Annotated in this window: 49 protein-coding genes (1 of these 49 running past the window's edge); 21 read left to right on the top strand and 28 right to left on the bottom strand. The window is 68.0% G+C overall.

Annotation, left to right across the window (positions count from 1 at the left end):
• Positions 1-189 precede the first annotated feature (189 nt).
• The 4 genes from KVT39_RS23070 to KVT39_RS23085 all read right to left on the bottom strand — a co-directional run bounded on the left by KVT39_RS23070 (position 190) and on the right by KVT39_RS23085 (position 3,447).
• Positions 190-669, bottom strand: coding sequence for a GNAT family N-acetyltransferase (locus KVT39_RS23070; protein WP_105390546.1), 480 nt, complete (start codon positions 667-669; stop codon positions 190-192).
• A gap of 183 nt (positions 670-852) precedes the next feature.
• A complete protein-coding gene (locus KVT39_RS23075) occupies positions 853-1,008 on the bottom strand; it encodes a hypothetical protein (protein ID WP_165948122.1) in 156 nt (51 codons plus the stop codon).
• A gap of 175 nt (positions 1,009-1,183) precedes the next feature.
• The gene (locus tag KVT39_RS23080; RefSeq protein ID WP_217590286.1) at positions 1,184-2,656 is read right to left on the bottom strand and encodes a flagellar hook-length control protein FliK; all 1,473 of its coding nucleotides are present in this window, start codon (positions 2,654-2,656) and stop codon (positions 1,184-1,186) included.
• Between the two features lie 92 nt (positions 2,657-2,748).
• Positions 2,749-3,447 (bottom strand): MgtC/SapB family protein, encoded by a 699-nt coding sequence (locus KVT39_RS23085; RefSeq protein ID WP_034181641.1) that lies wholly within the window; start codon positions 3,445-3,447, stop codon positions 2,749-2,751.
• A gap of 112 nt (positions 3,448-3,559) precedes the next feature.
• Between KVT39_RS23085 and KVT39_RS23090 the strand changes: the two genes are divergently transcribed.
• On the top strand, positions 3,560-4,669 hold the full coding sequence (locus tag KVT39_RS23090; RefSeq protein WP_217590287.1) for an AGE family epimerase/isomerase: 1,110 nt from the start codon (positions 3,560-3,562) through the stop codon (positions 4,667-4,669).
• On the opposite strand, the gene KVT39_RS23095 is transcribed toward KVT39_RS23090, so the two are convergent.
• Entirely contained in the window at positions 4,642-6,270 is a 1,629-nt protein-coding gene (locus KVT39_RS23095; protein WP_105390549.1) for a methyl-accepting chemotaxis protein, read from the bottom strand. The two genes, KVT39_RS23090 and KVT39_RS23095, sit on opposite strands and share 28 nt — an antisense overlap.
• 305 nt (positions 6,271-6,575) lie before the next feature.
• On the opposite strand from KVT39_RS23095, the gene KVT39_RS23100 reads away from it, so the two are divergent.
• A complete protein-coding gene (locus KVT39_RS23100; RefSeq protein ID WP_034181638.1) occupies positions 6,576-7,019 on the top strand; it encodes a PaaI family thioesterase in 444 nt (147 codons plus the stop codon).
• A 67-nt stretch (positions 7,020-7,086) separates the two neighbouring features.
• Here KVT39_RS23100 and KVT39_RS23105 read toward each other — a convergent pair whose 3' ends face one another.
• Both KVT39_RS23105 and KVT39_RS23110 read right to left on the bottom strand, forming a co-directional pair.
• Entirely contained in the window at positions 7,087-8,139 is a 1,053-nt protein-coding gene (locus KVT39_RS23105) for a CaiB/BaiF CoA-transferase family protein (RefSeq protein WP_217590288.1), read from the bottom strand.
• 211 nt (positions 8,140-8,350) lie between these two features.
• Positions 8,351-9,115 (bottom strand): IclR family transcriptional regulator, encoded by a 765-nt coding sequence (locus tag KVT39_RS23110; protein WP_034181637.1) that lies wholly within the window; start codon positions 9,113-9,115, stop codon positions 8,351-8,353.
• Between the two features lie 135 nt (positions 9,116-9,250).
• Here KVT39_RS23110 and KVT39_RS23115 point away from each other — a divergent pair, with 135 nt between their 5' ends.
• The 7 genes from KVT39_RS23115 (at position 9,251) to KVT39_RS23145 (ending at position 16,996) form a co-directional block, all read left to right on the top strand.
• A complete protein-coding gene (locus KVT39_RS23115; RefSeq protein WP_034181636.1) occupies positions 9,251-10,033 on the top strand; it encodes a crotonase/enoyl-CoA hydratase family protein in 783 nt (260 codons plus the stop codon).
• Between the two features lie 82 nt (positions 10,034-10,115).
• Positions 10,116-11,336, top strand: a complete 1,221-nt coding sequence (locus KVT39_RS23120; protein ID WP_034181635.1) for a CaiB/BaiF CoA-transferase family protein — start codon at positions 10,116-10,118, stop codon at positions 11,334-11,336.
• Positions 11,333-12,133 carry an enoyl-CoA hydratase/isomerase family protein gene (locus tag KVT39_RS23125; protein WP_217590289.1) on the top strand — a complete coding sequence of 267 codons (801 nt, stop codon included), beginning with the start codon at positions 11,333-11,335 and terminating at the stop codon, positions 12,131-12,133. The genes KVT39_RS23120 and KVT39_RS23125 overlap by 4 nt, the downstream gene beginning before the upstream one ends.
• A 91-nt stretch (positions 12,134-12,224) precedes the next feature.
• Complete coding sequence (locus tag KVT39_RS23130) at positions 12,225-13,277, top strand: porin (protein WP_217590290.1); 1,053 nt, start codon at positions 12,225-12,227, stop codon at positions 13,275-13,277.
• Between the two features lie 10 nt (positions 13,278-13,287).
• Positions 13,288-14,610, top strand: a complete 1,323-nt coding sequence (locus tag KVT39_RS23135; protein ID WP_217590291.1) for an MFS transporter — start codon at positions 13,288-13,290, stop codon at positions 14,608-14,610.
• A 37-nt stretch (positions 14,611-14,647) separates the two neighbouring features.
• Entirely contained in the window at positions 14,648-15,802 is a 1,155-nt protein-coding gene (locus tag KVT39_RS23140) for an acyl-CoA dehydrogenase family protein (protein WP_131947970.1), read from the top strand.
• 255 nt (positions 15,803-16,057) lie between these two features.
• Entirely contained in the window at positions 16,058-16,996 is a 939-nt protein-coding gene (locus tag KVT39_RS23145) for an alpha/beta hydrolase (RefSeq protein ID WP_217590292.1), read from the top strand.
• 58 nt (positions 16,997-17,054) lie between these two features.
• Here the strand turns inward: KVT39_RS23145 and prpF are convergent, their stop codons facing one another.
• The 4 genes from prpF to prpB all read right to left on the bottom strand — a co-directional run bounded on the left by prpF (position 17,055) and on the right by prpB (position 23,276).
• Complete coding sequence (prpF, locus tag KVT39_RS23150; protein WP_105390635.1) at positions 17,055-18,248, bottom strand: 2-methylaconitate cis-trans isomerase PrpF; 1,194 nt, start codon at positions 18,246-18,248, stop codon at positions 17,055-17,057.
• A 194-nt stretch (positions 18,249-18,442) separates the two neighbouring features.
• A complete protein-coding gene (gene acnD, locus KVT39_RS23155; RefSeq protein WP_217590293.1) occupies positions 18,443-21,037 on the bottom strand; it encodes a Fe/S-dependent 2-methylisocitrate dehydratase AcnD in 2,595 nt (864 codons plus the stop codon).
• 65 nt (positions 21,038-21,102) lie between these two features.
• Complete coding sequence (gene prpC, locus KVT39_RS23160) at positions 21,103-22,275, bottom strand: 2-methylcitrate synthase (RefSeq protein ID WP_217590294.1); 1,173 nt, start codon at positions 22,273-22,275, stop codon at positions 21,103-21,105.
• 107 nt (positions 22,276-22,382) lie between these two features.
• Positions 22,383-23,276 carry a methylisocitrate lyase gene (gene prpB / locus KVT39_RS23165; RefSeq protein WP_105390560.1) on the bottom strand — a complete coding sequence of 298 codons (894 nt, stop codon included), beginning with the start codon at positions 23,274-23,276 and terminating at the stop codon, positions 22,383-22,385.
• Between the two features lie 170 nt (positions 23,277-23,446).
• Between prpB and prpR the strand changes: the two genes are divergently transcribed.
• Positions 23,447-25,429, top strand: coding sequence for a propionate catabolism operon regulatory protein PrpR (gene prpR, locus KVT39_RS23170; RefSeq protein WP_105390561.1), 1,983 nt, complete (start codon positions 23,447-23,449; stop codon positions 25,427-25,429).
• A 48-nt stretch (positions 25,430-25,477) separates the two neighbouring features.
• On the opposite strand, the gene KVT39_RS23175 is transcribed toward prpR, so the two are convergent.
• Complete coding sequence (locus KVT39_RS23175) at positions 25,478-26,122, bottom strand: ABATE domain-containing protein (RefSeq protein ID WP_217590295.1); 645 nt, start codon at positions 26,120-26,122, stop codon at positions 25,478-25,480.
• 245 nt (positions 26,123-26,367) lie between these two features.
• On the opposite strand from KVT39_RS23175, the gene KVT39_RS23185 reads away from it, so the two are divergent.
• Positions 26,368-26,751, top strand: coding sequence for a VOC family protein (locus KVT39_RS23185; protein WP_034181624.1), 384 nt, complete (start codon positions 26,368-26,370; stop codon positions 26,749-26,751).
• 146 nt (positions 26,752-26,897) lie between these two features.
• On the opposite strand, the gene KVT39_RS23190 is transcribed toward KVT39_RS23185, so the two are convergent.
• Positions 26,898-27,746: an ureidoglycolate lyase gene (locus KVT39_RS23190; RefSeq protein ID WP_217590296.1), complete on the bottom strand. Its 849-nt coding sequence runs from the start codon at positions 27,744-27,746 to the stop codon at positions 26,898-26,900.
• 664 nt (positions 27,747-28,410) lie between these two features.
• On the opposite strand from KVT39_RS23190, the gene KVT39_RS23195 reads away from it, so the two are divergent.
• Entirely contained in the window at positions 28,411-29,232 is an 822-nt protein-coding gene (locus KVT39_RS23195) for an IclR family transcriptional regulator (protein WP_105390563.1), read from the top strand.
• 171 nt (positions 29,233-29,403) lie between these two features.
• Positions 29,404-29,955 (top strand): hypothetical protein, encoded by a 552-nt coding sequence (locus tag KVT39_RS23200; RefSeq protein WP_034181621.1) that lies wholly within the window; start codon positions 29,404-29,406, stop codon positions 29,953-29,955.
• A gap of 652 nt (positions 29,956-30,607) precedes the next feature.
• Here KVT39_RS23200 and KVT39_RS23205 read toward each other — a convergent pair.
• The 5 genes from KVT39_RS23205 to KVT39_RS23225 form a co-directional block, all read right to left on the bottom strand.
• Positions 30,608-32,965, bottom strand: coding sequence for a GNAT family N-acetyltransferase (locus KVT39_RS23205; protein ID WP_217590297.1), 2,358 nt, complete (start codon positions 32,963-32,965; stop codon positions 30,608-30,610).
• 586 nt (positions 32,966-33,551) lie between these two features.
• Positions 33,552-33,854 (bottom strand): H-NS family nucleoid-associated regulatory protein, encoded by a 303-nt coding sequence (locus tag KVT39_RS23210; protein ID WP_131947988.1) that lies wholly within the window; start codon positions 33,852-33,854, stop codon positions 33,552-33,554.
• A gap of 103 nt (positions 33,855-33,957) precedes the next feature.
• Positions 33,958-34,230, bottom strand: a complete 273-nt coding sequence (locus KVT39_RS23215) for a hypothetical protein (RefSeq protein WP_081938468.1) — start codon at positions 34,228-34,230, stop codon at positions 33,958-33,960.
• Positions 34,231-34,291: 61 nt separating this feature from the next.
• A complete protein-coding gene (locus KVT39_RS23220) occupies positions 34,292-34,819 on the bottom strand; it encodes a BON domain-containing protein (protein WP_217590298.1) in 528 nt (175 codons plus the stop codon).
• A 54-nt stretch (positions 34,820-34,873) separates the two neighbouring features.
• Positions 34,874-36,352, bottom strand: a complete 1,479-nt coding sequence (locus tag KVT39_RS23225; RefSeq protein ID WP_034181617.1) for a sigma-54-dependent Fis family transcriptional regulator — start codon at positions 36,350-36,352, stop codon at positions 34,874-34,876.
• A gap of 317 nt (positions 36,353-36,669) precedes the next feature.
• On the opposite strand from KVT39_RS23225, the gene KVT39_RS23230 reads away from it, so the two are divergent.
• Together KVT39_RS23230 and KVT39_RS23235 are read left to right on the top strand one after the other, a co-directional pair.
• The gene (locus KVT39_RS23230) at positions 36,670-38,073 is read left to right on the top strand and encodes a GntP family permease (RefSeq protein WP_034181616.1); all 1,404 of its coding nucleotides are present in this window, start codon (positions 36,670-36,672) and stop codon (positions 38,071-38,073) included.
• A gap of 397 nt (positions 38,074-38,470) precedes the next feature.
• Positions 38,471-38,722 carry a DUF4148 domain-containing protein gene (locus KVT39_RS23235; protein WP_105390566.1) on the top strand — a complete coding sequence of 84 codons (252 nt, stop codon included), beginning with the start codon at positions 38,471-38,473 and terminating at the stop codon, positions 38,720-38,722.
• Positions 38,723-38,761: 39 nt separating this feature from the next.
• On the opposite strand, the gene KVT39_RS23240 is transcribed toward KVT39_RS23235, so the two are convergent.
• The gene (locus KVT39_RS23240) at positions 38,762-40,357 is read right to left on the bottom strand and encodes a thioredoxin family protein (RefSeq protein ID WP_175749620.1); all 1,596 of its coding nucleotides are present in this window, start codon (positions 40,355-40,357) and stop codon (positions 38,762-38,764) included.
• Between the two features lie 82 nt (positions 40,358-40,439).
• On the opposite strand from KVT39_RS23240, the gene KVT39_RS23245 reads away from it, so the two are divergent.
• Positions 40,440-40,670: a hypothetical protein gene (locus KVT39_RS23245; protein WP_034181613.1), complete on the top strand. Its 231-nt coding sequence runs from the start codon at positions 40,440-40,442 to the stop codon at positions 40,668-40,670.
• On the opposite strand, the gene KVT39_RS23250 is transcribed toward KVT39_RS23245, so the two are convergent.
• Positions 40,654-41,154 (bottom strand): GNAT family N-acetyltransferase, encoded by a 501-nt coding sequence (locus tag KVT39_RS23250; protein WP_217590299.1) that lies wholly within the window; start codon positions 41,152-41,154, stop codon positions 40,654-40,656. The genes KVT39_RS23245 and KVT39_RS23250 overlap by 17 nt on opposite strands.
• Before the next feature lie 589 nt (positions 41,155-41,743).
• Here KVT39_RS23250 and KVT39_RS23255 point away from each other — a divergent pair.
• The 3 genes from KVT39_RS23255 to KVT39_RS23265 all read left to right on the top strand — a co-directional run bounded on the left by KVT39_RS23255 (position 41,744) and on the right by KVT39_RS23265 (position 45,799).
• Positions 41,744-44,101 carry a phosphocholine-specific phospholipase C gene (locus tag KVT39_RS23255; RefSeq protein WP_217590300.1) on the top strand — a complete coding sequence of 786 codons (2,358 nt, stop codon included), beginning with the start codon at positions 41,744-41,746 and terminating at the stop codon, positions 44,099-44,101.
• A gap of 278 nt (positions 44,102-44,379) precedes the next feature.
• On the top strand, positions 44,380-44,649 hold the full coding sequence (locus tag KVT39_RS23260; RefSeq protein WP_034181610.1) for a hypothetical protein: 270 nt from the start codon (positions 44,380-44,382) through the stop codon (positions 44,647-44,649).
• A gap of 154 nt (positions 44,650-44,803) precedes the next feature.
• Positions 44,804-45,799, top strand: coding sequence for a DedA family protein/thiosulfate sulfurtransferase GlpE (locus tag KVT39_RS23265; protein ID WP_034181609.1), 996 nt, complete (start codon positions 44,804-44,806; stop codon positions 45,797-45,799).
• Between the two features lie 54 nt (positions 45,800-45,853).
• Here the strand turns inward: KVT39_RS23265 and KVT39_RS23270 are convergent, their stop codons facing one another.
• The 7 genes from KVT39_RS23270 to KVT39_RS23300 form a co-directional block, all read right to left on the bottom strand.
• Positions 45,854-47,335, bottom strand: a complete 1,482-nt coding sequence (locus KVT39_RS23270) for an OprD family porin (RefSeq protein ID WP_217590301.1) — start codon at positions 47,333-47,335, stop codon at positions 45,854-45,856.
• A 164-nt stretch (positions 47,336-47,499) separates the two neighbouring features.
• The gene (locus KVT39_RS23275; protein ID WP_217590302.1) at positions 47,500-48,519 is read right to left on the bottom strand and encodes an ABC transporter ATP-binding protein; all 1,020 of its coding nucleotides are present in this window, start codon (positions 48,517-48,519) and stop codon (positions 47,500-47,502) included.
• Positions 48,516-49,508 carry an ABC transporter ATP-binding protein gene (locus KVT39_RS23280; RefSeq protein WP_105390573.1) on the bottom strand — a complete coding sequence of 331 codons (993 nt, stop codon included), beginning with the start codon at positions 49,506-49,508 and terminating at the stop codon, positions 48,516-48,518. The genes KVT39_RS23275 and KVT39_RS23280 overlap by 4 nt, the downstream gene beginning before the upstream one ends.
• Position 49,509: 1 nt before the next feature.
• Positions 49,510-50,412: an ABC transporter permease gene (locus KVT39_RS23285; protein WP_217590303.1), complete on the bottom strand. Its 903-nt coding sequence runs from the start codon at positions 50,410-50,412 to the stop codon at positions 49,510-49,512.
• Positions 50,413-50,425: 13 nt separating this feature from the next.
• Positions 50,426-51,364 carry an ABC transporter permease subunit gene (locus tag KVT39_RS23290; RefSeq protein WP_034181604.1) on the bottom strand — a complete coding sequence of 313 codons (939 nt, stop codon included), beginning with the start codon at positions 51,362-51,364 and terminating at the stop codon, positions 50,426-50,428.
• Positions 51,365-51,375: 11 nt separating this feature from the next.
• The gene (locus tag KVT39_RS23295; RefSeq protein WP_034181603.1) at positions 51,376-52,989 is read right to left on the bottom strand and encodes a peptide ABC transporter substrate-binding protein; all 1,614 of its coding nucleotides are present in this window, start codon (positions 52,987-52,989) and stop codon (positions 51,376-51,378) included.
• A 179-nt stretch (positions 52,990-53,168) separates the two neighbouring features.
• A complete protein-coding gene (locus KVT39_RS23300) occupies positions 53,169-53,750 on the bottom strand; it encodes a cupin domain-containing protein (RefSeq protein ID WP_034181602.1) in 582 nt (193 codons plus the stop codon).
• A 789-nt stretch (positions 53,751-54,539) separates the two neighbouring features.
• On the opposite strand from KVT39_RS23300, the gene KVT39_RS23305 reads away from it, so the two are divergent.
• Positions 54,540-56,060: a peptide MFS transporter gene (locus KVT39_RS23305; RefSeq protein ID WP_072440034.1), complete on the top strand. Its 1,521-nt coding sequence runs from the start codon at positions 54,540-54,542 to the stop codon at positions 56,058-56,060.
• Between the two features lie 117 nt (positions 56,061-56,177).
• Positions 56,178-56,384 (top strand): hypothetical protein, encoded by a 207-nt coding sequence (locus KVT39_RS23310; RefSeq protein ID WP_105390636.1) that lies wholly within the window; start codon positions 56,178-56,180, stop codon positions 56,382-56,384.
• Between the two features lie 34 nt (positions 56,385-56,418).
• Here the strand turns inward: KVT39_RS23310 and KVT39_RS23315 are convergent, their stop codons facing one another.
• Positions 56,419-57,247, bottom strand: partial view of an OpgC domain-containing protein gene (locus KVT39_RS23315; protein ID WP_105390575.1) — the 3' portion only. The gene runs 296 nt beyond the window's last position; 829 of the gene's 1,125 nt are visible here — the last part of the coding sequence; the start codon falls outside the window, past its right edge; the stop codon is at positions 56,419-56,421.

Genomic DNA, 57,247 nt, shown 5'->3' on the forward strand with positions numbered 1-57,247 from the left:
TTTGGCGTTTGGCGTTTGGCGTTTGGCGTTTGGCGTTTGGCGTTTGGCGTTTGGCGTTTGGCGTTTGGCGTTTGGCGTTTGGCGCTTGGCGTTCGGCGAACAGAAAGGATCGGGAGGGTGGTTTGCGTCGGCCGTCAGCGGTGTGTGTGGAATCGGTCGCACGTGACGACGCAGCGCGGGCCAGCGGATTCAGCCCGGGATAACCGGCTTGATCAATGTCGTCGTGATCGGCGCGAAGCCGCACGCACGATACAACGCGCGGGCCGCCGTGTTGTGATTGAACACCGACAGCCCGATCTCGGTGATGCCGTACCGGCGCGCCTCGGCATCGAGCGCATCGAGCGCGCGCGTGGCCCAGCCTTGGCGGCGCCGGGACGGGACGATGTCGAGATCGTAGATGAACAGCGTTCGGTTCGGCCCTTCGGGCACGATCGCGTACCAGAGGTCGCCCACCGCGTCGCCGGTGGCGCCGTCGATAAGCATGACGAGTGTCTGGCCGGATGTCCGCAGGCCGTCCGGCAGCAGCGTGTCGAAACAGGCGCGCGCACGATCGGCCGCGTCTTCGACAGCGTTTTGTCCGGATGAAACGAGATCGCGCGCGTAGCCGTCGATGGCTCGCGTGCGGTACGCATGGAATTCGCCGGCCGTCATCGGCCGCATCTGCAGCATGGCCCGGTCGCCGTGAAGGGAATCAGACTTCCAGTGTAGCGGGACCGTCGCGCCGGCGCGCGATGCGGCGGCGGAAAACGGGCAGGCAGGTACGGCAGGCGCCGCGCTGAATCAGCGAATCAGCGAATCAGCGAATCAGCGAATCAGCGAATCAGCGAATCAGCGAATCAGCGAATCAGCGAATCAGCGACGATACAGGACGATCGGCACGAGATGCGCACGGCGCACGCGCTCGGCTTCGACATGACGTGCAGCGTACGAGTATTCGGCGTCGAGCGGCAGGTGCGGCGATACGAACAGGTCGTCGATCTTTTGCAGCAGGGCAAGGATGAAGCTCATGTGAGACTCCTGACAGTTGTGTCTAGGGTTTTCCCTTAGACGGACTCCATTCTAAGGGTTTTCCCTGAACTCTGCCAGTACACCGCATCAGTTTGCCGCACGCGCGCCGCCACCGATCGCAGGCGCGGAACGGCGATCCTTGCCCCGTCGGGCTTCCAGGATAGGGTCGGAACGATCAGCGCGTGCGGCGGGCACGCTTCGCGACGGCCGCGTCGCGGTTCGCATTGCGCTGAAGCCGGTCGACCTGCGACAGGAGCGCTTCGTGGTGCTCCTCGAGCGTCAACAACGTCGCCTGCTGCGTCGACAGATCGGCCGCCAGGTGATCGATCCGCTGCTGCTTGGCGGCCGCGTCCTGCTTCAGGTGCGCGATCTGCCGCGTTTGCAGCATCAGCGCGACGAGCCCCGCCAGCACGACGACGGCCAGCGCCAGCAACAGGCGGTTGACGCGGCGCATCTCGCGATCGGCCGCGCGCGTCAAACCGTCCATGTCGGCCTGCAGCGCGGCGAGCCGGTCGGTCAGCGGACGCAGGTGCGTGTCAGGATCGAAGGCCGGCGCGGCCGGCTGCGTGCGTTCCGACGACGGCTTCGTCACGAAGGACGCGGCCGAAGCGACAGGCTGCGTGACCGGCGACGGCGAGGCGTGGGTCGGGACAGCGTCACGGATGTTCGCGGGGGTCGCGGGGGTCGCGGGGGTCGCGGGGGTCGCGGGGGTCGCGGGGGTCGCGGGGGTCGACGGCTCGACCGGTTGTGCCGGCGTCTGCGGCTCGACCGTCGAAGCGGCGTCCGGCGCCGGGTTCGATCCGGTCGCGTTCGGCGCCTTGTCGACGCTCGTTGCAACCGGCGCGGATTGCACCGACGTCGCGTCGCTTGCGCCGGCAGCCGCCCGGCGTTTGCCGCCCGACGACGAGCGGCGCTCCTTCACTGCGTCACCGGAAGATCGCCCTTCGCGGGATTTGACGGCCGCGACGCTGGCCGCCGCTTCGACAGCAGCTTTCGCGCCTTCGCCATCAGCCGCTTGCCGATCGGCCGTCTTTGCCGCGGCGACATCTGCCGCTTGCAGTCCGGTTGCCGTCACTGTTGCGCCATCGGCCACAGACAAATCGGCCGCCTTCGTTGCAACGCCATCGGCCGCATGCACATCGGCTGCCTTCGCTGCAACGCCATCGGCCGCAGGCACATCGTCGACCTTCATCGCAACGCCATCAGCCGCAGTCACACCGTCCGCTTTCACAGTAGCGCCGCCTTCAGGCGCCGAAACACCGTCAACCGCCACCGCGACTTCCGGCTTCACCGCGCCGTCAGCTTCCGCATGTCCCGCCGTACTCGTGCCCTCCGGCGCGCTGAACCCGTCCAGCGAGGCCTGCCGCCCGGCGGCCGCATCGTCCGCGACACCGGCCGCCGCTTCGGCTTCCGCAGCCGCTTCGTCGCGCGCCGTGACCGGCACCCGCTCGCCCGGCTCGAGCACCGGATCGCCGAACAGGTCGAGCGTCAGTTCGTCACGCGACGCATCGCCGGCCGGCGCGCTGCCGGGCCGCGACGTCGCCCTCGCGGACGTGCTGCCCGCGGCAGCCGCCGAGCGCTGGCGGGAACGGGCCGACGAACGATTGGAACGGGAACGGGAGCGAGGCGTGGAAACGGATTCGGTCATGGAGATCGGATAGCGGGCCCCGCGAGCGCGGAACCGGAAGTCGAACGGAATCGGTGGCCGGCCATTGTCGCACGCCCCGCAACCGATTCAGCCTATTCGTCGCCCGACAACCCGTTCCCTTCCTCGAAACGCGTGACGCCCCGCAACGCGCGCAGCTTGTCGCAGATCGCCCGGTATTCGAGCTCCGACACCCGCGCGAGCGCGATGCGCACCTCGTCGTGCTCGCCCGTGTCGTCGGCGCGCTGCACGATGAACTGCTTCACGCGCGCGCTGTCGGGGCCGAGCGCCGCGTGCAGCGAATCGAACGTCAGCGCGCCGCTCACCACCGTCAGCGCAAGCTGGCGCCGCTGGCGCACCGTGAAATAGCGCCGCTCCAGCGGCTTGATGCCGGCCAGGATGATCAGGATGATGATCGTCGCCGAAATCGACGCGACATAGAGCCCGCCGCCCACCGCGAGGCCGATCGCGGCGACCGACCACAGGCTCGCGGCCGTCGTCAGCCCGCGCACGATCTCGCCGCGCAGCAGGATCGAGCCCGCGCCGAGGAAGCCGATGCCCGACACGACCTGCGCGGCGATTCGCGACGGATCGAGCACGATGTGCTCGCTGCTGCCGAGCACGTCGGCGAAACCGAACGCCGACACGATCATGATCAGCGTCGAGCCGACGCACACGAGCATGTGCGTGCGCAGGCCGGCCGCCCACGACAGGCGCTCGCGCTCGAAGCCGATGACGCTGCCGAGCGCCGCCGCGAGAACGAGCCGCATCACAAGTTCCAGGTTGCTGAGCATCCGATTTATCTCCTTTTTCTGGTGCCGGCCGCGCGGAATGTTTTATCCTTGGCCCCGGCCGCGCCGATCCGGGCCGCGCCGACACGTTTCGAACCAAGCGCTCAACCCCGTCATGTCCGTTTCCGACTCCGCTTCCGCCCAGGCCGCCCAGCTGCGCCACCATTTCGCGCACGTCGTCTTGCCGATCTGGCGGGGTTCCGGGTTCGACCACACGTTGCGGCTGCCGTTCGAGGCCGTCGATCCGGCCACCCACGCGCCGCTGCCCGTCACCCGTTATCGCGCAATGGCCTGCGCGCGGCAACTGTTCGTGTTCGCGCAGGCCGGCGACACGGCACACGCGGCCACGCTGTTCGACGCGCTGTGCAGCCGCTTCCGCGACGCGCGCCACGGCGGCTGGATCTACAGCGTCGACGCGCAGGGCGCGCCGCTCGATACCACCAAGGATCTCTATACGCATGCGTTCATCGTGTTCGCGTGCGCCGCATGGCATGCGGCGTCGGGCGACGCCGCCGCGCGCGCGGTGGCCGAAGAAACCGCCGCGCTGATCCAGGACCGCTTCGCGCCGCGCCGCGGCGACGCGCTGCTCGATGCCGCGCGCCAAGCCGATTTCTCGTCATCCGGCAGCGGCGCGCTGCAGAATCCGCTGATGCACCTGACCGAAGCGTGGCTCGCGGCCGCCGACGCCTTCGGCGACGCGGCGTTCGACGACGCGCTCGCACGCACCGCGCAGGCCGTCGAGCGCACGTTCGTCGACGTGACAACCGGCTGCGTGGCCGAGCTGCCGCTCGGGGCGGCCGACAACCGTTTCGAGCCCGGCCATCAATTCGAGTGGTTCTATCTGGTCGATGCGGCCGGCGCACGGCTCGCGCAGACCGGGCTCCCCGACGCGCTGTCGCGCGCGTTCACGTTCGCGGAGCAATACGGCGTCGATGCGCAGACGGGCGGCGTCTGCGCGGCGCTCGACGCGCAAGGCGCGTGCATCGACGGCACGCAGCGGATCTGGGCGCAGACCGAGTACCTGCGCGCGCTCGCGACGCACGGCGGCACGCCGGCCTCCGCGCCGCTCGCGCAGCAGATCGAGCGCTTCGCCGCGCGCTTCCTGCATCCGCGCGGCTGGTTCGAGTGCAAGACGGCGGACGGGCAGGTGTCGCGCGCCGACATGCCGTCGACGACGCCCTACCATCTCGCGACCGCCTACGCGGCGCTGCCGGCCGGTTCGTAACCCGCGTCGGCAAACGACGGCGCCGCGCGTTCGCCACGTGCGGCGCGTTCGCCGCGCACATCGCCGAGTTCGAACACCGACACCGCCTGCATCAGGTGCGCGGTCTGGTCGTTCAGCGACGCAGCCGCCGCCGCGACTTGCTCCACCAGCGCCGCGTTCTGCTGCGTCAGCTGATCCATCTGCGTGACGGCCTGGTTCACCTGCTCGATCCCGACGCTCTGCTCGACCGACGCGGCCGTGATCTCGGACATCGTCTGCACGACGCGCGTGATCGATGCCGACACCGTCCGCATCGCATCGCCGGCGCGCTCGACGAGTTCCGCGCCGCCGTTGATCTGCGCGACCGAATCCTCGATCAGCACCTTGATCTCCTTCGCCGATTGCGCGCTGCGCTGCGCGAGCGAGCGCACTTCGCCCGCGACGACCGCGAAGCCGCGCCCCTGTTCGCCGGCCCGCGCGGCCTCGACCGCGGCGTTCAGCGCGAGGATGTTGGTCTGGAATGCGATGCCGTCGATCACCGAGATGATCTCCGCGATCCGCCCCGAACTCTGCGCGATGCCGCGCATCCGGTCGATCACGCTGTCGACCACGCCGCCGCCGTGACTCGTCGCTTCGAGCGCCGCGTCGGCCAGCGCGCTGGCCGCGCGTGCGCTGTCGGTGTTCTGCCGGACGGTCGCGGTCAATTCCTCCATGCTCGCGGCCGTTTCCTCGAGCGATGCGGCCTGCGTGCCCGTGCGCGCCGACAGGTCGGCGTTGCCGCCCGCGATCTCGCCCGCGCCGAGGTGGATCGCATCGGACGCGTGGCGCACCGTGCGCACGGTGCCCGCGATGCTCGTCTGCATCGCGGCGAGGCCGCGCAGCATCCGGTCGATCTCGAATACGCCGCCCGCCCGCACGGCTTCGTCCAGCCGGCCCTGCGCGATCCGCTCGAAATGGCGGCCCGCTTCATCCAGCGGCGCGACGACCGCGCGCCGCGCGGCTGCGTAGATCGCCGCGCTCGCCGCGAGCATCGCCACCAGCAGCGCGATGCCGACCGACTTGAACCAGAGTATGCCGCCGTCGATCGTGTCGAGCGCCGTGCGGCTCGATGCGCTGCCGTATTCGGCGAAGCGATGCAGTTCGGCGATGTAGGCATCCTGGATGCCTTGCGTCGGCTGGTCGAGGAAGGCCTGGATGTTGTCGGCGTCGAGGAACTGCACGAGTTCGCCAAGCGCGCCGCGCAGCGCGCGATAGCGCTCGGCGAGCGCCGCGACGCGCGCGCGGTTCGTGTCGTCGACCGGCTGCGCGGCCGTCAGCGCGGCGAACGCCTTGTCCGCGTCGGCAAGCGACGCGCCGGCATGGCGGATGATGTCCTCCGGCTTCGGGCCGCCGCGCACCATCCGCGTGCCGGCGCGCGACAGGTTGATGCGCGCGTCGAGCAGGTGCTCGGTCGCCTGGTTGGCCGCGTTGACCTGCGCGATCGCGACGTTCGACAGATCGTCGACGCCGCTGCGCGTCGACGCGAGCGCCCGGAAGCCGAGCGCTTCGATCGCGAACAGGAAGAGGCAAAACACGGTCAACACGCCGAGCAGACCCGACGCGAGCTTGATTTTTCCGAACATGGGGAGATTCCTGGAGAGCGGACGATGAGGCAATGCCCCGGCATTAGCGGCATTTCTTCGTCGGACTTTAGGAGCGGGTACTCAGGTGCGGCCGGCAAGGTGCGGCCAGCAACGCGGGCCAGTGACGCGCTTCGCTCGCGCATTCCCGTCGAATCGCCCGCAAACAAGAACATCTCCTGCATTCGACGCAATAATCGCGTCACATCGCGCCGGCAATTGCAGGAATCGCGGACGAATTTCCTTGCTTATCCTCAGCCCCCTTCCTAGAGTTCAGCGCAAGCGGGCACTCATTTCGAGGGAAGGCGATGACCGACATCACGGACCACGCGCGCGGCGCATTGCGTGCGCAACCGTTCAGCATGCTGCTGGGCACGGAGCTGATGCATATCGGCGACAACGAGGTGTCGCTGTGCCTGCACGTGCGCGACGAGCTGCGGCAGCAGCACGGTTTCGTGCACGGCGGCGTCATCAGCTATCTCGCCGACAACGCGCTGACGTTCGCCGGCGCGCTCGTGCTCGGCCCGCGCGTGATCACGGCCGAATACAAGATCAACTACCTGCGGCCGGCCGTGAACGGCACGCTCGTCGCCCGCGCGAAGCTCGTCTACGCGGGCCGGCACCAGGCAACCTGCCAGTGTCATGTGTTCGTCATCGACGGCGATCACGAGCGGCTCGTCGCGATCGCGCAAGGCACGATCAACCGCGTCGGCGACGGCAAGATGCCGGATACGCCTGAAGAAACGGCCTGATGAAACCGCCTGAACACGGCCCGAGCGGTCGGCATCCGATACCGCGCAACGGCGCGCCTCCGCGCCGCTAACTCGCGTCGTCTGCCGTCAGCGGCAGAAACCGCGGCGCCACGCGCGCCCGCACGTTGCCGTTCTCGTCGGTCCGATAGATCCCGCGCGCCGCGTTGTGCGGATGCCGCGCCGCGTCGGCCACGCTCAATACCGGCGCGAAACACGCGTCGGTGCCTTCGAGCAGCGCGCGCCAGTGCGCGGACGGCTGCTGCGCAAACACGTCGGCGAAACGCGCCTTCAGCGCGGGCCAGCGCGCGCGGTCGTACTGCGACGCCGGATCGACGTCGGTCAGCCCGAGCCGTTCGACCAGCAGCGCATAGAACGGCGGCTCGAGCGCGCCGATCGTCACGCATTCGCCGTCCGCGCAGCGATACACGTCGTAGAACGGCGCGTCATGAAAGAGGCTCGGCTGCGCGCCGTCGAGCTGCCCGTTCGCACGCGCCCACAGCGCGAGCGAACCGAGCATCGACACGATGTCGACGATCGAGCCGTCGACCACGCGCCCCGGCCCGCCGCCGCGCACGTCGAACAGCGCGCAGACGATCCCGAACGCGAGCCCGAGCGCGCCGCCCGCATCGCCGACGACGGTCGGCGGCAGGCCCGGCCTACCGTCGTTCGGTGCCGATAGCGACAGCAGCCCCGTCAGCGCGACATAGTTCAGGTCGTGCCCGGCCGCGGCCGCGAGCGGGCCGTGCTGGCCCCAGCCGGTCATCCGCCCGTACACGAGCTTCGGGTTGCGGCGTGCGCAATCTTCGGGCCCGAGGCCGAGCCGCTCCATCACGCCGGGCCGCAGCCCCTCGATCAGCGCATCGGCCTGCGCGATCAGTTCGAGCGCGGCATCGCGGCCGGCCGCCGCCTTCAGGTCGAGCTCGACGATCGCCTTGCCTTCGCGCAGCAGGTCGCCGTCGCGGCCCCGCAGCGCGTCCGGCGCGCTCGTGCGGCCGGATGGCCGCGCGATCAGCGTGATCCGCGCGCCCATCCCGGCGAGCATCCAGCCCGCGAGCGGGCCGGGGCCGAGACCTTCGAATTCGACGATGTGGATGCCGGCAAGCGGCGCGTTCAATGGCATTGCGACCTCGCTGAAATGCAACCGGGACAGGGGCAAGGAAACGCATCGATTCTATGCGAATGCGTGCAACGGGCACGGCACGAACGATGGCCGGGCCGATACACGGGATCGATGTCCCGGCCGCATCGCCATCGCTCGCCCTCGAGCGTCGTCAGGCACCGGCACGCGCCCGATGCCGGCAAGGCCCGGCGCACGGGCCGGCCTCGCGCGGCTAGCCGGCCGCCTCGTCGGCGCGCTCGGCCAGCGCTTCCCGCATCGCCCGCACGATCGCGTCGCGATGCGCGTCGATCCGCTCGACGGGCCCGGCCACGCCCATCGCCAGCGGCAGACCGTTCCAGCCGTCCGCGATCACCATCGAGACCATCGCGGCGCCCTGCGTCACCGTATGCGCCGAATATGAATAGCCGTTCCGGCGCGTCTGCTCGACCTTGTCCAGCACGATGTCCTCGTCGATCGTCCTGCCCGACTTCCCGAACCGCCGGATGCTGCGCGCCACGAGCCGGCGGATCGTGCTGTCCGGCTGGATGCTCAGCAGCGCCCAGCCGAGGCTCGACATGCAGATCTCGCGGCGCGTGCCGATCGGCGCATAGAACTGGATCGGAATCCTATGGGAGCCCGCGACCGCGTCGATGTACTGCACGTACAGATCGCTCTGCACCGCGATCACGACCGCCTCGTGCGTGCGGGCCGCCAGTCGCATCGCGACGGCGTGCCAGTGCCGCCGGCTGCCTGCCGCCGAATCGACGAGCGCTTCGCCGAGATTGACGAGCCGCGCGGTGGGCGCATAGGCATGCGTCGCGTCGTCGTACGCGAGATAGCCGAGCGCCTTCATGCTGGTCAGCAGCGCCGCCGCGCTCGACCCCGGATAGCCGCAGCGCGTGGCGATCTCGCGCACGCTCAGCGGCCGCTGCAATGTGCTGAAGAGTTCCAGCACCTCGAACACGCGCGCCGCGCTCTTGACCACGTTTCCGCTCATCCCGCCTCTCCGCACGCAACCGGGACGGGGCCTTCCACATATGTGGAAGGGAATTTCCCGCCGCCAACCGTCGTGACGATACTAGGCTTCGACCCGCGGCGTGAAGTCCCGCGGCACAGAACTCACGGAGACACCATGGCAGCCTTTCTGATCCGCGAACGGCAGGGACCGATCCTGACCGTCACGATGAACCGTCCCGAAACCCGCAACGCCATTTCGGACACCGATGCGATTGACGCGCTGACCGAATGCTGCGACGACGCGAATCGCGACGAATCGATCCGCGTGCTGATCCTGACCGGCGCCGGCGCGGCGTTTTCGTCGGGCGGCAACGTGAAGACGATGCGCGCGTTCATCGAATCGGACCCGCACGATCTCGCGGCGATCCGGACGAGCTATCGCCGCGGCATACAGCGCGTGGCGCACGCGTTCCAGCAGCTCGAAGTGCCGGCCATCGCGGCGGTCAACGGCCCGGCCATCGGCGCCGGCACCGATCTCGCATGCATGTGCGACATCCGCATTGCCGCCGACAGCGCACGCTTCGCCGAGAGCTTCATCACGCTCGGCCTTGTGCCGGGCGACGGCGGCGCGTGGTTCCTGCCGCAGATCGTCGGCGCCGCCGTCGCCGCGGAAATGTCGTTCACGGGCGACGCGCTGGACGCACAGGCGGCGCTGCGCTGCGGGCTCGTGTCGCGCGTCGTTCCCGACGGCGACCTCCTCGCGCACGCGCACGAACTGGCCGGCCGCATCGCCCGCCACTCGGGCACCGCGTTGCGCCTGACCAAGCGGCTGCTGCGCGAAGGCCGGCACGCGAGCCTCGACACGCTGCTCGACCTGTCGGCCTCGTACCAGGCGTTCGCGCACGCCACACCCGAACATCGCGCGGCGGTGAACGCGCTGTTCGCCGCGCGCGGCTGAACCGGCGGCACGTCGAACGCCGTGCGGCCGGCGCGTGCCGGCATGCCGGACCATCGAATCCCACATCGAAGGAAACATCGTCATGACCAGCAACAACGAAGGCGCGCTCGCGGGCGTGCGCGTGGTGGACCTGAGCCGCGTTTATGCGGGGCCGTTCTGCGCGCAGACGCTCGCGGACCACGGCGCGGACGTCATCAAGATCGAACCGCCGCAAGGCGACGAGACGCGCGACTGGGGGCCCGCGATGCCGGGCGGCATCTCCAGCTACTACTGGGGGCTCAACCGCAACAAGCGCAATCTCGCGCTCGACCTGTCGCATCCCGACGGACGCGACGTGCTGTTCCGCCTGCTCGAGACGGCCGACGTGCTGGTCGACAACTTCAAGCAGGGCACGCTCGAACGCTGGGGCATCGGATACGAAGACTGCCTGCGCGAACGCTTCCCGCGCCTCGTGCATTGTTCGATCTCCGGATACGGCACCGACGGCCCGCTCGCGCGGTTTCCGGGCTACGACGCCGTCGCGCAAGGGCTGGCCGGCTTCATGTCGATCAACGGCGAACCGGGCGGCATGCCGCTCAAGGTGCCGTTTCCGGTCGTCGATTTCGCGGCCGGCCTGAGCGCCGTGTCGAGCATCCTGCTCGCGCTGGTCGAACGGACGCGCTCCGGTCTCGGGCAGCACGTCGACATCGACCTGTTCAGCACCGCACTGTCGATGCTGCACCCGGTCAGCACGAGCTGGATGGCAACCGGTGACGTTCCCGTCGCGACCGGCAACGTGTATGGCGCGATCGCACCGTACGGCGTCTATCCGTGCAAGGACAAGCCGGTGGCGACGGGCGCCGGCAACAACCGCACGTTCGCGCGGCTCGTCGAAGCGCTCGGCGTGCCCGAGCTTGCGCGCGATCCGCGGTTCGCGACCAACGCGCAGCGCGTCGCGCATCGCGACGCGCTCGATACGCTGCTCGGGCAACTGACCGCCGAACTGAGCGCCGACGACGTCGTCGAACGGCTGCTGCACGCGGGCGTCGCGACGGGGCCGGTCAACACCGTGGCCGATGCATTCGGTCATCCGCAGGCGGCGCGCAACGCGATGTTCGTCAATACCGATGCGTACACCGGCGCGGGCATCCCGGCCAAACTCTCCCGCACACCCGGATCGATACGCCGGCCGCCCCGGCCGTTCGCCGCCGACACCGACGCCGTGCTCGATGCGTTCGGCATCGACGCGGCCCGTCGGGATGCGTTGCGGCAGGCGGGCGTGCTCCACGACACGCGCGCAACCGCGACCGGGAGCACGTCATGACCACGTCGAGCACGTTTTCTTCGCTGACGGACAACGACGCCCCGTCGATCCTGCGCAACGACGACGACGGCATCGCATGGTTGACGATCCATCGCCCGCACGTCGCCAACGCATTGTCCGCCGAAGCGATCCGGCGCCTGTGCGACGAACTGGTCACGCTCGACGACAACCCCGCGATTCGCGTCATCGTCATCCGCGGTGCCGGCGAACGCGCCTTCAGCGCGGGCATCGATCTCGGCGATCCCGAGATGCGCGGGATGCGGCCGATGCGCGGGCTCGCACGCAACGTGCACGAGCTGATCCTGGAGCTGCGCAAGCCGACCATCGCGGCCATCAACGGCTTCGCCGTCGGCGGCGGCTTTGAAATCGCGCTCGCCTGCGATCTGCGGATCGCCGCCGATCACGCGTATTTCGCGCTGCCCGAAGCGCGGGTCGGCATGGGCGCGAACTTCGCGAGCGTGCTGCTGCCGCGCATGCTGCCGCGCGCCGTCGCGATGGAGCTGCTGTTCACGGGCCGCCGCTTCGACGCGGACGAAGCGCAGCGCGTCGGGTTGCTGAACCGCGTCGTACCCGGCGCCGCGCTCGACGACACCGTGCGCGAACTGGCGCTGGCGATCGCCGCGAACGCGCCGCTCACGATCCGCCGCATCAAGGAAACCGCGACACGCAGCCAGGGCTTGCCGGTTGCCGCGGCGCTGCGGCTGGACGTCGGCCCCGACGTCTATGCGAGCGAGGACCGGATCGAAGGCGCCCGCGCGTTTCTCGAGAAGCGCAAGCCGGTATTCAAGGGCCGCTGAGCCCGACGCGGCACAACGGGCGACACGACGCGCGCAACCGCTCCCAGAACGCGGGCGCGCAAAAAAAAAGACATGGAACGGAGACACCTTCATGCAACGGAAAGCATTCCTGGTCGGCGCGTGCGTGCTGTGCGCGTCGCCGGCGCAAGCGTCGTCGGTCACGCTGTACGGGATCGTCGACAGCTACGTCGAATTCGATCGCATCGGCAGCCTGTCGAGCGTGCGGCAGAGCGGCGGCGGATCGGCGACCAGCCGCATCGGGCTGACGGGCGTCGAGGATCTCGGCGGCGGCACGTCGACGAAGTTCGTGCTGGAAAGCGGCTTCTCGCCTGCCGACGGATCGTTCCAGGGCGGCACGCTGTTCTACCGGCAGGCATACGTCTCGCTGCAGAGCACCCGCTACGGCGACCTCCGGCTCGGCCGGCAATACACGCCTGCGTTCTACGTCGTGTACGACGGCGATCCGTTCGGACTCAACGAGCGAATGTCGCCGCTCGCGCTGCTCGCGACGTCGACGGACACGATCACGAGCAACACGACGCCGCCGATTCCGCGCTTCAACCAGGCGGCGTCGTATCTCAGCCCCGACCGGAACGGCCTGCGCGTGATGGCCACGTACGGCTTTCCGACGCCGAACGCGCTGTCCACGCAGGCCGGACGCAACTATGGCGCCGGGCTTCAGTACCGGATCGGCGGGCTCTATCTCGGCGCGGGCTTCCAGGGCGACGTGTCGGCCGGCAACCTGTCGCCCGTCGTCTACCCGTCGACGACCCGCCATTACGTGTTCGCGGCCAACTACGCATTCGCGCGCGTCAAGCTGTACGCCGCGTTTCTCCATGGCGTCAGCACGGCGCCGAACCTGCCCGCGTTCTCGACCGCGAGCGTCGGCGCATCGATCAACGTCGGCGCGCTCGATCGCGTGCTCGTGTCGGTCGTGCGCCGCGACGTGAAAGGCTCGGCGAACGACGCGACCGCGCTCGGCGTCGGGTACGACCATCCGCTGTCGAAGCGGACTTCGCTCTACGCGCGCTATCTCTACCTGAAGAACGGCGGCAACGCACGCAACACGGTCGTCGCCGGCCTGCAGCCGCAACCGGGCGGCACCGAGCAGGTGTTCGCGCTCGGCATCGTTCACCGCTTCTGACGGAGTGCCCATGACCCCGACCCTTTCCACCCACCCGACCGCCGTCGAAGATGGCGCGACGCGGGCGCTCTACCGCCGGATCTCGCGCCGGCTGCTGCCGTTCCTGATCCTCTGCTACACGCTGTCGTTCATCGACCGGATCAACATCGGCTTCGCGCACGCGCAGATGGCCGCCGAACTGCACTTCTCCGACGCCGTCTACGGGCTCGGCGCGGGCATCTTCTTCATCGGCTACATGGCATTCGAGATTCCGAGCAACGCGTTGCTCGTGCGGATCGGCGCGCGCAGGACGATCGCACGAATCATGGTGCTGTGGGGGCTCGGCTCGGCCGCGACGATGTTCGTCACGACGCCCGCGCAGTTCTATGCGTGCCGGTTCCTGCTGGGCGTGTTCGAGGCCGGCTTCTTCCCCGGCATCCTGTTCTATCTCGGCGCGTGGTATCCGCCGAAGCAGCGCGCGAAGGCGTTCGCGCTCTTCATGACGGCGCTGTACCTCGCGGGGCTCATCGCCGGGCCCGTGTCGGGCGCGATCCTCACGTTCTTCGACGGTGCAGCCGGCCTGAGCGGCTGGCAATGGCTGTTCCTCGTGGAAGGGCTGCCGAGCAGCGCGATCGGCATCGTCGCGCTGCAGTTTCTCGACGACCGGCCGGATGACGCACGCTGGCTGTCGGTCGCCGACAAGGCCGCGTTGCGCGCCGAACACGCGCATGCCGAAGCCGGCACGCCGGGGGCGAACGCGGCGCGGCCGCTGCTCGCGCACCGCGATTTCTGGCTGCTGTGCGCGGCCAATTTTGCGATCGCGGCCGCCGGCTACGCGCTCGTGTTCTGGATGCCCGTGATCCTGCATCGCGGCGGCCTGCATGGCGCGATGCAGATCGGGCTGCTGTCCGCGCTGCCCTATCTGTGCGGCATCGTCGGCATGCTCGGAATGGGCTGGCGCACCGAGCGCCGGCGCGAATGGCGCGGGCACGGCGCGGTCGCGATGCTCGCCTGCGCGGCGGCACTCGCCGGGCTGGCGAGCGTCGACGGCACGCCGCACCTGATGATCGCGCTCTGCATCGCGGTCGCCGCGCACGCCGCGGCGCTGCCCGCGTTCTGGGTGCTGCCGGGGCTCGCGCTGCCCAAGCGCTCGATGGCGGTCGCGATCGCGGCGATCACGATGTCCGGCGCGATCGGCGGGTTCGCGAGCCCATTCCTGATGGGCGTGCTCAACACGGTCACCGGATCGATGCGCGGCGGACTCTATTTCAACGCGGCACTGCTCGCGGCCGGCTGCGTGGCGCTGCTCGGCACGCTGCGCGCGCGGGCTGCGCCGCTTCCAGCCGCGCGCTGACCGCGCCGGTTTCCTTCACTCACTCATTGATCCGCACATGAACTTCGAACTCGAACTCGAACACCGGATGATCAAGGACCTCGTCGCGCGCTTCGTGAACGACGAGCTGATTCCGCTCGAAGCGGCCGTGATGGCGCGCGAGGCCGACGGCCAGCGCTTCGTGCTGCTCGCCGACGAGCGCGCGCGGCTCGACGAACGCTCGCGGCAGCTCGGCCTGTGGGGGCTCGATGCACCGCTCGACGCCGGCGGCTCGGACCTGTCGGCAGTCGCGATGGTCGGCGTGAACGAAGCGATCGGCACGACCGTGACGCCGTACGTGCTGCCGCCCGATTCACCGAACCTGAGGATGCTGTGCGACGCGGCCGACGATGCGCAGCGCGCCCGCTATCTCGACCCTTATGCGCGCGGCGTCACACGCTCCGCGATGGCCATCTCCGAACCAGGTGCCGGCTCGGACCCGAGCACGCTGTCGACGACGGCCGAGCGCGACGGCGACGGCTGGGTGCTGAACGGGCGCAAGATCTGGATCAGCCACGCGAGCGAAGCCGACTGGACGATCGTGATGGCGCTGACGGACCGCAGCAAGGGCAAGCGCGGCGGCATCTCGGCCTTCATCGTCGAGCGCGATACGCCGGGCTTCATCATCGAGCGCCGGATTCCGATGATCGGCGGGCTGTCCACCTACGAGATCGTGCTGGAAAACTGCCGCCTTCCCGCCACGCAACTGCTCGGCCGCGAAGGCGAAGGCTTCGTGCCGATGCAGGGGCGGCTGTCGAACCGGCGGCTGGAGATGGCGGCCTGGTGCATCGGCCGCGCCGAGCGCGCGGTCGCGCTGCTGTGCGAATACGCGAAGCAGCGCACGACGTTCGGCGTGCTGCTCGCGGAGCGCCAGGCCGTCCAGTGGTGGGTGGCCGATGCGCTGACCCGCATCCACGCGTGCCGCCTGATGACCTATGAAGCGGCCGCACGGGTGGATGCCGGGCAGGATGCGCGCACGCAGATCTCGATGGTCAAGGTGTTCGCGACCGAAATGGCGTGGACCGTCATCGATCACGCGATGCAGACGCTCGGCGCGATGGGCATGACGAAGGAACTGCCGTTGCAGCAGATGGCGAGCGAAGCGCGGCTGATGCGCATCTTCGAGGGCCCGAGCGAGGTGCACCGCTGGGTCGTTGCACGCAGCGTGCTGTAGGCATCCGCGCCGCGCGGGCCGCGCACGACGCATCACGACGACGATGTCGCGCCGGTCGGCGCCGCCGCGGGAACTTGCGCGTCGGCGGCAATGTCAGCCCACTGTCGTGCCGCACATCACATGCATCCGGCGGCACCGCCCGCCTGCTGCGGCCTGCCGGAAGGACATGATCGCGGCGGCATGCCGGCCCCCGAGCCCCGCTGCGGCGACGCCGGTTCGTCCGTTATCGCCGCCACCCAATCACGGAGCAACCGCTTGGACACCCTGCATCTCGTCGATTCCGAAATCCGCCCGCTGCTCGACGTGTGGCCGACCGTCACGCTCAGCGCCGACAACCTCGCGCAGGCGCGCGAACGCGTGCTGCCGCTGCCGCCGCCGGACCCGGCCGGCAGCACGCTCGAGCGCCGCGCCGTGCCCGGCCCCGCCGGCGCGCCGGACGTCCCGCTCCACATCTACACGCCCGACGACGCCGCGCGACCGCTCCCGGCGATCGTCCACATGCACGGCGGCGGCTACGTGCGCGGCGCGGCGAAGGACCTGGAGGCCATTCATCGCCAGGCAGTCAAACAGCTCGGCTGCGTGCTGATCTCGATCGACTACCGTCTCGCGCCGGAAACGGTGTTCCCCGGCGCGATCGAGGATTGCTACGCGGGCCTCGCATGGACCTTCCGCCATGCCGAAACGCTCGGCATCGACCCGGCACGCATCGGCGTGACGGGCGAAAGCGCAGGCGGCGGGCTCGCCGCCGCGCTGGCGCTGCTGGCGCGCGACCGCGGCGAATACCGGCTCGCGTTCCAGCACCTGATCTACCCGATGCTCGACGACCGCACCTGTACGCGTATGCCGCATCCGCATGCCGGCGAGTTCGTCTGGCACGCGGCCAACAACCGGTTCGGCTGGACGTCGCTGCTCGGCCACGCGCCGGGCCTCGACGACGTGTCGCCGTATGCGGCCGCCGCGCGCGCGGAAAAGCTCGACGGCCTGCCGCCGACGTTCCTGTCGATCGGCTCGCTCGACCTGTTCCTCGAAGAAAACCTCGACTATGCGCGGCGGCTGCTCCGCGCCGGCGTGCCGACCGAACTGCACGTGCTCCCCGGCGGCGTGCACGGTTTCGACATCGTGCCCGACGCGCGACTCTCCGAAACAGCACGCCGCCTCAGCCACGACGCGCTGCGCCGCTTCCTGCACGGCTAGCCGAAACGACGCGGGCGGCCGAAGCCGCCCGCATTTCCACCGATACAACCGGCAACGATCAGAACGCGTCGCCCGGCACCCGCACCCAGCCTTCCATCAGCACGCGCGCGCTGCGGCTCATGATCGCCTTCGTGACGGTCCACTCGCCGTTCTCCTGCTGCTGCGCTTCCGCGCCGACGCGCAGCGTGCCCGACGGATGCCCGAAGCGCACCGCGTTGCGTTCGCCGCCGCCCGCCGCCAGATTGACGAGCGTGCCGGGGATCGCCGCGGCCGTGCCGATCGCGACCGCCGCCGTGCCCATCATCGCGTGATGCAGCTTGCCCATCGACATCGCGCGCACCAGCAGGTCGACGTCGCCCGCGTTCACGCGCTTGCCGCTCGATGCAACGTAGTCGGCGGGCTTCGCGACGAACGCGATCTTCGGCGTGTGCTGCCGCGTCGCGATTTCGTCGAGCGTATCGATCAGGCCCATGCGCAGCGCGCCGTGCGCGCGGATCGTCTCGAACTTCTCGAGCGCCTTCGCGTCGCCGTTGATCGCGTCCTGCAGCTCGGTGCCCGTATAGCCGATCGCCTCCGCCTCGACGAAGATCGTCGGGATCCCCGCATTGATCATCGTCGCCTTCAGCGTGCCGACGCCCGGCACCGCGAGATCGTCGACGAGGTTGCCGGTCGGGAACATCGACCCGCCCGCGCCCTCTTCCTCGGCGGCCGGATCCATGAATTCGAGCTGCACTTCGGCGGCCGGGAACGTGACGCCGTCCAGCTCGAAGTCGCCCGTCTCCTGCACCGCGCCGTTCGTGACCGGCACGTGCGCGACGATCGTCTTGCCGATGTTCGCCTGCCAGATCCGCACGGTCGCGATGCCGTCGCGCGGCACGCGCGCGGGATCGACGAGCCCGCCGCTGATCGCGAACGGGCCGACCGCCGCCGACAGGTTGCCGCAGTTGCCGGTCCAGTCGACGAACGCCTTGTCGATCGCGACCTGCCCGAACAGGTAGTCGACGTCGTGGCCGGGGCGCGTGCTCTTCGACACGATCACCGTCTTGCTGGTGGACGACGTCGCGCCGCCCATCCCGTCGATCTGCTTGCCGTACGGATCGGGGCTGCCGATCACGCGCAGCAGCAGCGCGTCGCGCGCGGCGCCCGGCGCCTGTGCCGCATCGGGCAGGTCCTGCAGCCGGAAGAACACGCCCTTGCTGGTGCCGCCGCGGATATAGGTCGCGGGAATCCTGATTTGAGGAATGTGAGCCATGTCCGTTTTATCCCAGGTCGGCCGGAACCGGCGCGTCGGCGCCGCTTCCCGCCCGATGCTTCGCATGCCGAAGCCATGCGCAGCAAACCGAATCGGGCCGGCCGCGCGACCGGCGCCCCTGCGCCGCCGCGACAACCGGCCCCTTCGTTCCGCGCGCCGCCACGGCGCGCGAAACCGCCTTTACCGCCTTCCCGTCACGCCGCCTGCGACGATTCGAGGAAGTCCTGCGCGAAGCGCTGCAGCACGCCGCCGGCTTCGTAGATCGACACTTCCTCGGCCGTATCGAGCCGGCACGTCATCGGCACCCCGACACGCTCGCCGTTCTTGCGGTGAATCACCAGCGTCAGGTCGGCGCGCGGCTTGCGCTCGCCGATCACGTCGAAGGTCTCGGTGCCGTCGATGCCGAGCGTCGTCCGGTTCGTGCCGGGCTTGAACTCGAGCGGCAGCACGCCCATCCCGATCAGGTTGGTGCGGTGGATCCGCTCGAAGCCTTCGGCGGCGATCGCCTCGACGCCCGCGAGCCGCACGCCCTTCGCGGCCCAGTCGCGCGACGAGCCCTGGCCGTAGTCGGCGCCGGCGACGACGATCAGCGGCTGCTTGCGATTCATGTACGTCTCGATCGCTTCCCACATCCGCATGACCTTGCCTTCCGGCTCGACGCGCGCGAGCGAGCCCTTCTTCACCGCGCCGTCGACCACCGCCATCTCGTTGATCAGCGTCGGGTTCGCGAAGGTCGCGCGCTGTGCGGTCAGGTGGTCTCCCCGGTGCGTCGCGTACGAGTTGAAGTCTTCTTCCGGCAGGCCCATCTTCGCGAGGTATTCGCCGGCCGCGCTGTTCGCGAGGATCGCGTTCGACGGCGACAGGTGGTCGGTCGTGATGTTGTCGCCGAGCACCGCGAGCGGGCGCATGCCCTGCAGCGTGCGTTCGCCGGCCAGCGCGCCTTCCCAGTACGGCGGACGGCGGATGTACGTGCTCTGCGGCCGCCAGTCGTACAGCGGCGCCGCGCGCTCGCCCGCATCGGCGCTGCGCGCGAACATCGGCTCGTAGACCTTGCGGAACTGCTCGGGCTTCACGCTCGACGCGACGATCGCATCGATCTCCTCGTCGGTCGGCCAGATGTCCTTCAGCGTGACGGGCTTGCCGTCCTGATCGTGGCCGAGCGCGTCCTTCTCGATGTCGAAGCGGATCGTGCCGGCGATCGCATACGCGACGACGAGCGGCGGCGACGCGAGGAATGCCTGCTTCGCATACGGGTGGATGCGGCCGTCGAAGTTGCGGTTGCCGGACAGCACGGCCGTCGCGTACAGGTCGCGATCGACGATCTCCTGCTGGATCTTCGGGTCGAGCGCGCCCGACATCCCGTTGCAGGTCGTGCACGCGAACGCGACGATGCCGAAGCCGAGCTTCTCGAGTTCCGGCAGCAGGTTCGCTTCTTCCAGATACAGCTCGACCGCCTTCGAGCCCGGCGCGAGCGAGCTCTTCACCCACGGCTTGCGCACGAGGCCGCGCGCGTTCGCGTTGCGTGCGAGCAGCGCCGCGGCAATCACGTTGCGCGGGTTGCTGGTGTTCGTGCAGCTCGTGATCGCGGCGATGATCACCGCGCCGTCGGGCATCTCGCCCGCCTTCTCTTCCCACTGGCCGGCGATCCCGCGCGCGGCGAGGTCCGACGTCGGCAGCCGCTTGTGCGGGTTCGACGGGCCGGCCATGTTGCGCACGACGCTCGACAGGTCGAACGTCAGCGTGCGCTCGTATTGCGCATTGTCCAGCGTATCGGCCCACAGGCCCGCCGCCTTCGCATAGGTCTCGACGAGCTTCACCTGCTCGTCGCTGCGGCCGGTGAGGCGCAGGTAATCGGTCGTCTGGCCGTCGATGAAGAACATCGCGGCCGTCGCGCCGTATTCGGGCGCCATGTTCGAGATCGTCGCGCGATCGCCGAGCGTGAGGCTCGCGGCTCCCACACCGCGGAATTCCAGGTACGCGCCGACCACCTTTTCCTTGCGCAGGAACTCGGTCAGCGCGAGCACGATGTCGGTCGCGGTGATGCCGGGCTGGCGCTTGCCGGTCAGCTCGACGCCGACGATGTCGGGCAGGCGCATCCACGACGCGCGGCCGAGCATCACGTTCTCCGCTTCGAGACCGCCGACGCCGATCGCGATCACGCCGAGCGCGTCGACGTGCGGCGTGTGGCTGTCGGTGCCGACGCAGGTATCCGGATACGCGACGCCATCCTGCGCCTGGATCACCGGCGACATTTTCTCGAGGTTGATCTGGTGCATGATGCCGTTGCCCGGCGGGATCACGTCGACGTTCTCGAACGCCTTCTTCGTCCACTCGATGAAGTGGAAGCGATCCTCGTTGCGGCGATCCTCGATCGCGCGGTTCTTCGCGAACGCGTCCGGATCGAAGCCGCCGCATTCGACGGCGAGCGAGTGGTCGACGATCAGCTGCACGGGCACGACCGGGTTCACCTTCGCCGGGTCGCCGCCGCCGTCCGCGATCGCGTCGCGCAGGCCGGCGAGATCGACGAGCGCCGTCTGCCCGAGGATGTCGTGGCACACGACGCGCGCCGGGAACCACGGGAAGTCGCGCTCGCGCTTGCGCTCGATGATCTGCTTCAGCGAATCGGCGAGGATTGCCGGATCGCAGCGGCGCACGAGGTTTTCGGCGAGCACGCGCGACGTGTACGGCAGCGTGTCGTAAGCGCCGGGCGCGATCGCTTCGACCGCGGCGCGCGCGTCGAAATAGTCCAGCGACGTGCCGGGCAGGGGTTTGCGGTTGGCGGTATTCATGATGTGGGGGAAAGCTGGGAATTCATGAGCGGGGGAAGCCGACCGGCCTCCCCTCGGGCGCCCGATCAGCGCTTCTCGATCGGCACGAACTGCAGGTCTTCCGGGCCCGTGTAGTTCGCGCTCGGGCGGATGATCTTGTTGTCGATGCGCTGCTCGATGATGTGCGCGCTCCAGCCGGACGTGCGCGAGATCACGAACAGCGGCGTGAACATCGCGGTCGGCACGCCCATCATGTGATACGACACCGCGCTGAACCAGTCGAGGTTCGGGAACATCTTCTTCGCTTCCCACATCACCGATTCGAGGCGCTCGGCGATGTTGTACAGCTTCGTGTCGCCCGCTTCCTTCGACAGCTTGTGCGCGACGCCCTTGATCACCTTGTTGCGCGGATCGGAGATCGTGTAGACCGGGTGGCCGAAGCCGATCACGACTTCCTTGTTCTCGACGCGGCGGCGGATGTCCGCTTCGGCGTCGTCCGGCGAGCTGTAGCGGCTCTGGATTTCATAGGCGACTTCGTTTGCGCCGCCGTGCTTCGGCCCGCGCAGCGCGCCGATCGCGCCGGTGATCGCCGAGTAGATGTCCGAGCCCGTGCCCGCGATCACGCGGCCGGTGAACGTCGACGCGTTGAATTCGTGCTCCGCGTACAGGATCAGCGACGTGTGCATCGCCTCGACCCACGACTTCGACGGCGTCTTGCCGTGCAGCAGGTGCAGGAAGTGGCCGCCGATCGAATCGTCGTCGGTTTCCGTCTCGATGCGCTTGCCGTTGTGCGAGAAGTGATACCAGTACAGCAGCATCGAGCCGAGCGACGCCATCAGGCGGTCGGCGATGTCGCGCGCGCCCGGCAGGTTGTGGTCGTCCTTCTCCGGCAGCACGGTGCCGAGCACCGACACGCCCGTGCGCATCACGTCCATCGGGTGCGCGGACGCCGGGATCTGCTCGAGCGCCGCCTTCAGCGCGCTCGGCAGGCCGCGCAGTGCGCGCAGCTTGGTCTTGTACGCAGCCAGTTCGGTCAGGTTAGGCAGCGTGCCGTGCACGAGCAGGTGCGCGATTTCCTCGAATTCGCACGACTCGGCGACGTCGAGAATGTCGTAGCCGCGGTAGTGCAGGTCGTTGCCGGTCTTGCCGACCGTGCACAGCGCCGTGTTGCCGGCCGTCACGCCCGACAGCGCCACCGACTTCTTCGGCTTGAATGCGCTTGCGGCGGCGGGTGCTGCTGCGTCTTTCGTCTCGCTCATGTTTCCGTTCTCCAATATGTATCGTGTCGACCGCACTTGGCGCTTCAGCGCCTGGTGCGGTCCCATGCAAAGCTTCCCGGGAACCATGCCCCGGCGCGCGGGCCGCGTTACTTCTTGCCCTGCGCGAACAGTTCGTCGAGCTTGCGCTCGTATTCGTGATAGCCGAGGAAGTCGTACAGCTCGGCGCGCGTCTGCATCGTCGGCACGGCCGCCTTCTGCGTGCCGTCGCGGCGCAGCGTCTCGTAGAAGTTCAGCGCGGCCTTGTTCATCGCGCGATACGCGCCGCAGCAGTACAGCGCGATGTCGACGTTCGCCTCGCGAAGTTCGTCGAGCGTGAACAGCGGCGTCGAGCCGAACTCGGTCAGGTTCGCGAGGATCGGCACCTTCACGGCCGCCTTGAAGCGGCGGTAGTCGTCGAGCGTCTTCATCGCTTCCGGAAAGATCATGTCGGCGCCGGCTTCGACGTACGCGACCGCGCGCTCGATCGCCGAATCGATCCCTTCGGCAGCGGCCGCATCGGTACGCGCCATGATCACGAACTGGTCATCGGTGCGCGCGTCGACCGCGGCCTTGATGCGATCGACCATTTCGTCGGCCGGCACGACTTCCTTGCCCGGACGATGGCCGCAGCGCTTCTGGCCGACCTGGTCTTCCATGTGCACGGCAGCAACGCCGGCCTTGATGAACGAGCGGACCGTGCGCGCGATGTTGAATGCGCCGCCCCAGCCCGTATCGATGTCGACGAGCAGCGGCAGGTCGGTTGCGTTGGTGATCCGGTTCGCGTCGATCAGCACGTCTTCCATCGTGCTGATGCCGAGGTCGGGGATCCCGAGCGAGTTCGCGGCAACGCCGCCGCCCGACAGGTACACGGCCTTGAAGCCGACGGCCTGCGCCATCTTGGCCGCGTACGCGGTGATCGCGCCGACCACCTGCAGCGGCTGCTCGGCCGCGACTGCCGCGCGGAATTTCGCGCCGGCGCTCTGAAGATGCGTGTTGCTCATGAACGGCCTCCTGAAGGAATGCCCGATAACAGCAAGGACCGGGCCAGCTCGCGAAACGTCGCTAACCCACTGATTCTTAAGCAACCGGCGCGGGCGATGCAGCGCCCGGCGATTTCAATTCGGCAATTTCATGTTTCAAAAATGAAATCCCGCGCGCATAATCGACCGTCATGGACCTCTCCTCGACCAAGCCCGTCGACCCGGCCGAGCGCGCGGCGCGCCCGCGCATCTGGGCGATGGGCATCAGCCGCCTGCGCGACTTCTTTCGCGAGATCGCCGGCGAATTCGACGAACGCGCCGACGTGCGCATCGTGACGCGCGCGTATGAGGATGCGCTCAGCGCGATCGCCGAGGCCGGCGCCGCGCGGCCCGACGTGATCGTCGCGGCCGGCTCGAACGGCGCCTTCCTGAAGACGCGTGCGCAGGTGCCGGTCGTGGTCGTGTCGCCGACCGGCTTCGACGTGATGCAGGCGCTCGCGCGCGCCCGGCGCGACGCGTCGCGGATCGCGCTCGTCAGCGCCGGGGAAACGCCGCCCGAAGTGCGCCGCTTCGTCGCCGCGTACGGCCTCGACGTGCAGTTTGCGTCATATCAGTCCGCGCAGGAAGCGGAAGCCTGCGTGCACGACCTGCGCGACCGCGGCATCGAGACGATCGTCGGCCCCGGCCTCGTCACCGACCTCGCGGCCAGTGCCGGCATGGGCGCGGTGTTCCTGTATTCGCATGCGTCGGTGCGCAAGGCCGTCGATACGGCGCTCGAAGTCGCGTATGCGACGCACGCCGAGGCATTCCGCCGCCAGCGGCTCGACAACCTGCTGCAGCACCTGCGCGACGGCGTGGTCGCGCTCGACGCGCGCGGCCGCGTCGAAGCGATCAACGAGCGGCTCGCGTCGGCGCTCGGGGTCGAACCCGCGGCGGCCGTCGGCCGCGCGCTCGTCGACCTGCGGCCCGAGCTGCGCACGCTGCGCGGCGAGGACGGCGACGCGCTCGCGACCGTGCGCGGCGTGCGCTACGTCGTGCATCGCGGGCCGCTCGTCGATCGCGGCGTCACGTCGGGCAGCGTGCTGACGTTCCAGGAATCGCGCGCGGTCGAACGGCTCGATCGCGCACTGCGTTCGCAGCCGACCACGCAGCAGTTCGCGGCGCGCTACGCGCTCGACGACGTGATCGGCGCATCGGCGCCGATGGCGCGCGTGCGCGACCTCGTGCGCCGCTACGCGAAATCCGACGCGACCGTGCTCGTACTCGGCGAAAGCGGCACCGGCAAGGAAATGATCGCGCAAAGCCTGCACGCGCTGTCCGCGCGGCGCAGCTACCCGTTCGTCGCGGTCAATTGCGGCGCGTTTCCGGAAGCGCTGCTCGAGAGCGAGCTGTTCGGCTATGAGGAAGGCGCGTTCACCGGCGCGCGGCGCGGCGGCAAGACCGGCCTGTTCGAGGCCGCGCACCGCGGCACGCTGTTTCTCGACGAGATCGGCGAAATGCCGCCGTCGCTGCAGAGCCGGCTGCTGCGCGTGCTGCAGGAGCGCGAGGTGATCCGCCTCGGCTCGACCGAGCCGATCCGCATCGACGTGCGCGTGATCGCCGCGACGCATCGTCCGCTGCTCGCGGCCGTCGAGGCCGGCACGTTCCGCGCGGATCTCTATTACCGGCTCAACATCCTGAACGTCGGCCTGCCGCCGCTGCGCGAGCGCGCGGCCGACATCCCCGCGCTCGCGGCGACGCTGCTCGTGCAGGCCGCGCGGCGCGAGCCGCGCCTCGCCGAACGCCTGCGCGACGCCGGCGATGCCGCGCGCGTGCTCGGCGCGACGCAGGCAACGCTGGCGCGCTACCGGTGGCCCGGCAACGTGCGCGAACTGCAGAACGTGATCGAGCGGATCGCGGTGGAACTCGCCGAGGAAGCCGATGAAAACGATCCGGCCGCCGCGTGCGCCGCGCTCGATCCCGACGCGCTGCAGGCGATCGCGCCCGAGCTGTTCGCGGCGCCGCCCGACGCCATCGACACCGACGATGCGCAGACGCTGCACGCGCGCCGCCGCCGCGCGGAAGCCGACGAGATCCGCGCGGTGCTCGACGCGTGCGGCGGCGACCGCGACCGCGCATGCGCGATGCTCGGCATCAGCAAGACGACGCTGTGGCGGAAGTTGTCGGCGAAATAAAAAGGTTCGGGTTCGACGCGCTCGCAGGCGCATGCCAGAACGGGCTCGTCAGTCGGCCTTGTGATAGTGGCGATACGCCTTCGCACGATTGCCGCACGACGACATCGAGCACCAGCGGCGGCTGCCGTTCTTGCTGTCGTCGATGAACAGCCACTGGCACGCGTCGTTCGCGCATCGCTTGACCTTCGCAAGCCGCGCGCCGCCGAGCAGGTCGATCGCCGACCACAGCACCGGGCTCAGCAGCCCCGCGAGCGTTGCTCCAGCATCCCCGATCCGCCACGCATAACCGCCGTCGACACGCGTCAGCGCGACGCGCGGCGACGCTTCAGCCAGGAAGCCGCCGAGCAGCGCGAGATCGTCGGCCTGCGGCTCGTGCCGCTCGGCCTGTGCATGAAAGAGCCGGTACAACGCCTCGCGCAACGCGAGCGCACGCGCGAGCATCGCCGGCTCGCCTTCCTCCCCGCCGCGCACGCAGCACCGGTCGGCCAGGCCGGCCGGCACGCCGGCCTGCTCGCGGCACCACGCCAGCAGGTCGTCCATCGTTCCGAAGGTTTCCGTCGGCGCCTCGCTGCCACGCCAGTACAGCGTGTTCGCGAAATCGATGCTCAGGGTTTCGGGCGGCGCCGGAATCAGGCAGTCCATCGTGACGGAAGGTTGCGTATCGCTCATGGCGCCATCGTATCTAACCACCATGCCGGTTGACAAGCGTCCGGACGCTTTCTAACATAACCAGCATGGTGGTTACGAAAAGGTTTGCTGCACTGACGCCCCCCCTTCAGTTCGAGGAGCCACAGATGATCGATCGCCTTTCCTGCGGAGTTATCCACAACGACCGCAGCCGCGCGTTCTCCGACAGCACGCTCGGCTACAAGCGGCTGGCATGGTGCTTGTAAGCGGGTTTGCTGCACTGACGTCCCTTCAGTTCAAGGAGCCAACAGATGATCGATCACCTTTCCTTCGGCGTTGCCCACATCGGCCGCAGCCGCGCGTTCTACGACAGCACGCTCGGCGCGCTCGGCTACAAGCGGCTGTATAGCGACGACGGATCCATCGGGTACGGCACGACCGAACCGGAGCTGTGGCTGCAGCACGCTGCCCGCCCCGTCGCCGCCGATCCCGAATCGGGGCTGCACCTGTCGTTCAAGGCCGCTTCGCCCGTCGAGGTCGACGCGTTCTACCGCGCCGCGCTCGAGCACGGCGGCCAGGACAACGGCGGGCCCGGCAAGCGCGAACACTACGGCCCCGGCTACTACGCGGCGTTCGTCGTCGATCCCGACGGGTATCGGCTGGAAGCGCATTGCGAACTCGACAACGTCGTGTGACCCGCCCGCGTACACCGCGTACAAACGGCAAGGGCCCGATTCCGCATTGCGCGGAATCGGGCCCTGGGCTTTGACGCGCCAACGTCGGCGTCCGGTTTCCGGCGACCGCCTGCAGCGGTCGCTCGACGGGATCTCGGCTCGCGCGGTTACTGTGCGCCGCGCGTGTGCTGCAACTGCTCGCCGAGCCCTTCGATCCCCAGGCGCACCATCTGGCCGGCCTTCAGGAAGATCGGCGACGGCTTGATGCCCATGCCGACGCCCGGCGGCGTGCCGGTCGTGATCACGTCGCCCGGCTGCAGCGTCATGCAGCGCGACAGATAGGCAATCAACTGCGCGACGGTGAACACCATCGTGCGCGTGTTGCCGTTCTGATAACGGTGGCCGTCGACTTCGAGCCACAGGTCGAGACGCTGCGGATCGGGCACCTCGTCGCGCGTCACGAGCCACGGACCGATCGGGCCGAACGTGTCGAAGCCCTTGCCCTTGTCCCACTGGCCGCCGCGCTCGATCTGCCACTCGCGCTCGGACACGTCGTTGACGACGCAGTAGCCCGCGACGTAATCGAGCGCACTCGCTTCGTCGACGTCCTTGCACCGCGCGCCGATCACGACGCCCAATTCGACTTCCCAATCGGTCTTGACCGAACCCTTCGGGATGTCGATGCCGTCGTTCGGGCCGCAGATCGAACTCGTCCACTTGCCGAACACGACCGGTTCCTTCGGCACCGGCATGCCGGCTTCGGCCGCGTGATCGGCATAGTTCAGGCCGATGCCGATGAACTTGCCGACGTGCCCGACGCACGCGCCGATGCGCGGCTCGCCGGACACGAGCGGCAGCGTGGCCGGATCGATCGCGCGCAGCCGCGCGAGACCCGCGTCGGACAGCACATCGCCGGCAAGATCCGGCGCGTGCGCGGACAGGTCGCGAATCCGGCCGTCCGCGTCGAGAATACCGAGCTTTTCCTGGCCGGACGGGCCATAGCGAAGCAGTTTCATCGTGGTCAACCTCTGTTGTCGAATGGGACAGGATACCGGCCGACGCGGCCATTCGCGGCCGCGCGCCGGACTGATTGTCGATCGTCGATTGCGCGCGTCGGCGCCGCATCCGGCCTGCCGTCGACGCGCGAGGGTCGCGCGGGCGCAGCGATCGCGGCGCCGCACGAAAAGCACGGCGCGCATCGAACGGGCGGCCGCCGGTCTGCGCATCGGCGACGACGGCCCGGCACCCGCGACGCGTGCCGGCCGATGCCGGCCGACTTCACGCGCGGCCGCACCGTCGCTGGCCCGCAAGCCTTTGTACCATCGGCCGCGCACCGTGAAATGACGCGCGACGGATACCGACTATTGGTGCGCCTGCAGACACTGCGGCGCAACATCGGGCGCGCCAACGCAAAGCGATCCGCCGCGCATGTCGCCGTTGCCTGCCATCGGCACATGAATACTGGCTATTCGGGGTGCCCCTGTCATCGGAAACGTTTGCCAATCCGTTCTTGTCAGGTAATGATCGGTAAATGGACGCTGCATTGCACACTGTATGTTTATTGCTAAGCTCGTATAAATGGTTTTCATCGCCATACGCGGGGCCGACTTATGCGCGTGCAGAACCGGCCAGCGTGCGTCGCCAACCGATCGACGGTAATCCCCCAACCTCACACTAAAAATGCAAACAACCAACGACCTGCTTCCCGGCTGCGACGCACGGGAATCGATGGCCGCAAGCGACCGCTATCGCGCGCCCGCGCTCGACAAAGGCCTCGACATTCTCGAACTCCTGTCGGAGCAAAAAGAAGGACTCACCCGCACCGAAATCACGAAGGAACTCGGCCGCAACGCGAGCGAAATCTACCGGATGCTCGAACGCCTCGTCGCACGCCGCTACGTGATGCGCTCGAGCGGCGGCGACCGCTACACGCTCAGCCTCAAGCTGTTTGCGCTCGCGCACCGGCATCCGCCGATGAACCGGCTGATCGCCGAGGCATTGCCGCCGATGCAGCGCTTCGCCGATGCCACCGAACAGTCGTGCCACCTGTCGGTCTACGATCGCGGCAACCTGCTCGTGATCGCGCAGGTCGACGGGCCCGGCCCGTGGGGCGTGTCGGTCCGGCTCGGCTCGCGCGTCGGGCTCGCCGATACGGCGTCGGGGCGCGTGATGCTGTCGTTCCAGGGCGCCGAGCAGCGCGCGCACATGCTGGCCGAGCATCGCAAGGTCAGGGGCGAAGCGCCGCTGAACGAGCAGGAACTCGCGCATGCGTGCCAGTCCATCCGGCAGTCCGGCTATCTGCGCCAGGACAGCCGCCAGGCGTACGGCGTGACCGACCTGACCGCACCGATCCTCGGGCCGTCCGGCCATGCGATCGCGGTACTGACCTGCCCGTACATGCGCCGGATCGATGCGCACACGGCGCCGTCCGTCGACGTCGCCGTCGAAGGGCTGCGCGACACGGCCGCCCACCTGTCGATGGGGCGCATCGAGGCCTGCTGACGCGCGGGTTCAACGAAGCGCACCGGGCCGGCGCGGTTGCGCCGGCCCGGTCGCGCGCGACACCAGTGCAGTGCACGATCCACGGCGCCATATCGTGCGCTCACGGCGCTACGCTAGAATAGCGGCCCTCTCAAAAACTACGGCGGCCGGTTGTCGCGGCCGTCGTGTCCGATGGATGTCATGGCCAAACTTCTGAACGATCAAGAATTCCAGCGTTTCTCCGAACTTCAGCAGAAGCAGGCAAGCTTCACGATCACGCCCGAGGAGGCGGACGAGCTGCGCGATATCGTCGCGCGCGCGCAGAAGAAGCGCGACGATCGTGCCGCCGCGATGCAGGCGATCGAGAACTACATCGAGCAGTTCGACATCACGCCCGACGAGCTCTTCTCGCCCGAGCAGATCGGCGACGCGGCCCGCACCTACGGGCTCATCACGGCAACCAAGAAGGAACGCACGCTGCCGCCGTCGATCACGTTCAACGGCAAGCCGTACCAGTGGACCAAGACGCTTCCGGACGACGTGCGCGGCGCGCTGTTCGAAGCATTCACGTCCGGCGAGTCGGTCAAGCGCTTCATCGCGATGCCGAAGGACACCGCGCGTTGCGCGCTGACGATCGCCCGCCTCGAGCGCGAAACCGGCGCCGTCTATGCCGATCCGCACCTCGAGGAACTCGCGATTTCGCGCGACCAGGTGAACGACGCGGCGTCGAAACTCGCTGCCTGAATCTGATCGCGGGCACGGTTCATGCGTGCCCGCACCCGTATGTGACGCCGGCATTGGCCGGCGCCGCGCTCGCGGGTGCCGTGCATCCGCACGCTCCCGAAAAGTCTCACCCTGGTGTCCTGCAAACGCTCACCAACACCTCCCGAAAAAGCTCACCCAAGGCTCCTGGAGACCCTCACCAAAGTCTCCCGAATGTCCTCACCGACATCTCCCGCAGACCCTCACCAACGCGTCCCGGAAAGGCTCACCAGCGTCTCCCGCAGGTGCTCACCGGCCGTTCCCGGGAAGGCTCACCGAACGCCCCCGTATCGGCTCACCACGCTTCCCCGGAAAAGCTCACTCGCGGCTCCCGAAAAGTCTCACCTTTGCGGTGATTCCGAACTGGCGAGGCCGGAACGCGGCTGCGAATACGCGTGAACGCATCGGGTGAAACGGCTGTGCGGAGCCGATAATGCGGCACACAGCAAACGCCTCCGGACGCCACGCGTGCGTCGATATCGACGTAGCGAACGAGCCCGATACGTTTGGGCGTTTCGTACAAGATGCCGGCTCGAATGTTTTGCACCTCTGAATGAAAACAGGCGCAACACGGTGAAGGATTGGCGCCATCGACTGCATGCGATCGCGCCGCGCTTCACGCAGCCGACGAACGCTACGGCTGCAACTTCATCCTGAAACCCACGACGCCCGGCTCCTCCGTCGTCGACACCTCAAAACCGCACGACTTCGCGAGCGAGATCATCGCCGAGTTCTCGCGCAGCGCCTCGCCGATCATCCATGCGGTTCCGCGCGAGCGTGCGTAGTCGATGATGCGGTTCATCAGCAGCCGGCCGAGCCCCTTGCCCTTCTGATCGGGCCGCACCGCGATCGCGAACTCCGCCGTCTCGTTGTCGGGATCGGCGACCGCGCGCACGACCGCGAGCGTATGGTCGCGCCCCGACACATCGGTGTACGACACGATGAGGGCCATCTCACGGTCGTAGTCGATCTGCGTCATGCGCGCCACCTGCGAATGATCGAAGCCGCGCACCGCGCCGAAGAAACGCATCCGCAGATCGTCCGGCGTCATCGCACCGAGCAGTTCGTTATGCGCGGCCTCGTCTTCCGGACGGATCGGACGGATCGTCACCGTCTCGCCGCGCCACTCGAGCGTCTGCTCGAGGTGGCGCGGATACGGCATGATCGCAAGCCGGCTGCGCCCCGTGGCCAGCGTGATGCGCGGCGCGATCACCTGCGCGCGATCGGGCAACACACGCAGCGTGACGGACATCGCGACGACTTCGCGCACGTCGCAGACGACCTGCGACAGCGCCGTCAACGCGTCGAGCGTCGGCTCGACGGGCGTGCGGCGCGCATACGGCGAGCGCTCCATCACCGCGCGGGCGAGCACGGTGTTCAGCGGCGGCAGGCCGTAGACGACGAATGGCGCCGACACGCCGTCCGCAGGCGGCACGGCATAGCGAAACACCGGACCGAAGTTCGAATCGTCGTACATGTCGACCGTGACATCGACGACTTTCGCACCGGCCGGCTCGCCCGCCTGCTCGCCTTGCAGGCCGAAATGGGACAGCCAGCGCAGCGCGGCTTCGCCGGCCAGTTCATGCTGGCCGGCTTCGACCATCCGGCGCGCGTCGGCCTGTGCGGACGCAACGCACTCGGCCGGCTGCAGCGGCGTGCCCTCGGGCGTCTGCATCAGCAGTTGCCGCCCGAGGTTGTAGTCGACGAGACGCGCATACGCGCGCGCGAGCCGCTGCGGTGTCGTGTGTACGGGAATGCCGTTCGCGTGCAGCGCATCGCGCGTCGCCGCGTCGACCGCGCCGAAGAAACACGCGAGGATGCCGCGATGCGCATACTGCCGCGATTCGATCAGCGTGCGCGCAACCGAATCGGCCGGCGCGCTGTGGGACGTCGAATGGACGACGAACAGCGTGCCCGTTTGCGGGAACGGCGCGAGCGCCTTGATCGCCGCGGCGAAGTGCTCGGGGCGCGCGTCGTCGCCCAGCGTCAGCGGATTGCCGGGCGCAGCCAGATGCGGCAGCGCGGCCGACACGGCCGAGGTTGCAGCCGGCGACCAGTCGGACAGCACGTCGCGCACCTCGGCGACCGCATCGACCGCCAGTTTCGCGACGCCCGCATCGCTCGTCACGAGCGTCGCCGCGCCGCGCGCCGTGACACGGCCGACGCCGAGCGTCTCGATCTCGTCGAGCAGATCGTCGAGCGCATCGACGCGCACCATCCCCGCGCGCTGGAACGCCGCCGTATAGAGCGCGTCGCCGGGATCGGCGCGCCCGGTGCGCAACGCGAGCACCGGCTTGTTGCGTGCGGCCGCACGTGCGGCCGACATGAACTTGCGCGCGGCGCGCACGGTATCGAGTTCGAGCAGGATCGCGCGCGTGCCGGGATCGCTCGCCAGATAGTCGAGCACGTCGCCCGCATCGACGTCGGACTCGCTGCCGAGCGCGACGACATGCGAAAAGCCGAGGCCTCGCGCATCGGCCCAGCCGAGCGCCGCGTTCGTCAACGCATTCGATTGCGACACCCACGCGACGCCGCCCGAGCGCGCCGTATAGGCCGGCGCGCCGAAATGCGCATGCCGCGCGGGCGACAGCACGCCGAGGCTGCCGGGCCCGACGATACGGAGCACGAACGGCTTCGCCGCCTTCAGCGTGCGATCGAGTGCGGTGCGATCGGCATCCGTGCGCGCCTCACCGACGATCACCGCGACGCGCGTGCCGAGTTCGCCGAGCTTGCGCACGATGCCGGCCCAGGTCGCGGGCGGCGTGCAGATCACGGCTACCGACGGCGGCGCGGGCAGCCGGTCGACGTCGGAGACGACCGTATGCCCGTCCAGCTCGCGATATTTCGGATTGACGGGCCACACGGGCCCGTCGAACGCACCGTCGAGCACGCGCGACCACACCATCGCGCCGATACTGCCCGCGCGCGACGACGCGCCGACGACCGCAACGGACTTGGGCTGGAACAACGCATCGAGATGGCGAACGGTCACATCGGCTCCCTGCGGTAACGAAAGACGGCCCGAGCGGCACACGGCACGGACAGGCCGCGCGCCGCTCGACGCGAACCCCAAGCATAGGCGAAGCGCATGCGGCTGCCTATATGCCGAACGGCCGACTACCCGACGAACGTCAACGCTCGCACCATCGATCTGCAACACAAGCGCGACGCGACATCGCCGCAAGCCGCAAGCCGCAAGCCGCAAGCAACATGGCGCAACGCTGCCGCTTCCTCAAAGGTGAGGATTTACAGGAGCCATGGTGAGTATCTTCGGGAATTGCACGGCACAACGCGCAAACACGCGAAAGGTGATGGAAGTCCGCGGCAGGCGGGCACCGCGGAAACGGCGAATGCCAATGCGCATGCACTGCGCAATTGCGCGGTTGTTTACCGGAATTCACCGCGATAAGCAGCCGAATCGCGGCGAATTCGCAAAACGTGGTCCGTTAATCGTGCGGCATTGCACTGCAATTCGTCAGCGGGAATCGCACGGCGACGGCACAAAAACAAAACGGTGCGACGGCCGCATGGCCGTTCGCACCGTCGGTCAACGCACGAAAGGTGAGGATTTTCGGGAGTCAGTCCTTGATCAGGAAACGTGCGCGATTCTTGCCGAGCCACGCCGGCGCGCGCCCGCGGCCACTCCAGGTTTCGCCCGTCTTCGGATTCAGGTATTTCGGCGGCAACGTGCGCTTCGGCTTCGAGGTAGCGGCGGCGCCGGTACCTGCCGGACGAAAACCGAGCTCTTCCGGCGTGATGTCGTATTCGTCGATTTTCGCGCGGATATCGGCAATCGCGTCGGCAATCGCCTTTTCGCGTTCCTTGTCGATCTTTTGCTGAAGTCGTTCGAGCTGCGCGGTCAGTTGCCTGTAGGTCGCCATATGGATGGGACTCCGTGAGTGTTATTCGTGAAAAATAGACGACTCCAAGCAAACAGAAAAGCGCTTCGCCCGATCGCGGTCTCCTCGGCCGGTCATTTCGGGATCAATAACCGCTTTTCTTCTTGCATGCGAAGAGAAGATTTCGCACGGTGTCATCAGTCGATTGCTGGATCACTTCGAAATCCCCGTTGCACATGGCCCGGGCATTGTCCGTGCAATTGCTCCAGCCGCTGCCGGTGCATTGCACCTGCGTGGTCGGGCGCCCGTCCGAAGTGAACAGCGGCGCGCTGCCACCGCACCCGCCGAGCCCTGCAACCAGAGCCAACAACCCGGCCACCCGAGGCCACCGACAGACCGACGCAAGCATGTGTTTCATTATTCTTCCCGTCAACCATTTTTTGAATGTCGCGAGTATGCCATGCGCGGCCCTTCCGTCGTCAGTTCGGCGTGCGGCCCGGCTGCCCGCGCGCCTTGTACGGCAAGCTCCGGCGCGGATCGTCGGTGATGCGAACGAACACCTGCTCGACGTCCGGAAGCGCCTCGAGTTCGCGTTGCAGCGCCTGCCGATCGAACGCCGTATCCGCGCATCCTTCGACATAGATGAAACGCCGCTGCACGGTGATCCACAGGCTCGTACCGTGCAGGCGATCGGAGCCTGCGAAGTGCGCTTTCACGGCATCGGCGATCGGCGCGTCATACATATACGAATTCGGTTTCGTGCAGCGATGCGCGAGCCAGCAGGTGGTACCGCGCTCGGCGCGGTAATGCGCGTCGTCCGTCATCTCGGCGCGGGTCATCCACGGGCCGAGCGGCAGCGGGCATTCGGCCAGGTCCTGCGACAGCGCGACGAACGGGTCGTTGTACCAGTTGCGTCGCGCCTCGGGCGCGTCCGCGTCGCCGGACTGCGCGAGCGCGGAGGTTGCCAGCAACAGGGTCAGCCAACCTGCGATACCGATCCGCTTCATCGTGCTCTCCTGTTCGATGCTTCAACTCCCGCCGCATCGGCGCCGCCGATCGACCTACCGGTCGATGCCCAGCGCCGCCAGCTTCTTGTACAGCGTCGCGCGGCCGATCCCGATGCGCGCGGCGGCTTCCACGACCTTGCCGTCACAGGCCGCCAGCGCGTCGATCAGGAACTGGCGCTCCCACGCCGCCAATGCATCGGCATACGAAGCGACCGGCGCACCGGATGCGCCACCCGCGCCCCGCTCGACCGGCGCTGCGGCAACACGCTGCGCCGGCGATGCGCCGTCCGCCGATATGCGTACCGGCCCGAGGAACGGCGCGAGCGCACGCGCATCGATCACCGAACGGTCCGACAGCATCAGTGCGCGTTCGAGCGTATTGCGCAACTCGCGCACGTTGCCCGGCCACGGATACGCACACAGCATCCGCAGCGCGTCGTCGGTCAGCTCGCAGTGCGCGGCGCGTCCGTGCTGCGCGGCCAGTTCCTCGAGCGTCGCGTACACGAGCGCCGCGATGTCGGACGCCCGCTCGCGCAGCGGCGGTGCGTGGATCGTCAGCACGTTGAGCCGGTAGTAGAGATCCGCGCGAAAACGCCCGGCCTCCACGAGCGCCGGCAGGTCGGCCGACGTCGCGGCGATGATCCGGACGTCCGCGCGCACGATCCGGTTCGAGCCGACCGGCTCGAACTCCTTGTCCTGCAGCACACGCAGCAGCTTGCCCTGCAACGGCAGCGGCATGTCGCCGATCTCGTCGAGAAACAGCGTGCCGCGATCGGCCAGCTCGAACTTGCCGACGCGCCCCTTGCGGTCGGCGCCCGTGTACGCACCGGGCGCCGCGCCGAAGAATTCGGTTTCGAGCAGCGTATCGGGAATCGCGGCGACGTTGACGGTCACGAGCGGCTGGAGCGCACGCGCCGAAGCCGCGTGGATCGCGTGCGCGAGCAGCTCCTTGCCGGTGCCCGTCTCGCCGAGCAGCAGCACCGGCGAATCGACCTGCGCGGCCCGCCGCGCCTGGCGCTTGGTTTCGAGGCTCGCGGCACTCGTGCCGACGAAGCTCGCGAACGTGTATTTCGCGCGGCGCGCCTGTGCGAGCGAGCGCTGCGTCGCGATCAGTTGCTGCTGAAGCTGCACGTAGCGGGAAAAGATCGGCGTAAGCGTCTTCAACTGGTCGAACAGCGCGAAGCCGATCGCGCCGACCGTCTCGCCGGCCTCGTTCTTCAGCGGCAGGCGCGTGACGACGAGCGGCTCGCGGCCCGTCTCCATGATGTCGAGCAGGATCGGCTGCCCGGTCGACACGACCTCGCGCATCAGGCTGTTCGGGATCACGGCCTCGCAGTCGAGGCCGACGGCCTGCTGCGGATCGGCGAAACCGAAGCGCGCCGCGTAACGCTCGTTCATCCACACGACGCGCGCGTCGCGATCGACGACCACCGTGCCCGCACTCGAATCCTCGAAGGTCCGGAACAGCGACTCGGCGGCGCGCCGCAGCACGTCGCCGTAGTTGACGGGCAGGCGGGCCCAGTCGTTCATCATCGTGTCTTCGTCTCCATGTATTTTCGACCGGATGTCTCCGAAACGAGACGGATTATCTCACTCCGGAGACACGCCACAACGGCTTGTCCGGGAAAGCCCTGCCCGGTTTCACGGGCTGGCCGGATGGCCAGATCGTCTCCGGATGGAGACGTTTTCTGTAGAATCGTCTGACATGGACCGGCGCGGGCCCGCCGGTCTCCGCCGGCCCCATGTCCGGCGGCGCAATCCGGCCGATGGCACGAAACCTGCACGAACCTGAGCCGGTCCGCGGCGCGTCGCGCGATCGAACAACAACCAAAGCCATTAGGAGACTCCCCTTGTCTTTCGTGATCGTCCTCGCCGCGCTGGCGTTCCTGATGTATGCCGCGTATCGCGGCTACAGCGTGATCCTGTTCGCGCCGATCGCCGCGCTCGGCGCGGTGCTCCTGACCGAACCCGCCGCCGTCGCACCGGTCTTCTCCGGCATCTTCATGGAGAAGATGGTCGGCTTCGTCAAACTGTATTTCCCGGTGTTCATGCTCGGCGCGGTGTTCGGCAAGGTGATCGAACTGTCCGGGTTCTCCGAGTCGATCGTCCATGCGGCGATCCGCTACATCGGCCGCTCGCGCGCGAATGCGGTGATCGTCGCGGTGTGCGCGCTGCTCACCTATGGCGGCGTGTCGCTGTTCGTCGTGGTGTTCGCGGTCTATCCGTTCGCGGCCGAACTCTATCGCCAGAGCAACATTCCGAAGCGGCTGATGCCCGGCGCGATCGCGCTCGGCGCGTTCTCGTTCACGATGGATTCGCTGCCCGGCACGCCGCAGATCCAGAACATCATCCCGACCACGTTCTTCAAGACGACCGCGTGGGCCGCACCGGCACTCGGCACGATCGGCTCGCTGTTCATCGTCGTCGTCGGCCTCTCTTATCTGGAATGGCGCCGCCGCTCGGCGATGGCGAAGGGCGAAGGCTACGGCACGTCGCTCGTCAACGAGCCGGAGCGCGTCGAGGCGACGTCGCTGCCGCACCCGGCGCTCGCGATCCTGCCGCTGATCCTCGTCGGCGTGTCGAACTTCCTGTTCACAAAGCTGATCCCGCAGTGGTACGGCGCCGCGTCGTACACGGTCGCGCCGGACGTGCTGCCGGGCGTGCACACGCCGGTGACGACGTCGATCAAGACCGTCGTCGCGATCTGGTCGGTCGAGGCGGCACTGCTGCTCGGCATCGTGCTGGTCGTGCTGACCGCGTTCAATCGCGTCAGCGACCGCTTCGCGGCCGGCTCGAAAGCCGCCGTCGGCGGCGCACTGCTCGCCGCGATGAACACCGCGTCGGAATACGGCTTCGGCGGCGTGATCGCCGCGCTGCCGGGCTTCCTGGTCGTCGGCGATGCGCTGAAGAGCATCCCGAACCCGCTCGTCAACGCGGCCGTGTCGGTCAGCTCGCTCGCCGGCATCACGGGCTCGGCGTCGGGCGGCATGAGCATCGCGCTCGCCGCAATGTCGGACCTGTTCATCAAGGGCGCGCAGGCAGCCAACATTCCGATGGACGTGCTGCACCGGGTCGTCGCAATGGCGAGCGGCGGCATGGACACGCTGCCGCACAACGGCGCGGTCATCACGCTGCTCGCAGTCACGGGCCTCACGCACCGCGAGTCGTATCGCGACATCTTCGCGGTCACCGTCATCAAGACGCTCGCGGTGTTCTTCGTGATCGCGGTGTACTACACGACGGGGCTCGTGTAAGTGCCTGCATGAGGCGGCGTTCCGTACGCCGCCTTCCGGCCTGCCGCATCGCCGTGCAGGCCTCCGCAAGCCCGACTGGCCTGTCACGATCGGACCGCATGCGAACCGGAATGGATTCCGGAGTTCGCATCCGGTCCGATTTCACTTCCCCGCTCGCCGGAACCGGTCGGCTCCGCACCGCCGCGCGGCTCGCGTGGCGCCCTTCGCCCGTCACTCCCGTCAAGTCGACATCCGGCATCGCCCGCCACCGCCTGCCCATTGTTACCCGCAGCAAAACACTGCGTTGGGCGCGATCGCATTTTTCGCGCGCCCGCCCCGGCCTACACTGGTTCCAACGTCGCCCGGCGCTTCGACGAACGAAGCGCGGCGAATCATCGAAATCCTGGAGGTCCCGATCATGAAGCGCCTGATCCAAGCCGTTGCCCTTGCCCTGGCCGTATCGGCCCCGCTCGCCGCGCAAGCGCAGTCGAACCAGCCGCTGACGCGCGCACAGGTCCACGCCGAAGTGAAGGCGCTCAAGCAGGCCGGCTTCCAGTCGAGCGACTGGTTCTATCCGGCCAGCATCGTTTCCGCCGAAGCGAAGATTGCCCGCGAGCACGACGCCGGATACGGCAGCGATCGCGGCGCGTCGTCGGAGTCGGGCCGGTAATCTATCGTCCGGCCCGCTCGACGATGTGCGCGTGCGTCGTTACGCCTTCACGGGCTGGATCAGTTTCGCGCACGCCGCTGCCTGCGGATCGCCCGCGGGCAGTTTCCCGCATACGCCGTCGAACTGCTTCACGACCGACCGGACCGACGCATCGTGCGCGCCACCGCTGCGCCAGCGGTTCAATTGCGTGACGACCTTCGTCAATGCGCGCAGGTTCGCGCCATAGAACGCGTCCCGGGTCTTGTCGGCCTGCGCGAGCACACTCGCGGCAATCCCTTCGATACGCGCCGAATCGTCCGGCGCCAGTTCGACCGCATTCGCAAAATAGGTCGCGCCCCAGCGCAGCTTCGTCGCCGGCCCGCTCGCCGAGTCGTATGCCTTGCGATACCAGTCGAGCGCCGCGGCCTTGTCGCCGCGCGCCTTCGCATTCGCGGCCAGCCCCGACATGAAGTAATACGGCGTCGACGAACGCGGCAGCTCGGCCTTCAGCAATGCATCCGACTCGTCGTACAGCCCCGCGTCGGTCAGCGTGTCCGCGCCTTCGCTGACGAGTGCCTGCCGTTCATACGCATTCGCGGCGCCCTGCACCGACGCGGCAATCTGCTTGCGCGCGGTGTCGGCCAGCGCCGGCGCAGCGAGCGGCGCGCCCTTGCGCGCGTCGCCGCGCGCAAGCAGCACGCGGCCGTGCAGCGCCATCAGCTTGTCGATCGACGACAGCGTGGTGTCGGTCGACAAGCGCGCGAGCGCCGTGTCGTACGCGCCGCGCAATTTCGCGCGCTGCGCGTCGTCGCCGCCGAGATACGCGACCACGCGTGCAGGCGCCGCGACCAGCACGTCGGAATCGGCCCGCGCCAGCGCGGGATCGTGCAGCACCGCGCGCAGCGAATCGGCGAGCGCCGCCTTGTCGAGCGCGCCGGCCTGCGCCGGATCGTCCGACGCGGCGACCACCGCCGACTTCAGCGCGAAACGCGCCGATTCGGCCTTCGCACCGGCCGCCCGCGCGCGTTGCGCGAGCGACTGCAGCGTCTCGGCGACACGATCGGCCGGCACCGGCAGTGCGCCGTCGGTGTCCCACGAATAGTCGGCCAGCAGGCGCCATTCGTCCGGCGTCAGCGACGCGCCGTTCTTCAGCGCAGTCGCGAGCGTCTGCCGCACCGGATGCGCGGCCGTCATCCCGAGCGACAGCGCCTGCATGTAGCGGTCGAGATCGGCCTCGCCCGGCAGCCGCGTCACTTCGGTGCCGTCGGGGCGGAACAGGATCATCGTCGGATAGCCGTGCACCTTGAAACGCTCGCCGAGCTTCTGCGCGCTTTCGGTATCGCCGTCGAGATACACGGGCACGAAAAACGACGAGCGGGTCTTGAATGCCTGCTGGCTGAAGATGGTCGACTTCACCTGGTTGCACGACGGGCACCACACCGCGCCCCAGTACAGCAGCAGCGGCTTGCCGGTGCGCTTCGCCAGCGCGAATGCGGCATCGACATCGCCGTGCTGCCACGCGATGCCGGGCGGCAGATGCGCGCCTTCGGGCGACGCGCTCGCCACCGCGGCGCCCGAAGGCGCGGCAGCGGCAAACGCCGCGCCCGCGGCGGCGAACAGGCAGGCGGCAGTCAGATTCCGGAGAGCGGTTTTCATCGAGGCAGGTTCCGTTGAAAGAGACGGTTGCGGGAAGATGTGTCGTGCGAAACGATGACCATGAAGCGATGTTCTTGAAACGATGAAACGCACCGGCATGCGGCAAGACGCAAGCCGGAACGCAGCGGCGCATGGCACGCGCATCGACGCGAAAAAAGCGCACGCCGGCCGAAGCGACCGGCAAATCGATCAACGATACGACCGGCGCAGCCTGCGGAAAACGAACGAATTCTCGAATGAATATGACGCGCGGCACCGTGGCCGCGCGTTCCGTCACGCCCGCGCCGGCCGCCCGTTCACTGCCGGCCCTTGATCCGCGCCATGTGATACACGGCCGCATGCGCGCCGTCGCGCAATGCATAGCCCGGCGATTCGCCTTCGATCCGGAAACCGTGCTTCTCGTAGAGTGCGATTGCCGCGCGGTTGTCGGTGAACACGGTCAACTCGAGACGCGTGATGTTCAGCCAGTTTTCCGCGAGATCGATCGCGGCCGCGAGCAGCCGGCTGCCGACGCCGCGCCCGTGACGGGCCGCGTCGACCATCATGCCGAGCCCCGCCGCATGGCGCCGGCGCGGATTCGGCTCGGGATGCAGGCCGAGGTGGCCGACCACCGCACCGTCGATTTCGGCGACGAGGCTCACGCCGCGCTCGCGCGCGTTTTCGAGCCGCTGCTGCCATTTCTCGAGCGACGGAAACGGATGCTGCAACGTATTCATGTACACCGCGGGATCGGCGGCGATCTGCCGGATCGCGTCGACGTCGTGCGTCTCGCTGTGCCGGATCTTGATGTCGGTCATGGGTGGGCCGGTCCGAAAAGTCGCGCCGGCGGCGCGGACTGCGCACACGTGCAGCGACGTTTCGAGCTTAGCCGATTTCATGCATTTGAAACATGGGCGACACGTCGTCGCGCGATGCCGTTGTATCTGCAACGACACACGATCACGCCGCAGGCTGCGATTCGGAAAAATATGACCGGTTCCGCACGCGGCGATCGGTAATTTCTTACCCTCTTCCGTCACGCATCGTGTCCGCAATAATCGTTGCGCACACAACGTCACGCGCACGACATGCGATGTCATTTCTTCATCACGTCGACGTCATGTCGACTCCCTAGACTGGGCGCCGCCCAGCCCGGCATGCGCCGGGCCGGTGTGTGCCGACGTCCTGCCCGCGCATCACGAGCGCGCGGCGCGCAGGACCGCGACGGCGGCCGATGCATCTGCGCGACACCGCTCGACGCCACACGTCGCGCGATGCGCGCAGCTCCGCCACGCGCGGCCGACGTACTCGCACGCACACGCGTCGCGGATCGTCCCAGGGGGGACGACGCACGGGCGCATCCAGACGAAGTCACGAACGCTCCCACCATCACAGGATCCGAACGCCATGACGTCACGCCGCAAATTCCTTCAGCAGACCGCCACTTCCGGCCTCGCCGCCGCCGCGCTGTCCGCGTTTCCTCCGAGCATCCGCCGCGCGCTCGCCATTCCCGCATTTCACGAAACGGGGACCATCAAGGACGTCAAGCACGTCGTGCTGCTGATGATGGAGAATCGCGCATTCGACAGCTACTTCGGCACGTTCAAGGGCGTGCGCGGCTACGGCGACCGCTTCGCGGTGCCGTCGCCGAACGGCCGCGACGTGTTCTACCAGACGTACACGAAGGCGACGCCCGCCACGACCTGCACGCCGTATCACCTCGACGCGAGCCAGGGCAACGCGCAGCGCGCGGGCGGCACGCCGCACGCGTGGGCCGATGCGCAGGCCGCATGGGATCACGGCCGGATGAACCGCTGGCCCGATGCGAAAACGCCGCTGTCGATGGGCTATTACGACGCGGCGGAAGTGCCGTTCCAGCGCGCGCTCGCCGATGCGTTCACGCTGTGCGACCACTACCACTGCGGGATGCACACCGGCACGATCGCGAACCGCCTGTTCTACTGGAGCGGCACCAACGGCCCGAACGGCATCAGCCCGGCCGACGGCAGCCGCGTAAAGATCGCCGCGCTGAACAACCAGTTCAACGGCGGCAACGACATCGGCCCGTCGAGCCAGGGCTGGACCTGGACGACCTATGCCGACCGGCTGCAGCAGGCCGGCGTGAACTGGAAGGTCTACCAGAGCCTGATCGACAATTTCGGCTGCAACGAGATGATGAGCTTCCGCCACTGGCGCGCGGCGATCGAGCAGATGCCGGCCGCGCGCCGGCCCTCGTACGTCGCGTCGACGGACATCACGCAGCCCGTGACGGCGGCCGGCGCGTTCTACGATCCGGCGATCGACGATCCGCTGAGCCCGCTCGCGAAGGGCTTCGGCAACACGATGCCGTACGGCTTTCTCGAATCATTCCGCGACGACATCCGCAACGGCAAGCTGCCGGAAGTGTCGTGGATCATCCCGCCGTCCGCGTACAGCGAACACCCGGGACCGTCGAGCCCCGCGCAGGGCGGCTGGTACGTGCAGGCCGTGCTCGATGCGCTGACGGCGAACCCGGAGGTGTGGAGCAAGACGGTGCTGCTGGTCAACTTCGACGAGAACGACGGCTTCTTCGACCACATGCCGTCGCCGGCCGTGCCGTCGCGCAACGCCGACGGCACGCTCGCGGGCGGCCATACGCTGCGGGACGCCGACGTCGCCGTCGAGTACCACGACTTCGCGCCGGCCACGTCGAGCCAGCCGGCGGCGGACGGACGCCCGTACGGCCCGGGCCCGCGCGTGCCGATGTGGGTCGTGTCGCCGTGGAGCCGCGGCGGCTGGGTCAACTCGCAGGTGTTCGACCATACGTCGACGCTGCTCTTCCTCGAGAAGCGCTTCGGTGTTGCCGAACCGCAGATCAGCGCGTATCGCCGCGCGGTGTGCGGCGACCTGACGAGCGCGTTCAACTTCCGCTCGCCGAACAACGAGCCGCTGCCGACGCTCGCGGGCCATACGACGAAAAGCCAGGTCGACGCGCTGAGCGCCGCGCAGCAGGCCGCGCCGAAGATCGTGCCGCCGGCCGCGCCGGCGCTGCCCGCGCAGGCCACCGGCGTGCGCCCGTCGCGCGCGCTGCCGTACGAGCTGCATGCGAGCGCGCGCACCGATGCCGGCACCGGCACGGTCACGCTGAAGTTCGCGAACACGGGCCGCGCCGCCGCCGTGTTTCACGTCTATGACAAGCTGCACCTCGACCGCCTGCCGCGGCGCTACGTCGTCGAGCCGGGCAAGACACTGCACGGCGACTGGGCCGCGCGCGCCGACAACGGCGGCAAATACGACCTGTGGGTGCTCGGCCCGAACGGCTATCACCGCCGCTTCACCGGCGACCTGAGCCGCTTGGCCGGCGCCCGCGCGCCTCGTCCGGAAGTTCGCGTCGGCTATGCAGGCGCGAGCGGCAACCTCCACCTGCGGCTGCGCAACGACGGCGGCGGCACGGTGCGCTTCACGGTGAAGTCGAACCAGGTCTACGGGCCGCTGCCCGGCCGCGGCGCGAACGACGATCGCGTTCATGGCCACGGCAACGAGGACGGCAACAACCAGGGCCACTATTACGGCAATGGCAACGGCACGGGCACCACGTGGACCGTCACGGTGCACGCCGGCGGCCAGTCCGAGCTGCACTGGAAGCTCGATTCGACCGGCCACTGGTACGACTTCATCGTCACCGCCGACAGCGACGCAAGCTTCTCGCGCCGCGTGGCCGGCCGCGTCGAAACGGGCCGCCACTCGGTCAGCGACCCGGCGATGGGGCTGGCCGACCGCTTCTGACGCCGCCGCGGCGATGCGGCGACGCGTGTTGCACCGCGTGTCGCCGCCCGCGCCGGCCCGGCCGAGAATGCCGGTCAGGCGCCGGCCGCGGCCGCGCGCGATCGGGCTGAAACGCCCGCCCGGCGCGGGTCAAACATCAGAAGGATGTGCGGTACAACCCTCATTTCGCCCCAACGAAAATGCTCCGTGTCGCGGCCCGTTCGCGTTAAACTGCGACAAGCTGTATTCAACAAACGCATCTTCGCCGTTACGGCACCCACGACACGAGGATAGGTTCGATGCGCACAACCGGCTCATCCGGGGCAATGACCCTGCTCACCGAACACGACGCGACCGACGGCCGCCAACTGCGTTCGCTCCGGCTCGAAGCAACCGGCGACGGCAAGAGCGTGCTGCTGATCGAGATCGACGAACGCAAGCCCGGCATCCACCGCGAGGTCCGCTACGAGATCACGCCGGCCGAACTGATCGCGGCGATCCGCTCGCACGGCGCCGAGCTGCCCGGCGAAAACCATGGCGCCGCGTCGCTCGCCCGTACCCCCTCCTGATTTCGCACGGTGAGCCGCGCGCAACGCGCCGGCTCACCGGCATTCCCCTGCCGCCGTCAGGCGCTTTGCGTCATTCCCGCCGCTGTCTTGAAAATGGCCGATAATCGGCCCATCTGCGTTTCCTGCCCACGCATTTCCTTTTCGGCCAGCCGTCATGCTCCTCCGTGACCTCGTCGCCCAGTACGGGCCGCTTCTCGTGTTCGCCAACGTGCTCGCGGCGGCCATCGGCCTGCCGGTGCCCGCGATGCCGACGCTCGTGCTGTTCGGCGCGATGTCCGCGATGCATCCGGCGATGATCGGCTCGCAGCTCGTCACGGTGGTCGCGCTGTCGGTGCTCGGCGCACTGATCGGCGACACCGTCTGGTACGTCGCCGGGCGGCGTTACGGCGGCACGACGCTGAAGACGATCTGCCGGCTGTCGCTGTCGCGCGATACCTGCGTAAGAAAAACCGAGCGCTTCTTCGGCCGCTACGGCGTGCGCGTGCTCGCCGTCGCGCGCTTCATTCCCGGGCTGTCGCTCGTATCGGTGCCGATGGCCGGCGCGCTCGGCACGCGCTATCGCACGTTCGCCGGCTACGATGCGCTCGGCGCCGCGGTCTGGACGATCGTCGGACTGGTGGCCGGAATCGTGTTCTACCGGCAGATCGACTGGCTGTTCGCCGGCGCGAGCCACCTCGGCCGCGCGGTGCTGCTGGTCATCGTCGCGCTGCTGGCGATCTATGCGGCCGTGCGCTGGATGCGCCGCCGCGCGCTGATCCGCCAGCTCGCGAACGCACGGATCGGCGTCGACGAACTCGACCTGCTGCTGCGCGACGCCACCGCACCGGTGGTGCTCGACGTGCGCTCGCCCGAGCACCGCAAGCTCGACCCGTTCACGATTCCCGGTGCGCAGTTCGCCGACGAGCGGCAGATCGGCGACATCGCCGCGCGCTATCCGCTCACGCAGAAGTTCGTCGTGTTCTGCTCGTGTCCGAACGAAGTGACGGCCGCGCTGATGGCGAAGCGCCTGCTCGACGCAGGCTTCACCGATGCGCTCGCGCTGCGCGGCGGCCTCGACGCATGGCGCGATACGGGCCGCCAGCTCACGTCGCTCGCGGAAGAGATGCCCGTCGCGAACGATCCGGTCGCGGGGTTGCACAAGCCGGCCTGATCGCACTGCTCGCAGGCCGGCCGCGCGATGCGGGGGACGTGCGCCCCCCTTCGATCAGAACGCGTGCAGCGGCAGGTTCACGACCAGCCGGTACTCCTTGTTCGTCGCGTCCGAGGAGTGCATCGAACCGGTGTGCCACATCGCGATGAACGTGACCTTCGTGTCCTTCAGCTTGCCGCTCTGGAACGTGTACGACGGGATGAAGCCGAACTCGTGGTGACGGCCCTGCACCGGCGCGCCGTTGCTCCAGTAGATGCTCGACTTGGTCGGGTCGTTCGCCGCGCCCGCGCTGCCGTCCGCACCCCACCCCGTCACGCCCCAGACCATTGCCTTGAAGCCCGGCAGGCCCGCTTCCTTGCCGTAGAACGTGTAACGCAATTGCAGCGACTTTTCGTGCGGCGCGTTGTAGTCGACGTCCATCGAGTTGGTCAGGAAGATACCGTTCGTTTCGTTCAGGTAGTCGAAGAACTGGTCGCCGAGCACCTGCTGGAAGCCGAGCAGCAGTTCGTGCGGGCCGTGCTGCGCAGCCACCGACAGGCTGTATGCATTGTTGTCGATCTTGCCCTGCAGCGCATCGCCCGTGTCGTGCGTCGAATAGACGTTGCCGAAGCCCGTCCACTTGATCGTCTGCGGGCTGCCGATGCTGTGCTTCACCGACGCGTAGTACTGGTGCCACACGTCGTCGGCCTGGTTCGCGTACAGCGCGACTTCGCCGTTCGGCGAGTAATCCCACGTGCCGCCGACATACGACAGGCGATTGACGCGCGTGCCGCCGTATTGCGTCGTCAGGTTGGTGAGCGTCGTATGACCGCGCGCATCGGTCTTCGTGAAGCTGCCGGCCTCGAGCATCACGTTCTTGAATTCATTGCTGACGATCGTCGCGCCGAGGAACGTCGGCGGCAGTGCACGGTTGTCGTGCTGCTCCATGAACGGGTTGTCGACGGCCTGCAGACCGTACTTGACCACCGTGTTCGAGATGCGCGCCTTGATGTCGTAGATGCCCGGGTAGGCCCATGCGAGCTGGTTCGACCCGCCGCCGCCCTTCGCCACGTGCACCATGTTGCCTGCGCCCGCGCCGCCGTCGAGCTTCAGTGCCGCATACAGCGACGCATCGAAGCCGATGCCGATCAGGCCCGTCGTGTAGCCCGACTCGAAGTTCGCCATCGCGCCCTGGACCCACGCGTGGCGATGCGGCCCGCCCTTGTTGTCGAGCACGTCCGAATAGTTGCGGAACAGGAAGTCGAGGTGGCTGTCGGCGATGAAGCCCTTCGACTTCGACTGGGCCGACGGCTCGTCGGGCGGCGTGACGGCCTGGGTCGCCTCGGCGTTGATAACGGCGTTCGGGGTCGTTGCCTGCGCAACGGCCGTGCCCGTGCCGGCGGCCGGCGCGGCCGGCGCGGCCTGCGCGACCGTCAGCGGCGCGGGGGCTGCGTCGTCGGCGTGCGCGACGCCCGTCAGCGAGACGCCGGCGAGCGCCGGCAGTCCCCATGCAAGCAGCATCTTCGATGCCGTCCCGATCGTCTTCTGCTTTTTCATCGTGATTCTCGTCTTGTGTTGATATCGTCCACGCCGGTTGCGATCCGCTCCCGGCCCCCCGGCGTGCCCGGCTAAGGACGCGCCTGTACCCGCGGCGCGAAGATCGTTCGCGCCGTACCTACCCCTGTTGACCTGCCTGGTTTTATTTGCTGCGTTACTTCAAATCACGCCGCGCCCGCGCGAATGCACGCGACACGCGCCGCCGACCCCTGCCGCACTTCCGGCAGCGGCACGTCCTGCGCGCACGCGTCGATCGCGACCGGGCAGCGCGTGCGGAACGCGCAGCCCGACGGCGGGTTGAGCGGCGAGGGCATCTCGCCCGCCAGCAGCATCGGACGGCGAGCACGCTCGCGCGCCGGCTCCGGCGTCGGCGCCGCATCGAGCAGCGCCTTCGTGTACGGGTGCTGCGGCACGCCGTACACGTCATGCCGCGTGCCGAACTCCATCACGCGGCCGAGATACATCACGAGCACACGCCGGCTGATCGCCTTCACCACGGCGAGATCGTGTGCAACGAACAGATAGGACAACGACAGTTCGCGCTGCAGGTCGCGCAGCAGGTTCACGATCTGCGCCTGGATCGACACGTCGAGCGCCGAGACAGGTTCGTCGCAGATCACGAGCTTCGGCTCGCCGATCAGCGCGCGTGCGATGCCGACGCGCTGGCACTGCCCGCCGGAGAATTCGTGCGGATAACGCAGCAGGTGATGCGCGTTCAGGCCGACGCGTTCGAGCATCGTGACCACGCGGCGGCGCACCTCGGTGCGGCCGAGGCCGGCGTGGTGCGTGACGAGCGGCTCGGCGACGACCTGCTCGATCGTCATGCGCGGATCGAGCGACGCGAGCGGATCCTGGAAGATCATCTGCACTTCGCGCCGCATCGCGGTGCCGCGCAGGTGATCGGGCACGACGGCTTCGCCGCGCCATTTCACGGTGCCGGCCGTCATCGGCACGAGGCCGATCAGCGCGCGCGCGAGCGTCGACTTCCCGCAGCCCGATTCGCCGACGAGCCCGACCGTCTCGCCGCGCTTCACGTCGAACGACACGCCGTCGACCGCGCGCAGCGTGCCCTTCGGCGACCACGGATAGCCGCCGAGCGGCACGCGGAAATGCACCTTCAGATCGTCGACGGACAGCAGCGTGTCGTCCGTCGCGCCGGCATTGCGGCTTTCATTGACGCTCATCGCAGACCTCCCGCCAGATCGGCCACCGGGCGGTGGCATGCGCGCACCGCGCCCGCGGCGCCATAAGTTTCGAGCGCGGGGCGCGCGGCGCCGCAGCGTTCGTCCGCATACGTGCAGCGCTTCGCGAACGCGCAGCCGGCCGGCGCGGTGCCGGGCATCGGCGGGTTGCCGGGAATCGCGACGAGCGGCGCATCGTCCGCATCGGTCAGGCGCGGCAGCGCGTTGAGCAGGCCGATCGTGTAAGGATGCGACGGCGCCGCGAAGATCGAATCGGCCGGCGCGTATTCGACGGTGCGGCCCGCATACATGACCATCACGTCGTCCGCGAGGCCGGCGACCACGCCCATATCGTGCGTGATCAGCACGATCGCGGTGCCGCGCTCGCGGTTCAGCTCGCGCAGCAGGTCGATGATCTGCGCCTGCACGGTCACGTCGAGCGCGGTGGTCGGCTCGTCGGCGATCAGGATTTCCGGCTCGGACAAGAGCGCCATCGCGATCATCACGCGCTGGCGCATGCCGCCCGAGAACTCGTGCGGATACATGCGGATGCGCCGCGCCGCGTCGGGAATGCGCACCGATTCGAGCGCCTCGATCGCGCGCTTGGTCGCTTCCTTGCGCGACAGCTTGCGATGCAGCTGCAGCGTCTCGGTCATCTGCCGCTCGATCGTCAGGAACGGATTGAGCGACGTCATCGGATCCTGGAAGATCATCGCGATCCGGTCGCCGCGCACCGCGTTCAGCGCGCGCGTATCCATCTCGAGCAGGTTGTCGCCGCGGTAGCGCGCGGTGCCGGTCGTCGTGCCGTTGCCGGCCAGCAGGCCGAGCAGCGCCATCACGGTCTGGCTCTTGCCGGAGCCCGATTCGCCGACGATGCCGAGCGTCTTGCCGGCTTCGAGCGAGAACGACACGCCGCTCACGGCGTCGATCGGCGGCGCGTCCTTGCGCGTGAAGCGCACGCCGAGGTTGTCGACTTCGAGTAATGCAACCATTTCAGCGATCCTTCGGGTCGAGCGCGTCACGCAGGCCGTCGCCAACGAAGTTCACGCAGTAGAGCGTCACGCACAGCATGACGGCCGGGGCCAGCAGCAGCCACGGCATCGATTCCAGTTTCTGCGCGCCGTCCTGGATCAGCACGCCCCAGCTCGTCATCGGTTCCTGCACGCCGAGGCCGAGGAACGACAGCACCGATTCGGTCAGCACGATGTTCGGCACCGATACAGTTGCGTACACAACGACGACGCCGAGCAGGTTCGGCACGACGTGGCGCCGCACGATCGACGCCGGCGACACGCCGATCGCGCGCGCCGCATCGACGAACTCGCGGTTGCGCAGCGACAGCGTCTGGCCGCGCACGACGCGCGCCATGTCGATCCACGAGAACGCGCTGATGGTCAGCACGACCAGCATGAACGAGCGGCCGAACAGGGTCATCATCAGGATCGCGATCAGCAGGTACGGGATCGCGTACATCATGTCGACGATGCGCATCATCACGGAGTCGACGCGGCCGCCCGCGAAGCCCGCGGTCGCGCCCCACGCGACACCGAACAGGCCCGACACGAGCGTGCCGAGCAGGCCGACCTCGATCGACACGCGGCCGCCGATCAGCGTGCGCACCAGCAGGTCGCGGCCGAGCTCGTCGGTGCCGAACCAGTGCTGGTTCGCCCAGGTCGGCGGCAGGCTGATCGAGCCCCAGTCGCTCGCGGCGGGATCGGCCGCGAGCAGCCACGGGCCGACGAAGCACGCGAGCGTGACCAGCGCGAGCAGCACGAGGCTGAACACGGCCGCGCGGTTGTGAAGGAAGCGCGCCATCGCGAGCGCGAGCGGAGAGCGCGAACGCGGCGGCGAGTCGGTCTGCACGGGCAGCCCGACGACGGGAGTAGTCGGAGTCATCGCAGTGCCTCGCTCAATAACGGATGCGCGGATCGAGCCACGCGTACGCGAGGTCGACCAGCAGGTTGAACAGCACCGCGCAGACTGTCGTCAGCACGACGAGGCCAAGCACCAGCGTGTAGTCGCGGTTGATCGCACCGTTCACGACGAGCTGCCCGAGCCCCGGCAGCGCGAACACCGATTCGGTGACGACGGCCGCCGTGATCGACGTGATGCAGACCGTGCCGAACAGCGACACGACCGGCATCAGCGCGGGCTTCAGCGCGTGGCGCAGCACGATCGTCGAGCCCGGCAGGCCCTTCGCGCGCGCGGTGCGGATGAAGTTGCTCGACAGCGTCTCGATCATCGAGCCGCGCATCACGCGCGCGAGCAGCGACACGTTGATGAAGGTCAGCAGCACGATCGGCAGCAGCCGGTACTGCCAGCCGCCGTCGCCCCAGCCGCCCGCCGGCAGCCAGCCGTTGCCGGCCGACGTCTTCAGCAGGATCGCGAAGATCCACACGAGCACGGGGCCGAGCACGAACGGCGGCACGACGTTGCCGAAGTTGCCGATCAGCATCACGAAGCGGTCGATGAAGCTGTCGCGGCGCACGGCCGCGACGGTGCCGAGCAGCACGCCGAACACGATCGAGAGCGGGATCGACACGCCGCCCACGCCGAGGCTCACGGGCAGCGCCTTCTTCACGAGATCGTTCACCGACCAGTCGACGTAGCGGAACGACGGGCCGAGATCACCGTGCAGCAGCGAGCCGAGATACAGCAGGTACTGCTTCCACAGCGGCTCGTCGAGGTGGTACTTCGCGTTCAGGTTCGCGAGCGTCGCGGCGGACAGCTGCTTCTCCGTATCGAACGGGCCGCCGGGCGTGAAATGCAGCAGCAGGTAGCAGACGGTGATGACCGCGAGGATCGTCGGCACCGCCCACAACGTGCGCCTCAAAGCGTAGGCCAGCATGATCGCTCCGCTCAGTGCTTGATCAGGTACATGTCCTGCGAAGCACGCATGTCGATCACGTTCTTCAGCGAATAGCCGCCTACGTACGGCTTGACGAGACGATCAGCCGAGTACTGGAACAGCGGCACCATCGGCGTGTCGTTCATCGCCGCGTCGTGCGCCTGCGTGAGCAGTGCCGCGCGCGCCTTGTCGTCGAGCTTCTGGTTGCCTTCGTCGACGAGCGTGTCGGCCTGCTTGTTGCAGTAGCCGACGGTGTTCTGCGAGCTGCCGCAGCGGATCAGGTCGAAGAAGGTCATCGCGTCGTTGTAGTCGGCGAACCAGCCGTCGCGCGCGATCTGCACCTTGCCGTCATGCCGCTCCTTCATCAGCACCTTGAACTCGACGTTCTCGAGCTTGGTGTTGACGCCGAGCTTCGTGCGCCATTCCGACGCGGTGAACAGCGCGACCTTCTTGTGCAGGTCGTTGGTGTTGTACGTCAGCGTGAACGACAGCGGCTTCGCGTCCGAGTAGCCGGCCTGCTTCAGCAGGTTCTTCGCGGTCTCGACGCGCTTGGCCATCGGCCACGACGCCCATTCCGGCGTGAACGGCTGCACGCCCTTCGTGCCGTTCGGCATCAGCCCGTACATCGGCTTCTCGCCGGCCTGCGTGAGCTTCGACGTGAGCACGTCGCGATCGATCACCATCGACAGCGCCTGGCGCACGCGCTTGTCCTTCAGCGCGGCATCGCTGTTGTTCAGGTAGTAGTAGTACGTCGCGAGCTGCAGGCCCGGGCGCAGTTCGCCGCCGAACTGCTTGCTGACCTGCTGGAAAATGCCCGACGGAATCGAATAGCTGTAGTCGATCTGGCCGGCCTGGTACATGCGCATCGCAGTCTCGTCGCTTTCGATCGGCAGGTACGTGACCTTGTTGATCACGACCTTCGGCGCGTTCCAGTATTTCGCATCCTTCGTGATCACGATGCGGTTGTTCGGCTGCCAGTCGACCAGCTGGAACGGGCCGTTGCTGACGATGTTGCCCGGGCGCGTCCACGCGTCGCCGAGTTTCGTCACCGTGTCCTTGTTCACCGGCGCGAGCGGCACCATCGCGGTCAGCTCCGGGAAGAACGCGACGGGCACGTCGGTCGTCACCTCGAGCGTGTACGGGTCGACGGCGCGCACGCCGAGCGTCGACGGCGCGGCCTTGCCGGCGATGATGTCCTTCGAGTTCTTCACGAACTCGACGAGGATCGTGTATTTCGAGCCCGTCTTCGGATCGACGAGGCGCTGCCACGCGTAGACGAAATCGGCGGCCGTCACCGGCTGGCCGTTGCTCCACTTCGCGTCGTGACGAAGCTTGAAGATCCACGTCTGCGGCGTCTTGCGCTCCCACGACAGCGCGACGCCCGGCACGACCTGGCCGGCCGCATCGATGCGGGCGAGCCCTTCGAACAGGTCGAGGCCGATCGTGTTGCCGGTCCACGACTCGATGTGCGCGGGGTCGAGCGACTCGACTTCGGCGGGCACCTGTCGCGTCAGGTCCTGTTGAGGAGCGAGCGCGACGTTCGACGGAACGGTAACGGCGTGGGCGACGGGCGTCGTCAGGGCGAGCGCGGCCAGCACGGCCGACATGGCATGCAAGGATTTCATCGTGGCAGTCTTGAGAAAGTGGGTTCGGTGAGCGTCGCGCGGCGAATGCCGCGGCTTACGCGTGAGACGCTGACGGGTGCAGCGATTGAGGAGGCCCGTGATTCCCGTATTTCATCTTAGTATTCCTTACGTTTCTTTCGACAGGCATCCCGTCTTGGAAACGAAGGAATACCTGTGCGTTAGAACAGCCTCGGCGTACCGACCCAGACCACCACCGACTCGATCTTCGCGGTGTTGACCCAGCTGTGCGGGACCGTCGACTGATAGTGCGAACTGTCGCCGGCCTGCAGGACGAACGTCTTGCCTTCCAGCGTCAGAGAGACTTCCCCTTCAATCACATACAGGAACTCTTCTCCTGCATGTGTCGTCACCTCGGACCGCTTCTGCCCCGGCGGCAACCTCACGAGGATCGCCTCGAGCTGTCGCCCTTCGGATACGTTCGTCAGCCGCGCGAACAGGTTCGCCGAATCGGCAAACCCGAAGAAGCGCAACTGCTCGCCTCGGCAGACCGAGCGTTCCTCGCTCGGCGTATCCACGAAGTACTGCACCGTCACACCGAGCGCGTGCGCGATACCGGCCAGCGACGTCAGTGACGGCGACGCGAGCCCGCGCTCGACTTGAGACAGAAACGGCTTCGAAATCCCCGCGGCGGTAGCGGTGTCGTCGAGCGTGCGCTTGAGTCGTTGGCGCAACGCGCGAATCTTGCTGCCCAGTACGGCGGCAGCGTCTGCTGACCGCGAGTTTTCAGTGGGGGGAACCATAGCAGGCCGAAAAGTGATCGTCAAAAAATGTTTGATGGAAAATAACTAAGTTAGATCGATATAGCTTAGTCTTCAGGTTCGCACATGCCTTCGGTGTTGAGCCCGGTGCACTAAACAGGGCACGAAGCGAGCGAAACGACGCGCTATCTTGCCAGACTCGCCGGCTTCACAGGCAAGCTGCAAGCGGCTCTCCGGGAATCTTCGGAGGGCCCGCCGAGAAGTTTACAAATAGATGATGAGACGAATCTTCCTGAAAGTTGCTGCCATATCGGGAGTTTCCCTAAGTGGCGCATACCGGACGCACCGGACCGGCGAACGTTACCACTCGCGCGCCGGTCGGGGTCGTTCCCCGCCTCATCGGGCGGTGTTCGCCTCCGGCCCGGGCTAGGGCCCGTTCCGGCTAATAACGGGCTTGCGCTGGTCACCAGAAGGGCCGAGCGCAAGGAATGCGACGAAGCGAATACTCGACGTATTCGTGAGGAGCATGACGCAGCGATCGGCCCTTCTGGTGACCAGCCCGTGGAATGAATTTATTTTTTAGATTTGGGGAACGCACCTTTCCGGCCGCATTGCGGCGTCGGACGTCGCTTGTTTGGCGTGGCCAAACGGCGCTCCGCCCTCCTTGCACTGCAGCCGGAAAGGAGCGTTCGCAAGCCCGTTATTAGCCGGAACGGGCCCTGAGCCCGACTGTTCCATCGCCGATGCCAGGCCTACCCGGCCCATTGTGCACAGGCGCCAGTTAGACCCAAGACGACGCGTGATCCGTGCCGTCCGTTTCAACCGAGATTGATGATGCATTCACCTGTTTCACAAACCCGATCGTTCACGACGGTCTTCCTCATCGAAATGTGGGAGCGCTTCGGCTACTACGGCATGGCCGCGCTCCTGGTCCTCTTCATGGTCGACCGGCTCGGTTTCACCGACAGCCATGCGAACCTGACCTGGGGTGCGTTCACCGCGCTCGTCTATGCGGCACCGTCGATCGGCGGCTGGATCGGCGACAAGGTGCTCGGCGCCCGCCGCACGATGATCATCGGCGCGGCCGTGCTGTGCGCCGGCTACCTGATGCTCGCGGTACCGAACGACCACCTGACGTACATGTACGCGTCGCTCGGCGTGATCGTCGTCGGCAACGGCCTGTTCAAGGCCAACGCGGCGAACCTCGTGCGCCGCATCTACGAAGGCGACGATGCGCGCATCGACAGCGCGTTCACGATCTACTACATGGCGGTCAACATCGGCTCGACGGTGTCGATGCTCGCGACGCCGTGGATCAAGGATCACTGGGGCTGGCACGCCGCGTTCGCGGTCTGCTGCGGCGGCATGCTGCTCGCGATCCTCAACTTCATGCTGATGCACCGCACGCTCGCGCATGTCGGCTCTCAGCCGGACGAACAGCCGATCCGCTGGAAGCGCCTCGGCGCGGTCGCGGCAGGCGGCGTCGCGCTCGCGCTGATCACGCTGTACGTGCTGCAGCACAAGCAGCTCGCGGTCGCCAGCGTGTGGACGGCAGCGTTCGCGATCCTCGCGATCTTCGCGTACATGATCGCGAAGTCGGAGCGCTCGGAACGCGCGGGCCTGATCGCGGCGCTCGTGCTGATCGGCCAGGTGATCCTGTTCTTCATCTTCTACGTGCAGATGTCGACGTCGCTGACGCTGTTCGCGCTGCGCAACGTCGATCCGCGCTTCATCCTGTTCGGCACGACGCTGTTCACGTGGAGCGCCGCGCAGTTCCAGGCGCTGAACCCGATCTGGATCATGCTGCTGAGCCCGGTGCTGGTGTGGGTCTACAACGCCGTCGCGAAGGGCGGCCGCGACCTGCCGGTCGCCGCGAAGTACGCGCTCGGCTTCGGCGCGGTCGCCGCGGGCTACCTGGTGTTCACGATCAGCGGCCGCTACGCGGTCGACGGCCGCGTGTCGTCGTGGTTCATGGTGTGGGGCTACGGCCTCTACTCGCTCGGCGAACTGCTGGTGAGCGGCCTCGGCCTCGCGATGATCGCCCGCTACGTGCCGGCGCGCATGAGCGGCTTCATGATGGGTGCATATTTCGTCGCGACGGGCGTGTCGCAGTATCTCGGCAGCGTCGTCGCGAACTTCGCGCAGATGCCGTCGCACGAGCTGCCGGCCACCGAATCGCTGCCGCTGTACCTGTCGCTGTTCGAGAAGCTCGGCTGGCTCGCCGCGATCGGCATGCTGCTCGCGCTGCTGCTGCTGCCGCTGATGAACCGCCTGTCGCGCCAGCATCAGCGCTGCGCGGAAGAGCGTCGCGAGGAAGCGCTGCAGGCGCAGGCCGTCACCGCGGCCCAGTAAGTACTATCCCTTGGCGTGCGGCATGCACGCCACATTCCCCTGCCGGTTGCGCGATCGCGTCCTACACTGGTGGAAACGCATCCGATCCGTCGCGATGCGCACTGGCGGGAGAAGATCATGAAAAGCAAGACCACGCGGCTGCTGAGGATACTGTCGGACATCCGGCACGCTCAGCGCTGCACCGCGATTCGCGCCGCCCGCGCCGCGGCCGAAGCCGATGCGGTACTCGCGGAGCACGACGACCCGGCGCCGGACGACCGCGACGACGCCGAATCCGACGACGCAACCGCCGTTCCCCGCTCCCGTATCGGCTCACCTCACTGACGCCGCGCGGCACGTTGCGTGCCGCACGCGCCGCTCACGCGGCCGCACTGCGCCACCGCGCGATCCACGTTCCCGAACCGGCCACGGCCATCATCAGCCCGAGCGCGCATGCGTCGGCCACGAGGCCCACGCCGACGTGCCGCAGATCGGCGCCGTGCGCGACCGGGTGCAGCAGCGAATCGATGACGAGCGAAATCGCCGCGCCCGCGACGAAGCAGATCAGCCCGCGCTGGCCGATCGCGACGACGGGCCGCACGCCCTGCGCGATCCGCGCGATCCAGCCGTAGCGCACGCAATCGGCCATCAGCCACGCGACGGCCGCGAAGCTCACGACGCGCGGCAGCGCGAGATCGCGCTTGAGCACGCCTTCGGGCAGCGGCAGCCCGGAAAACAGCTTGTAGCTCGCACAGCCGAGCACGACCGCGCACGCGACGCCGGTCGCCGCGGCGCCCCACCGCCCGAGCGCGATGCGCCGGTAGAACGGCTGGCAGCGCGCGAGCACGCCGGCGACGAACATCAGTTGCCATGCGAACGGGTTGAAGCTCCAGCGGAAGCCGTCGGTGTCCAGCAGTTCGGGGCCGAGCCAGCCCGCCGCCAGCCACGACGCGACGCCGAGCGCGACCAGCAGCCACGGATGGCGGCGCGCGAACGGCACGAGCACCGGCGACGCGAGCGCGAACAGCACGTACATCGGCAGCACCGACGCGAGATACGGCTGGCGCTGGAACGTCAGCAATTCGGCGAGGCCCGTGAGCGGCGACGCGAGCATCACGCTGACGTCGTCGAGCGCGAGGTTCGGCGCATCGATCCCGTAGTGATCGAGCACGGCCGACACGACGAGCATCAGCGTCGACGTCGCGAGA

The organism is Burkholderia sp. GbtcB21, from assembly GCF_019091065.1.
In the GTDB taxonomy this organism is placed as follows: Bacteria; Pseudomonadota; Gammaproteobacteria; order Burkholderiales; family Burkholderiaceae; genus Burkholderia; species Burkholderia pyrrocinia_C.

Excerpts from the sequence above, each read along its gene's own strand:
- KVT39_RS23270 (WP_217590301.1), bottom strand. The coding sequence starts at position 47,335 with ATGAAAAAGCAGAAGACGATCGGGACGGCATCGAAGATGCTGCTTGCA.
- KVT39_RS23130 (WP_217590290.1), top strand. The coding sequence starts at position 12,225 with ATGCAACGGAAAGCATTCCTGGTCGGCGCGTGCGTGCTGTGCGCGTCG.
- KVT39_RS23200 (WP_034181621.1), top strand. The coding sequence starts at position 29,404 with ATGGATGTCATGGCCAAACTTCTGAACGATCAAGAATTCCAGCGTTTC.
- KVT39_RS23280 (WP_105390573.1), bottom strand. The coding sequence starts at position 49,508 with ATGGTTGCATTACTCGAAGTCGACAACCTCGGCGTGCGCTTCACGCGC.
- KVT39_RS23080 (WP_217590286.1), bottom strand. The coding sequence starts at position 2,656 with ATGACCGAATCCGTTTCCACGCCTCGCTCCCGTTCCCGTTCCAATCGT.
- KVT39_RS23215 (WP_081938468.1), bottom strand. The coding sequence starts at position 34,230 with ATGAAACACATGCTTGCGTCGGTCTGTCGGTGGCCTCGGGTGGCCGGG.
- KVT39_RS23085 (WP_034181641.1), bottom strand. The coding sequence starts at position 3,447 with ATGCTCAGCAACCTGGAACTTGTGATGCGGCTCGTTCTCGCGGCGGCG.
- KVT39_RS23240 (WP_175749620.1), bottom strand. The coding sequence starts at position 40,357 with ATGAAAACCGCTCTCCGGAATCTGACTGCCGCCTGCCTGTTCGCCGCC.
- KVT39_RS23090 (WP_217590287.1), top strand. The coding sequence starts at position 3,560 with ATGTCCGTTTCCGACTCCGCTTCCGCCCAGGCCGCCCAGCTGCGCCAC.
- KVT39_RS23185 (WP_034181624.1), top strand. The coding sequence starts at position 26,368 with ATGATCGATCACCTTTCCTTCGGCGTTGCCCACATCGGCCGCAGCCGC.
- KVT39_RS23125 (WP_217590289.1), top strand. The coding sequence starts at position 11,333 with ATGACCACGTCGAGCACGTTTTCTTCGCTGACGGACAACGACGCCCCG.
- prpB (WP_105390560.1), bottom strand. The coding sequence starts at position 23,276 with ATGAGCAACACGCATCTTCAGAGCGCCGGCGCGAAATTCCGCGCGGCA.
- KVT39_RS23235 (WP_105390566.1), top strand. The coding sequence starts at position 38,471 with ATGAAGCGCCTGATCCAAGCCGTTGCCCTTGCCCTGGCCGTATCGGCC.
- KVT39_RS23095 (WP_105390549.1), bottom strand. The coding sequence starts at position 6,270 with ATGTTCGGAAAAATCAAGCTCGCGTCGGGTCTGCTCGGCGTGTTGACC.
- KVT39_RS23310 (WP_105390636.1), top strand. The coding sequence starts at position 56,178 with ATGAAAAGCAAGACCACGCGGCTGCTGAGGATACTGTCGGACATCCGG.
- KVT39_RS23285 (WP_217590303.1), bottom strand. The coding sequence starts at position 50,412 with ATGACTCCGACTACTCCCGTCGTCGGGCTGCCCGTGCAGACCGACTCG.
- KVT39_RS23305 (WP_072440034.1), top strand. The coding sequence starts at position 54,540 with ATGATGCATTCACCTGTTTCACAAACCCGATCGTTCACGACGGTCTTC.
- KVT39_RS23295 (WP_034181603.1), bottom strand. The coding sequence starts at position 52,989 with ATGAAATCCTTGCATGCCATGTCGGCCGTGCTGGCCGCGCTCGCCCTG.
- KVT39_RS23250 (WP_217590299.1), bottom strand. The coding sequence starts at position 41,154 with ATGACCGACATCAAGATCCGGCACAGCGAGACGCACGACGTCGACGCG.
- KVT39_RS23220 (WP_217590298.1), bottom strand. The coding sequence starts at position 34,819 with ATGAAGCGGATCGGTATCGCAGGTTGGCTGACCCTGTTGCTGGCAACC.
- KVT39_RS23260 (WP_034181610.1), top strand. The coding sequence starts at position 44,380 with ATGCGCACAACCGGCTCATCCGGGGCAATGACCCTGCTCACCGAACAC.
- KVT39_RS23210 (WP_131947988.1), bottom strand. The coding sequence starts at position 33,854 with ATGGCGACCTACAGGCAACTGACCGCGCAGCTCGAACGACTTCAGCAA.
- prpR (WP_105390561.1), top strand. The coding sequence starts at position 23,447 with ATGGACCTCTCCTCGACCAAGCCCGTCGACCCGGCCGAGCGCGCGGCG.
- KVT39_RS23255 (WP_217590300.1), top strand. The coding sequence starts at position 41,744 with ATGACGTCACGCCGCAAATTCCTTCAGCAGACCGCCACTTCCGGCCTC.
- KVT39_RS23195 (WP_105390563.1), top strand. The coding sequence starts at position 28,411 with ATGCAAACAACCAACGACCTGCTTCCCGGCTGCGACGCACGGGAATCG.
- KVT39_RS23110 (WP_034181637.1), bottom strand. The coding sequence starts at position 9,115 with ATGAGCGGAAACGTGGTCAAGAGCGCGGCGCGCGTGTTCGAGGTGCTG.
- KVT39_RS23100 (WP_034181638.1), top strand. The coding sequence starts at position 6,576 with ATGACCGACATCACGGACCACGCGCGCGGCGCATTGCGTGCGCAACCG.
- prpF (WP_105390635.1), bottom strand. The coding sequence starts at position 18,248 with ATGGCTCACATTCCTCAAATCAGGATTCCCGCGACCTATATCCGCGGC.
- KVT39_RS23175 (WP_217590295.1), bottom strand. The coding sequence starts at position 26,122 with ATGGTGGTTAGATACGATGGCGCCATGAGCGATACGCAACCTTCCGTC.
- prpC (WP_217590294.1), bottom strand. The coding sequence starts at position 22,275 with ATGAGCGAGACGAAAGACGCAGCAGCACCCGCCGCCGCAAGCGCATTC.
- KVT39_RS23290 (WP_034181604.1), bottom strand. The coding sequence starts at position 51,364 with ATGCTGGCCTACGCTTTGAGGCGCACGTTGTGGGCGGTGCCGACGATC.
- KVT39_RS23265 (WP_034181609.1), top strand. The coding sequence starts at position 44,804 with ATGCTCCTCCGTGACCTCGTCGCCCAGTACGGGCCGCTTCTCGTGTTC.
- acnD (WP_217590293.1), bottom strand. The coding sequence starts at position 21,037 with ATGAATACCGCCAACCGCAAACCCCTGCCCGGCACGTCGCTGGACTAT.
- KVT39_RS23300 (WP_034181602.1), bottom strand. The coding sequence starts at position 53,750 with ATGGTTCCCCCCACTGAAAACTCGCGGTCAGCAGACGCTGCCGCCGTA.
- KVT39_RS23275 (WP_217590302.1), bottom strand. The coding sequence starts at position 48,519 with ATGAGCGTCAATGAAAGCCGCAATGCCGGCGCGACGGACGACACGCTG.
- KVT39_RS23075 (WP_165948122.1), bottom strand. The coding sequence starts at position 1,008 with ATGAGCTTCATCCTTGCCCTGCTGCAAAAGATCGACGACCTGTTCGTA.
- KVT39_RS23140 (WP_131947970.1), top strand. The coding sequence starts at position 14,648 with ATGAACTTCGAACTCGAACTCGAACACCGGATGATCAAGGACCTCGTC.
- KVT39_RS23115 (WP_034181636.1), top strand. The coding sequence starts at position 9,251 with ATGGCAGCCTTTCTGATCCGCGAACGGCAGGGACCGATCCTGACCGTC.
- KVT39_RS23225 (WP_034181617.1), bottom strand. The coding sequence starts at position 36,352 with ATGATGAACGACTGGGCCCGCCTGCCCGTCAACTACGGCGACGTGCTG.
- KVT39_RS23070 (WP_105390546.1), bottom strand. The coding sequence starts at position 669 with ATGCTGCAGATGCGGCCGATGACGGCCGGCGAATTCCATGCGTACCGC.
- KVT39_RS23190 (WP_217590296.1), bottom strand. The coding sequence starts at position 27,746 with ATGAAACTGCTTCGCTATGGCCCGTCCGGCCAGGAAAAGCTCGGTATT.
- KVT39_RS23135 (WP_217590291.1), top strand. The coding sequence starts at position 13,288 with ATGACCCCGACCCTTTCCACCCACCCGACCGCCGTCGAAGATGGCGCG.
- KVT39_RS23120 (WP_034181635.1), top strand. The coding sequence starts at position 10,116 with ATGACCAGCAACAACGAAGGCGCGCTCGCGGGCGTGCGCGTGGTGGAC.
- KVT39_RS23245 (WP_034181613.1), top strand. The coding sequence starts at position 40,440 with ATGAAACGCACCGGCATGCGGCAAGACGCAAGCCGGAACGCAGCGGCG.
- KVT39_RS23105 (WP_217590288.1), bottom strand. The coding sequence starts at position 8,139 with ATGCCATTGAACGCGCCGCTTGCCGGCATCCACATCGTCGAATTCGAA.